At 59.1% G+C, this 57671-nt stretch carries 48 protein-coding genes and 5 pseudogenes (2 of these 53 only partly in view); 25 read left to right on the top strand and 28 right to left on the bottom strand.

Annotation, left to right across the window (positions count from 1 at the left end; genetic code table 11):
- The 5 genes from TU79_RS22135 to TU79_RS22155 form a co-directional block, all read left to right on the top strand.
- Positions 1-2216, top strand: partial view of a response regulator gene (locus TU79_RS22135; protein ID WP_057009988.1) — the 3' portion only. The gene continues 1279 nt to the left of window position 1, outside the view; the window shows 2216 of its 3495 coding nt (coding positions 1280-3495); its start codon lies beyond the left edge, outside the window; its stop codon occupies positions 2214-2216.
- On the top strand, positions 2217-3047 hold the full coding sequence (locus TU79_RS22140) for a CheR family methyltransferase (protein ID WP_173670275.1): 831 nt from the start codon (positions 2217-2219) through the stop codon (positions 3045-3047).
- Complete coding sequence (locus tag TU79_RS22145) at positions 3044-3643, top strand: chemotaxis protein CheB (protein ID WP_057009989.1); 600 nt, start codon at positions 3044-3046, stop codon at positions 3641-3643. The genes TU79_RS22140 and TU79_RS22145 overlap by 4 nt, the downstream gene beginning before the upstream one ends.
- On the top strand, positions 3637-4830 hold the full coding sequence (locus TU79_RS22150) for a hybrid sensor histidine kinase/response regulator (RefSeq protein WP_057009990.1): 1194 nt from the start codon (positions 3637-3639) through the stop codon (positions 4828-4830). The genes TU79_RS22145 and TU79_RS22150 overlap by 7 nt, the downstream gene beginning before the upstream one ends.
- 78 nt (positions 4831-4908) lie before the next feature.
- Positions 4909-5286, top strand: a complete 378-nt coding sequence (locus tag TU79_RS22155) for a response regulator (RefSeq protein ID WP_057009991.1) — start codon at positions 4909-4911, stop codon at positions 5284-5286.
- Between the two features lie 94 nt (positions 5287-5380).
- Here the strand turns inward: TU79_RS22155 and TU79_RS22160 are convergent, their stop codons facing one another.
- From TU79_RS22160 to TU79_RS22175, 4 genes are all read right to left on the bottom strand, one after another.
- Positions 5381-10165, bottom strand: a complete 4785-nt coding sequence (locus TU79_RS22160) for a hypothetical protein (protein ID WP_139136846.1) — start codon at positions 10163-10165, stop codon at positions 5381-5383.
- 184 nt (positions 10166-10349) lie between these two features.
- Entirely contained in the window at positions 10350-12026 is a 1677-nt protein-coding gene (locus TU79_RS22165) for an ATP-binding protein (protein WP_057009993.1), read from the bottom strand.
- Complete coding sequence (locus TU79_RS22170; protein WP_057009994.1) at positions 12023-13528, bottom strand: ATPase domain-containing protein; 1506 nt, start codon at positions 13526-13528, stop codon at positions 12023-12025. Before TU79_RS22170 ends, TU79_RS22165 begins: the two co-directional genes overlap by 4 nt.
- A gap of 343 nt (positions 13529-13871) precedes the next feature.
- A complete protein-coding gene (locus TU79_RS22175) occupies positions 13872-14930 on the bottom strand; it encodes a HEAT repeat domain-containing protein (RefSeq protein WP_057009995.1) in 1059 nt (352 codons plus the stop codon).
- 207 nt (positions 14931-15137) lie between these two features.
- On the opposite strand from TU79_RS22175, the gene TU79_RS22180 reads away from it, so the two are divergent.
- Genes TU79_RS22180 through TU79_RS22200 form a run of 5 tightly spaced genes read left to right on the top strand, consistent with a single transcriptional unit; the run spans position 15138 to position 20696 of the window.
- Positions 15138-16787 carry an AMP-binding protein gene (locus TU79_RS22180; protein ID WP_057009996.1) on the top strand — a complete coding sequence of 550 codons (1650 nt, stop codon included), beginning with the start codon at positions 15138-15140 and terminating at the stop codon, positions 16785-16787.
- 22 nt (positions 16788-16809) lie between these two features.
- Positions 16810-17577 (top strand): SDR family NAD(P)-dependent oxidoreductase, encoded by a 768-nt coding sequence (locus TU79_RS22185; protein WP_057009997.1) that lies wholly within the window; start codon positions 16810-16812, stop codon positions 17575-17577.
- Positions 17578-17586: 9 nt separating this feature from the next.
- Positions 17587-18771 (top strand): acetyl-CoA C-acyltransferase, encoded by a 1185-nt coding sequence (locus TU79_RS22190; protein ID WP_057009998.1) that lies wholly within the window; start codon positions 17587-17589, stop codon positions 18769-18771.
- Between the two features lie 12 nt (positions 18772-18783).
- Positions 18784-19926 (top strand): acyl-CoA dehydrogenase, encoded by a 1143-nt coding sequence (locus TU79_RS22195; RefSeq protein WP_057009999.1) that lies wholly within the window; start codon positions 18784-18786, stop codon positions 19924-19926.
- Complete coding sequence (locus tag TU79_RS22200; protein ID WP_057010000.1) at positions 19923-20696, top strand: enoyl-CoA hydratase; 774 nt, start codon at positions 19923-19925, stop codon at positions 20694-20696. The genes TU79_RS22195 and TU79_RS22200 overlap by 4 nt, the downstream gene beginning before the upstream one ends.
- A 105-nt stretch (positions 20697-20801) precedes the next feature.
- Here TU79_RS22200 and TU79_RS22205 read toward each other — a convergent pair whose 3' ends face one another.
- From TU79_RS22205 to arnC, 12 genes are all read right to left on the bottom strand, one after another.
- Positions 20802-21953, bottom strand: a complete 1152-nt coding sequence (locus tag TU79_RS22205; protein ID WP_057010001.1) for an acyl-CoA dehydrogenase family protein — start codon at positions 21951-21953, stop codon at positions 20802-20804.
- A gap of 3 nt (positions 21954-21956) precedes the next feature.
- Positions 21957-23060, bottom strand: a complete 1104-nt coding sequence (locus TU79_RS22210; RefSeq protein ID WP_057010002.1) for an enoyl-CoA hydratase/isomerase family protein — start codon at positions 23058-23060, stop codon at positions 21957-21959.
- Between the two features lie 130 nt (positions 23061-23190).
- Positions 23191-23901 carry an HPP family protein gene (locus TU79_RS22215; protein ID WP_057010003.1) on the bottom strand — a complete coding sequence of 237 codons (711 nt, stop codon included), beginning with the start codon at positions 23899-23901 and terminating at the stop codon, positions 23191-23193.
- Positions 23902-24073: 172 nt separating this feature from the next.
- Positions 24074-24241, bottom strand: a complete 168-nt coding sequence (locus TU79_RS26375) for a hypothetical protein (protein WP_169793812.1) — start codon at positions 24239-24241, stop codon at positions 24074-24076.
- A 302-nt stretch (positions 24242-24543) separates the two neighbouring features.
- Positions 24544-26166 carry an ArnT family glycosyltransferase gene (locus TU79_RS22220; RefSeq protein WP_057010004.1) on the bottom strand — a complete coding sequence of 541 codons (1623 nt, stop codon included), beginning with the start codon at positions 26164-26166 and terminating at the stop codon, positions 24544-24546.
- A gap of 3 nt (positions 26167-26169) precedes the next feature.
- Complete coding sequence (locus TU79_RS22225; protein WP_003230688.1) at positions 26170-27549, bottom strand: UDP-glucose dehydrogenase family protein; 1380 nt, start codon at positions 27547-27549, stop codon at positions 26170-26172.
- Complete coding sequence (arnF, locus tag TU79_RS22230; RefSeq protein WP_057010005.1) at positions 27546-27947, bottom strand: 4-amino-4-deoxy-L-arabinose-phosphoundecaprenol flippase subunit ArnF; 402 nt, start codon at positions 27945-27947, stop codon at positions 27546-27548. The genes TU79_RS22225 and arnF overlap by 4 nt, the downstream gene beginning before the upstream one ends.
- Entirely contained in the window at positions 27944-28291 is a 348-nt protein-coding gene (gene arnE / locus TU79_RS22235; RefSeq protein ID WP_057010006.1) for a 4-amino-4-deoxy-L-arabinose-phosphoundecaprenol flippase subunit ArnE, read from the bottom strand. Before arnE ends, arnF begins: the two co-directional genes overlap by 4 nt.
- Entirely contained in the window at positions 28288-29943 is a 1656-nt protein-coding gene (arnT, locus tag TU79_RS22240; RefSeq protein WP_057010007.1) for a lipid IV(A) 4-amino-4-deoxy-L-arabinosyltransferase, read from the bottom strand. The genes arnE and arnT overlap by 4 nt, the downstream gene beginning before the upstream one ends.
- Entirely contained in the window at positions 29940-30824 is an 885-nt protein-coding gene (arnD, locus tag TU79_RS22245; protein ID WP_057010008.1) for a 4-deoxy-4-formamido-L-arabinose-phosphoundecaprenol deformylase, read from the bottom strand. Before arnD ends, arnT begins: the two co-directional genes overlap by 4 nt.
- On the bottom strand, positions 30824-32815 hold the full coding sequence (gene arnA, locus TU79_RS22250) for a bifunctional UDP-4-amino-4-deoxy-L-arabinose formyltransferase/UDP-glucuronic acid oxidase ArnA (protein WP_057010009.1): 1992 nt from the start codon (positions 32813-32815) through the stop codon (positions 30824-30826). Before arnA ends, arnD begins: the two co-directional genes overlap by 1 nt.
- A complete protein-coding gene (gene arnC / locus TU79_RS22255) occupies positions 32812-33843 on the bottom strand; it encodes an undecaprenyl-phosphate 4-deoxy-4-formamido-L-arabinose transferase (RefSeq protein ID WP_057010010.1) in 1032 nt (343 codons plus the stop codon). The genes arnA and arnC overlap by 4 nt, the downstream gene beginning before the upstream one ends.
- 412 nt (positions 33844-34255) lie before the next feature.
- Here arnC and TU79_RS22260 point away from each other — a divergent pair, with 412 nt between their 5' ends.
- Entirely contained in the window at positions 34256-35074 is an 819-nt protein-coding gene (locus TU79_RS22260; protein ID WP_057010011.1) for a M949_RS01915 family surface polysaccharide biosynthesis protein, read from the top strand.
- 108 nt (positions 35075-35182) lie between these two features.
- Positions 35183-36097 (top strand): site-specific integrase, encoded by a 915-nt coding sequence (locus TU79_RS22265; RefSeq protein ID WP_057010012.1) that lies wholly within the window; start codon positions 35183-35185, stop codon positions 36095-36097.
- 71 nt (positions 36098-36168) lie between these two features.
- On the opposite strand, the gene TU79_RS22270 is transcribed toward TU79_RS22265, so the two are convergent.
- A complete protein-coding gene (locus tag TU79_RS22270) occupies positions 36169-37026 on the bottom strand; it encodes a glucose 1-dehydrogenase (protein WP_057010013.1) in 858 nt (285 codons plus the stop codon).
- 204 nt (positions 37027-37230) lie between these two features.
- On the opposite strand from TU79_RS22270, the pseudogene TU79_RS27110 reads away from it, so the two are divergent.
- From TU79_RS27110 to TU79_RS22290, 5 genes and pseudogenes are all read left to right on the top strand, one after another.
- Positions 37231-37986 (top strand): annotated as a pseudogene (locus tag TU79_RS27110) (MCP four helix bundle domain-containing protein); the annotation flags it as partial.
- A 132-nt stretch (positions 37987-38118) separates the two neighbouring features.
- Entirely contained in the window at positions 38119-38844 is a 726-nt protein-coding gene (locus tag TU79_RS27115; protein WP_414896195.1) for a methyl-accepting chemotaxis protein, read from the top strand.
- A gap of 163 nt (positions 38845-39007) precedes the next feature.
- Complete coding sequence (gene rbsK, locus TU79_RS22280) at positions 39008-39928, top strand: ribokinase (RefSeq protein ID WP_057010015.1); 921 nt, start codon at positions 39008-39010, stop codon at positions 39926-39928.
- Between the two features lie 28 nt (positions 39929-39956).
- Positions 39957-41288, top strand: coding sequence for an L-fucose:H+ symporter permease (gene fucP, locus TU79_RS22285; protein WP_057010016.1), 1332 nt, complete (start codon positions 39957-39959; stop codon positions 41286-41288).
- Positions 41285-42331, top strand: a complete 1047-nt coding sequence (locus TU79_RS22290; RefSeq protein WP_057010017.1) for an aldose 1-epimerase family protein — start codon at positions 41285-41287, stop codon at positions 42329-42331. Before fucP ends, TU79_RS22290 begins: the two co-directional genes overlap by 4 nt.
- Here TU79_RS22290 and deoR read toward each other — a convergent pair.
- Complete coding sequence (deoR, locus tag TU79_RS22295; protein ID WP_057010018.1) at positions 42328-43086, bottom strand: DNA-binding transcriptional repressor DeoR; 759 nt, start codon at positions 43084-43086, stop codon at positions 42328-42330. The two genes, TU79_RS22290 and deoR, sit on opposite strands and share 4 nt — an antisense overlap.
- A gap of 126 nt (positions 43087-43212) precedes the next feature.
- Between deoR and deoC the strand changes: the two genes are divergently transcribed.
- Both deoC and istA read left to right on the top strand, forming a co-directional pair.
- Entirely contained in the window at positions 43213-43896 is a 684-nt protein-coding gene (gene deoC / locus TU79_RS22300; protein WP_057010019.1) for a deoxyribose-phosphate aldolase, read from the top strand.
- Positions 43897-45088: 1192 nt separating this feature from the next.
- Positions 45089-45903, top strand: a pseudogene (istA, locus tag TU79_RS22305) (IS21 family transposase); the annotation flags it as partial.
- A 451-nt stretch (positions 45904-46354) separates the two neighbouring features.
- Here istA and TU79_RS22315 read toward each other — a convergent pair.
- On the bottom strand, positions 46355-47134 hold the full coding sequence (locus tag TU79_RS22315; protein ID WP_231986826.1) for an AraC family transcriptional regulator: 780 nt from the start codon (positions 47132-47134) through the stop codon (positions 46355-46357).
- Positions 47135-47368: 234 nt separating this feature from the next.
- Here TU79_RS22315 and TU79_RS22320 point away from each other — a divergent pair, with 234 nt between their 5' ends.
- Positions 47369-47827, top strand: a complete 459-nt coding sequence (locus TU79_RS22320; RefSeq protein WP_057010023.1) for a VOC family protein — start codon at positions 47369-47371, stop codon at positions 47825-47827.
- Between the two features lie 392 nt (positions 47828-48219).
- Here TU79_RS22320 and TU79_RS22325 read toward each other — a convergent pair whose 3' ends face one another.
- From TU79_RS22325 to TU79_RS26180, 3 genes are all read right to left on the bottom strand, one after another.
- Positions 48220-48678 carry a GNAT family N-acetyltransferase gene (locus TU79_RS22325; RefSeq protein ID WP_057010024.1) on the bottom strand — a complete coding sequence of 153 codons (459 nt, stop codon included), beginning with the start codon at positions 48676-48678 and terminating at the stop codon, positions 48220-48222.
- A gap of 60 nt (positions 48679-48738) precedes the next feature.
- Positions 48739-49029 (bottom strand): hypothetical protein, encoded by a 291-nt coding sequence (locus tag TU79_RS26175; protein WP_139136791.1) that lies wholly within the window; start codon positions 49027-49029, stop codon positions 48739-48741.
- Positions 49030-49090: 61 nt separating this feature from the next.
- Positions 49091-49525 (bottom strand): hypothetical protein, encoded by a 435-nt coding sequence (locus tag TU79_RS26180; protein WP_139136790.1) that lies wholly within the window; start codon positions 49523-49525, stop codon positions 49091-49093.
- Between the two features lie 166 nt (positions 49526-49691).
- Here TU79_RS26180 and TU79_RS22330 point away from each other — a divergent pair, with 166 nt between their 5' ends.
- From TU79_RS22330 to TU79_RS22335, 4 genes and pseudogenes are all read left to right on the top strand, one after another.
- The gene (locus TU79_RS22330; protein ID WP_057010025.1) at positions 49692-50003 is read left to right on the top strand and encodes a hypothetical protein; all 312 of its coding nucleotides are present in this window, start codon (positions 49692-49694) and stop codon (positions 50001-50003) included.
- 178 nt (positions 50004-50181) lie between these two features.
- Positions 50182-50430, top strand: a pseudogene (locus TU79_RS25705) (integrative conjugative element protein, RAQPRD family); the annotation flags it as partial.
- A 2-nt stretch (positions 50431-50432) separates the two neighbouring features.
- A pseudogene (locus TU79_RS26675) lies at positions 50433-50636 on the top strand (TIGR03758 family integrating conjugative element protein); the annotation flags it as partial.
- Positions 50637-51338 (top strand): annotated as a pseudogene (locus tag TU79_RS22335) (transposase); the annotation flags it as partial.
- 305 nt (positions 51339-51643) lie between these two features.
- Here the strand turns inward: TU79_RS22335 and TU79_RS22340 are convergent.
- Together TU79_RS22340 and TU79_RS22345 are read right to left on the bottom strand one after the other, a co-directional pair.
- On the bottom strand, positions 51644-52012 hold the full coding sequence (locus TU79_RS22340) for a hypothetical protein (protein WP_057010026.1): 369 nt from the start codon (positions 52010-52012) through the stop codon (positions 51644-51646).
- A gap of 197 nt (positions 52013-52209) precedes the next feature.
- Positions 52210-52872 carry a GntR family transcriptional regulator gene (locus TU79_RS22345; RefSeq protein WP_057010027.1) on the bottom strand — a complete coding sequence of 221 codons (663 nt, stop codon included), beginning with the start codon at positions 52870-52872 and terminating at the stop codon, positions 52210-52212.
- A 158-nt stretch (positions 52873-53030) separates the two neighbouring features.
- Between TU79_RS22345 and TU79_RS22350 the strand changes: the two genes are divergently transcribed.
- Entirely contained in the window at positions 53031-54401 is a 1371-nt protein-coding gene (locus tag TU79_RS22350; RefSeq protein ID WP_057010044.1) for an aspartate aminotransferase family protein, read from the top strand.
- 56 nt (positions 54402-54457) lie between these two features.
- Here the strand turns inward: TU79_RS22350 and TU79_RS22355 are convergent, their stop codons facing one another.
- The 4 genes in view from TU79_RS22355 to TU79_RS22370 are tightly spaced (at most 43 nt apart) and all read right to left on the bottom strand, a layout consistent with a single transcriptional unit that may run on beyond the window.
- Positions 54458-55390: an electron transfer flavoprotein subunit alpha/FixB family protein gene (locus TU79_RS22355; RefSeq protein ID WP_057010028.1), complete on the bottom strand. Its 933-nt coding sequence runs from the start codon at positions 55388-55390 to the stop codon at positions 54458-54460.
- Positions 55391-55392: 2 nt separating this feature from the next.
- Entirely contained in the window at positions 55393-56157 is a 765-nt protein-coding gene (locus TU79_RS22360; protein ID WP_057010029.1) for an electron transfer flavoprotein subunit beta/FixA family protein, read from the bottom strand.
- Between the two features lie 43 nt (positions 56158-56200).
- Entirely contained in the window at positions 56201-57028 is an 828-nt protein-coding gene (locus TU79_RS22365; protein WP_231986921.1) for an ABC transporter permease, read from the bottom strand.
- 5 nt (positions 57029-57033) lie between these two features.
- Positions 57034-57671: the 3' portion of an ABC transporter permease gene (locus TU79_RS22370; protein ID WP_057010031.1), read on the bottom strand. Its footprint extends 625 nt past the window's final position; 638 of the gene's 1263 nt are visible here — the last part of the coding sequence; its start codon lies off the right edge, out of view; it ends in the stop codon at positions 57034-57036.

The following is a 57671-nucleotide window of genomic DNA, read 5'->3' on the forward strand; positions in this document are numbered from 1 at the left end:
AGTCACGCATCCTCAAGGAATCCCAGGCCCACCTGGAAACCCAGCAGGCGGAGCTGGAGCAGACCAATGAGCAGTTGGCCGAACAGACCCAGACCCTGTCCGAACAGCGCGACGCCATGGACCGCAAGAACATCGAACTCAACCAGGCCCAGCTTGAGCTCGAAGACCGCGCCGACGAATTGCAGCGTTCGAGCAAATACAAGTCAGAATTCCTCGCCAACATGTCCCATGAGCTGCGCACGCCGCTCAACAGCTCACTGATCCTGGCCAAGTTGCTGGCCGAGAACCCTCAGGACAACCTCAGTGCCGAGCAGGTCAAGTTTGCCGAGTCGATCTATTCGGCCGGCAACGACCTGCTGAACCTGATCAACGACATTCTGGATATCTCCAAGGTTGAAGCCGGCAAGCTTGAGGTTCGTCCGGAAACGTCCAGTGTGGCGCGTTTGGTCGAGGGTTTGCGCGGGATGTTCGAGCCGCTGGCCGCCGACCGCAAGCTGGGTTTTCAGGTGGATGTACAGCCCGGTGCGCCGGCCATGCTGTTCACCGACCGCCAGCGCCTGGAACAGATCCTCAAGAATCTGCTGTCCAACGCGGTCAAGTTCACAGAGCAGGGCGAAGTCAGCCTGTCGGTATCGCGCGCGCAGGACGCGGGTATTGCCTTTACCGTGCGCGATTCGGGCATCGGCATTGCGCCGGACCAGCAGGAAAGCATCTTCGAAGCCTTCCGCCAGGCCGACGGCACCACCAACCGCCGCTACGGCGGCACCGGCCTGGGTCTGTCGATTTCCCGCGACCTGGCCGCGTTGCTCGGCGGCTATATCAGCGTGACCAGCGAGCCGGGCAAGGGCAGCGTGTTCACCCTGGTATTGCCCGAGCACTACGAGGAGCGCGAAGCCGATGCGCCGTTGGCAGAGCAACCGCGCCAGACGTTGGCCGCCGCGCCTGTGTCGGTCAAGGTTTCACCGCTGCCCGTGGCCGACACCAGCCAGATTCCGCGCTTTGCCGACGACCGCGACAAGGCGCCGTTCACCACGCGCTGCATTCTGGTAGTGGAAGATGAGCCCAATTTTGCGCGCATCCTCTTCGACCTGGCCCATGAACTGGGCTATCACTGCCTGGTGGCCCATGGCGCGGACGAAGGCTACAGCCTGGCGGCAGAACTCGTTCCCGACGCCATCCTGCTCGACATGCGCCTGCCGGACCATTCCGGTCTCACCGTGCTGCAGCGCCTCAAGCAGAACGCCGGCACCCGCCACATCCCGGTGCACGTGATTTCCGTGGAAGACCGCGTTGAAGCGGCGATGCACATGGGCGCCATCGGCTATGCGGTCAAACCCACCACCCGTGAAGAGCTCAAGGATGTGTTCGCGCGTCTGGAGGCCAAGCTGACGCAGAAGGTCAAGCGCGTGCTGCTGGTGGAAGACGACGACCTGCAACGCGACAGCATTGCCCGCCTGATCGGCGACGACGACATCGAGATCACCGCTGTGGGCTTCGCTCAGCAAGCACTGGACCTGCTGCGCGACCACGTCTATGACTGCATGATCATCGACCTCAAGCTGCCGGACATGCTCGGCAACGAGCTGCTCAAGCGCATGGCCACCGAAGATATCTGTTCATTCCCGCCGGTGATCGTCTACACCGGGCGCAACCTGACCCGCGATGAAGAAGCCGAACTGCGCAAGTATTCGCGCTCGATCATCATCAAGGGCGCCCGCTCGCCGGAGCGCCTGCTGGACGAGGTCACACTCTTTCTGCACAAAGTCGAATCCCAGCTGTCCCATGAGCGCCAGACCATGCTCAAGACCGCACGCAGCCGCGACAAGGTGTTCGAGGGCCGCAAGATCCTGCTGGTGGACGATGATGTACGCAACATTTTCGCCCTCACCAGCGCGCTTGAACACAAGGGCGCTGTGGTGGTGATCGGGCGAAACGGTCGTGAAGCCATCGAAAGACTCAATGAAGTCGAAGACATCGACCTGGTGCTGATGGACGTGATGATGCCGGAGATGGACGGTTACGAGGCCACCGCGTTGATCCGCCAGGACCCGCGCTGGAAGAAGTTGCCGATTATTGCGGTCACCGCCAAGGCCATGAAAGACGATCAGGAGCGCTGCCTCGCGGCGGGCTCCAACGATTACCTGGCCAAACCGATTGACCTGGACCGTCTGTTCTCGTTGATTCGCGTGTGGCTGCCGAAGATGGAACGCATTTAAGTGGAGCGCAGTTTCTTGGACAAAAGCAGCGACATTGAGCTGCGCCTGTTGATTGAGGCGATTTACCTCAAGTACAGCTACGACTTTCGCGATTACTCGGGCGCGTCGGTCAAGCGCCGTGTGGCCCATGCGTTGCGTCAGTTCGACTGTGCGACCATCTCGGCGCTGCAGGAGCGGGTGCTGCACGATCCGTCGGCGTTCATGCAACTGCTGCAATTTCTGACGATCCCGGTGAGCGAGATGTTTCGCGACCCTTCGCACTTTCTCGCAATCCGCCAGGAAGTGGTGCCGCTGCTCAAGACCTACCCGTCGATCAAGATCTGGATCGCCGGCTGCAGCACGGGGGAGGAGGTGTACTCGATGGCGATCCTGCTGCGTGAAGAAGGCTTGCTGGAACGCACGATCATCTACGCCACCGATATCAACCCGGCGTCGCTGGACAAGGCCAAGCAGGGCATTTTTTCCCTGGAGAACGTGCGGGCCTACACCGCCAACTATCAACAGGCCGGCGGCCAGTGCTCATTTGCCGATTACTACACCGCAGCCTACGATTACGCGATCTTCGACAAGACACTGCGTGAGAATGTGACCTTTGCCGATCACAGTTTGGCGACCGATAGTGTATTCTCCGAAACTCAATTAATTTCGTGTCGTAACGTATTGATTTATTTCAATAAAAAATTACAGGATCGTGCATTCGGATTGTTTCATGAGTCACTGTGTCATCGCGGCTTCCTGGTGCTGGGCAGCAAGGAAACCCTGGATTTTTCCGCCTACAGCAAGCAATTCGAACCGCTGGTCAAACAGGAACGGATCTACCGCAAATCATGAATGACGCCGCAGCCAACCCGATTCGCGGGATTGAAGCCATCGTCGTCGGCGCGTCCGCCGGCGGTGTCGAGGCGTTGCTGAGCATTTTTGGCGTACTGCCCACCGACTTCGGCCTGCCTATCATTGCCGTACTGCATTTGCCGGACGAGCGCCGCAGCCAGTTGGCCGAAGTGTTCGCGCGGCGCTTGCGCATCCCGGTAAAAGAAGCGCGGGACAAAGAACTGATCGAGGCAGGGACCCTGTATTTTGCCGGACCCGGCTATCACCTTTCCGTGGAGCAGGACCTCAGCCTGTCCCTGAGCCAGGAAGACCGCGTGCACCATTCCCGGCCGGCCATCGATTACCTGTTTGCCTCGGCTGCCGACGCTTACGGCGCCGGCCTGCTGGCGATCCTCCTTACCGGCGCCAACCAGGACGGCGCGCGCGGGCTCGCCCATGTCAAGCAATCGGGCGGCACCACCGTCGTTCAGGACCCCGCGGAGGCACGCATCGCCGTGATGCCGCTGGCGGCACTGGCCTTGCACACACCTGATCATATTCTGACTCTGGGCCGAATCGGTTCATTGCTGGCTTCCCTGGAATCTTCCCCATGTTAAGTACCGTCCAGGCCAAACTGCTGATCGTCGACGATCTGCCGGAAAACCTGCTGGCCCTCGAAGCGCTGATCAAGCGCGAGGATCGGCAGGTCTACAAGGCATTGAGCGCTGATGAGGCCTTGTCCCTGTTGCTCGAGCACGAGTTCGCCATGGCGATCCTCGATGTACAGATGCCCGGCATGAACGGCTTCGAGCTGGCCGAGTTGATGCGCGGCACCGAAAAGACCAAAAACATCCCGATTGTGTTCGTCAGCGCCGCCGGCCGTGAGCTGAACTACGCGTTCAAGGGCTACGAAAGCGGCGCCGTGGACTTCCTGCACAAACCGCTGGATATCCACGCGGTGAAGAGCAAGGTCAATGTGTTCGTCGACCTTTATCGCCAGAGCAAGGCGATGAAGCTGCAAGTCGAAGCCCTGGAGCGCAGCCGCCGCGAGCAGGAACTGCTGCTGACGCGCCTGCAGGCCACCCAGGCGGAGCTGGAGCAGGCCGTGCGCATGCGCGATGACTTCATGTCGATCGTCGCCCACGAAGTGCGTACGCCCCTTAACGGCCTGATCCTGGAAACCCAACTGCGCAAGATGCACCTGGCCCGGGACAACGCTGCGGCGTTCACCCTGGACAAGATGCACGCGATGGTTGACCGCGACGAGCGGCAGATCCGCAGCCTGATTCGGCTGATCGAAGACATGCTCGATGTGTCGCGTATACGCACCGGCAAACTGTCGATCCGTCCTGCGCATTTTGATCTGGCGCACCTCGTGAGCAACCTGGTGAACAATTTTGCGCCACAGGTGACTGCCGCCGAGTCGTCCATGCAACTGGAGGTCGAAGGGCCGGTTGAGGGCCATTGGGACGAGTTTCGCATTGAGCAGGTGATCAACAATCTGCTGACCAACGCGTTGCGCTACGGTGCCAGGAGCCCGGTGCACGTGCGCGTGTATGCCGAGCATGGCGAGGCGCGCGTGGAGGTGCGCGACCACGGCATTGGTATCAGCGAAGAGAACCAGAAGCGCATCTTCCAGCAGTTCGAGCGCGTGTCGGCCAGTCACGCAGCGGCCGGATTGGGCCTCGGGTTGTTCATTTCCGAGCAGATCGTGGCGGCCCATGGCGGCACCATCGAGGTCGAGAGCCGGATAGGCGAGGGCGCCTTGTTTCGGGTGTGCCTGCCCCTGCAGGCCGCACCCTGAAATCAATCGTCAGCTCAACGCAACCTCTGCTTGACCCCATGGTCGTAATTGCAGCAATTGACCGGACATAGGCTTCCCATGAGTGAAGATGCACAAGATGTCGTACTGATCGTCGAGGATGACGAATCCATTATGTTTGTGCTGGGTGAATACCTGGCAGGCCTGGGTTATCGGGTATTGAAGGCCGTCAACGGAAAAGAGGCGTTTGAAATTCTCGCGACCAAGCCGCACCTGGACCTGATGGTCACCGACTACCGCCTGCCCGGTGGCATCTCCGGGGTGCAGATCGCCGAGCCCGCTCTGAGGGTACGGCCGGAATTGAAGGTTATCTTCATCAGCGGTTACCCGCAGGAAATCCTCGACTGCGACAGTCCGATCACGCGCAATGCGCCGATCCTGGCCAAGCCGTTTGATCTGGATACGCTGCAGGAGCATATCCAGCGGTTGTTGGCGTAATCGTTGATGGGGCAGCAACTCAGATGAATCCGTCCATCTGAGTTGAACGTGTGGTCCCGTATACACCGCAAGCGATATCAAACGTCACTCATAGTTAAATTTTTGTGTATTGCGCCGGTACATCCCCCTTGACGTAAAACACCTCCAGTTCCTGATTTTTGATTTGATCAGCAGCCTGCAATAGCGTGGCCTTGGTAACTTTTCCTTGCTGCACCAGTCTTTCACCATCTTTCAAAATTATATCGGGCACGGTCCGAAAGGCTGCGGGGTCTTTGGTTGTATCGACAGTGAATACAGGCACTGCGTTATCCGGTGTTGAGTATTGCTTGGAGAAACTATTGGCCTTTGCCTTGCTTGCGCTGAACGACATGACTTCGCCGCCGCTGCCCCCTTGCCTGGCTGTGTGTTTGATAATGGCAGCGAGATAGTCATCACCTGCGGTGCTTGTTCCCGCAGCACGCCTCAAGCCCGTTGCAGGAGAGTCTCCAGCCGCGGTATGGGCTCGGTAAATTTGCGCAGGAACCTCAAAGTCTGCGTTCCTGATATCTTCGACTGTTTTAACGCGTGGCCTGGCTCCTGGGATGGCATTGCGTTGGTTCAGCAGGTTTTCCATAAAGGTATCTGCACTGCTCGACGTCGGAAGGTCAACGTCGAAGAGTTTATTAAAACTAACTTTGTCCGTGCTGCTGAGTGCTATCCATCCATCATCATGATCAAATATCTTGAATTCCAGGCTCTTGCCGGCAGTGGCGTAAGTTCTGTACTGGCCGGGTAGAGTCTTGTCATTGAATAGTTTTGTCAGCCCTTTCTCCATTGCCTCTGAGGTTGGGAAGTAGGCGATGCCCGCATTGGGATCGTAGAAATAATATTTTTTATTGGAGCCATTGATTAATACGCCTGCTGCCATCGCATGTCCGGGCGAATCGATCATTATGGATTTGGTTGCAGTCGATCTGGAAAGCTCTCCGACCATCTCCTGATAGGTGACCTGTCGGCCAACTTTCTGCGCATAAAAGGTAGCATTATTTCCCGTTGAGTTTTGGAGGCGGCTGAGTGTACGCATGAACTCTCTAGCTTCATTCGTATCTGGACGAGCAGCGGCTTTGAACATGTTATTAATCAGCGTTTTCTCTTTGCCCTGCTCGACGGCAGTGGCAAACGTGCGTGCCAGAGCTGCACACTGGCCGTCAGAAATCTGAGCCGTTGAGCTAAGATAAGCGGTTTGCGGCATAGGGAACACCGTTCCGAATTCAGGATCGATGTTGTCAATAAACTTGGTCGCCACTTTACTACCGTGTTTGAATGCCAAGTTGTCATATTGCCTTGCAAGCGCTCCCATGGCTGCAGCGCTGATATCTTTTCTTTGCGCCAGTTCCATTACCTGCATTGCAGTCAGGTTTTTCAGCTTGTCTGTTATAATTTTCGGCGGATTCTTCATATAATAGCCCGCTTCAAAATCCGATTTTTCCGAGCCAAATTTGAAGCGTTTGACCGTTGTCTCCCAATGGGTTCTGGTGGCTTGTTGCTTGGCTGTTAGTATGCGTGGACCGGTTTCCCAGTCTCCAAAAGCAGGGGAAGTGCGTCCCATGGAAGGCACAAAGTCATCGAGACGTGTACCAAATGCTTGTCGTGCGACAGGATCGTATGCGCGCCATTGATCACCGGTGAATGCGGCAGGCCCTTTTAACAAAACACCGCCCTCCTTAAAGGTACCTATGGCAGAGGCGTCATAACGTTTGGCTGCTGCCGCGACATCATAGACGTTGACGCCACGAATCTTTCGAACTTGATTAAGGCCCGCTTTGCCCACTTTTATTATTCCTTTTCCAAGGCCGGTTATCGCGCTGGCAATACCATCCAGTGGGTTGAGCAGGCTGATGGCCGCGAGCCCGACAACCCGCAAAATCTTCAGGGTCTTCAAACCGGTCCCTACGCACTTGGCTAACATGGAGGCTCCGCAGCTTGCGACCGCTGCAATATCCAGAATGACGCTTCCGATACCGGCACCTATATTGCCTTGAGAAAAATTTTCGATAGCTGAATAAAAGGGAATTAAATCAAGTAAAATATTTCGAATTACTATGTATGATGGAACTTCGGTCTCGAAGGTTGTAGCACCTTTTGCATGAGCTTCAAGTCTCTTGTCTATTCCTGTGAATATATTCTTCGTTACAAAGTCAGCAATCGCATCCGTACGTGTTGACCCATAAGGGTCATGCGCTGGATGGTCGGGTAATCCGGCCATATCGCCTATCTTCATGATATGTCTTAGATCGGTTGATAGTTTGCGGTAGCTGGTTACTTTCACCGTGTCAGTATCTGCTCCCGGGTTTACTTGTTTGCCTTGGATATGGCCGACTACAAAATTACTCTCAAGGTCTTTGCGCCGCTCAACAAACCCTTTCTGCGGATTGATTTCAAAAAACCTGACTTCCGAGTCGATTGTGCATTTTGCGACCGTTGGTTTGTTGTCGTCGGGCTGACGACGGAGCAAGAAGTTACGCCCCTCTATGCCTTCGTAAATAAGTTCTTCGCGAAAGAATTCGATTTTTCCGCGATCAAAAAATCTAAAGTCGTCAGCAGAAAGGTGTGATAACAAATGCTTCGTGGTTGTTTTTGTACTGGCCTTCAAGTTGTCAATATGGGTTTTTATCTCTTCCGAAAACTGTGCGGCAGTGTCGGGAAAGCCAGTGGATTTGGCAAATATATCGTTATATTTAATTTTATAATTTGTTATGTACCAATGGTTTTTTTTGAGGCCGCCATTGGGGCGTTTAAAGGTACCCAGAGGAGGAGGCTCAAAAAGCCTGTTGGAGGCATGCAAGTCTAATAATGAGTATGGCCCAGGGAAATCTTTGTTATAAAATCCGGCCCCTATACACTTTTCATTGATGAACGCGTAAAAGGCCGCCTTCTCCCCATGCTCCTTTCGATACGATTCGATAGTGGCGCCAGGAATTCCCAGTTTACTTATGAGCGAGTTCAAGTAGGGGTGGTTGGCCTTGTCGTTGAACCCGAGTGCGTCATAAAGATTTTTTGCGCCTATGTCTGCACGTTTGGGGAGTGGTGCGCTGTTGAACTCGGTGGCTTGAAGATATTCTATGGTTCGTTTATTAAGTTTAGTCAGTACCAACTGCTGTTGAGCCTGGGTGTAATCATCTTCAGGGTTAAGGGGAATGATGCTGTTTGCTACGCCCCAGTCCATGAGTGCTGCTAACTTCGCAGTTTGCTCGACCTGTTGTTGCACAGAGAGCAGAGATAGCATGTCGCTCCGATGCAGGACTTCCAGGTAGCTCATGGTGGAGGTCGCACCTGGCGACTGTGCTTCCACTTGTGCCACAGCAACGCTTAAAGCCATCCACTCATGTGAGCCATACTTGACTTTGTCAGGGATGTCCTTGACTAAAAATTCCGGGAAGCGCTTTGACAGCAGCAGGTGGGCTGCGATGGGGGCTAACTCACGAGTCACTCGTGAGTGACCAGTACCACTGGTTGCACCCAATAGATGGTCCGCCAATCGCTTTACGACGGCCGATGCAGTCAAGCCGCGATTGCCAGGTTGAGCGATCTCAAAGCCCCCCACAGCGGTTCTTGAACGTCTGAGTCCTGGCTCAAATGCTTCGTGAATCGATGCCAGCACGTAATCGCTTGCACTCGTGTCGGTCGCGATTCCTCCAACGGTATCTTGCAGACTTTTACCCAGTGCCTGTGCATTGGGTGACTGAAGTATTTGTTCGATAACTCGTCGAGGATTACGCAGTTCATGCGCTTCCCAACGTCGATGGTTGCTCAGATAACCCAACAGGCCAGAGGCGCCCGGACGACTCACGCGGCTCAAGTTGATGATGTGCAACCTGCGCGGATTCGCCATTGGTACCGGCCAGCTCAAAGCGCCGCCAAAGTCCCCGTACCTCGGTGAGCTGGGCTCAGAAATTTTCAGTGCTGACAATAATGTATTCAATTCATCAGCGGAGCCGGGTAATACCCAGCCTTGAATATTGATGTATTTCTCGAGGCTTATGATCTCCTTTCCGGCATCCGAGGGGGCTTGCCCAGGCGCGGGCATTGCATTTATATCAATGTTGGTATTTTCCAAAAACTCACTCAATTGGCGGGAACCGTCTTTCGGAAAAGTCTCCAGCAGCTGAATGATTTTTTGTTTTTCATTGAGTTCTGCGAGCACGCTCTGGTTCAAGCGAAGTTCTGATTCAGAGCGTATAGATTCGTGGCTGAAATCGCTGAAAGCCGTCCCATCTTCCAGTTCGGCGGCGCTCGTTCGCACCCTCTCTTCAAGCGTGTTGGCCGGATTATTTACTGGAACGGATTTCCCGTAGAACCTGGCTACTTCTCTTGTGTAGGCCCCTGAGGGGTTATAGGTGGTGTCAAAGGCGGGTGAGAAGGCTTCAGCAACTTTCATGAGCAGTCCAAAGGAGGAAAAATCAGCACGCGGAAAATGCACTGGCTTGCCTGACACCCTGGCGACAATACAAAGATCTTTCGGTGAGATCGTGATGTCATGTAATAAGCTGACTTTGTTTTTTGCAGCCCACTGAGTGAAGTCTTGACTGCTTAATAGGCTGTGAATTAATGATCGCCATTTACCAAATGTCGAGTTTTCGGGGATGTCAGAAATGAGTTTGTTCGCGGGGTGCAGGGTGGACTTGCCATCTGCAAAATCGAGCAGTATCTGACGGTAGACGTTAGCCAGCTGTTTGTCTGCCTTGTTGGTAAGCGTCGTTACACTATCCCTAATCAAGGGTTGCTTAAAGCTCGCACTCAAGTCAGCAGGCAAGAACGCGCCCACGTCACTATTCCCGGTTCCGACCTTTGAAGTTTCATTGACACGGAATGCAGGTTGAACGGTTGTCAGATTAGGCATGTAGGCTCACATTCGATATAAGTCATTAGCTTTGTCGTACGACATGTTAGGTCTTGTTAGTACGATGACTTACTCAGTGGTGAGCGGCGATTGAAAATTCCACGTTTTTATGGCTTAGCTGTTGCAGCAAGTTTCGTCATGAACAGTTAACTTAACTGCAATAACCTGTTGCACACTTCACTATTTAATAATTAACCTGAATCATCTCCCGCACCTTCGCCGTCAACAGATCAAACGTAAACGGCTTGGTGATCAACTGCATCCCTGGATCAAGAAACCCGCCACGCACCGCCGCATGCTCGGCATACCCGGTGATGAACAGCACCTTCAACCCAGGTCGGATCTGCCGGCCAATCTCCGCCAACTGGCGGCCATTCATGCCCGGCAGGCCGACGTCACTGATCATCAGGTCAATGCGTTGCTCGGACTCGATGATCGGCACCGCTGTCACAGCGTCCACCGCCTCGACGAATCCATAGCCCAACTCCTTGAGCACTGCGCTGACCAACACGCGTACCGCGGGGTCGTCCTCGACAATCAGCACCGTCTCGCCGGCATTGGCGTAAGGCAACAGCGTCGGATTATTGGCCTCCTGCGCGGCGATCTCTCCGGCAAAGCGGGGCAGGAACAGGCTGACGGTGGTGCCTTTGCCCACTTCACTGTGGATGGTCACATGCCCGCGAGACTGGCGGGCAAAGCCGTAGATCATCGACAAGCCAAGGCCAGTGCCCTGGCCGATCGGCTTGGTCGTGAAGAAAGGATCAAACACTCGGCCTATCACGCTGTCGGGGATGCCACAGCCGGTATCGCTGACGCTTAATTCAACGTAATCGCCGGGCTGTAAGGTGCCATAGGCGGCGGTAAACACGCTGTCCAGATGGCGGTTGCAAGTCTCCACCGTCAGGCGTCCGCCACCCGGCATTGCATCACGCGCGTTGAGCACCAGATTGAGCAGGGCGCTTTCCAGTTGATTGGGATCGGCTTCGGCGGTCCAGAGCGGGCCAATGAGGCGCATGTCGAGGTCGATGCTTTCGTTGATGCTGCGTTGCAGCAGTTCGCCCATGGAGTTCACCAGTTGGTTGATTTCCACAGGTTTGGGGTCCAGCGACTGGCGACGTGAGAAGGCGAGCAAACGGTGGGTCAAACCGGCGGCGCGGTTGGCCGAGGTGACGCCCAGGTCGATCAGGCCATCAAGGTCGTCGAGCTTGCCCCGTGCAATACGCCTTCGCAACAACTCAAGGCTGCCGATGATGCCGGTGAGCATGTTGTTGAAGTCGTGGGCAATACCGCCGGTCAACTGGCCGACCGCTTCCATTTTCTGCGACTGGCGCAGGGCATCCTCGTTACTGCGCAGTTGCGCGGTGCGTTCCTCCACTTGCTGCTCAAGCGTTTCCAGGGTGCTTTGCAGGCGCTGCTCGCTTTCGCTCAAGTCAACCAGACGGTCACGGGCTTCGTATTGACGGCGGCGACCGCGCAGTGCGGTGCTCACCAGGCTGATCAGGGTAACCGGATGAAACGGCCGCTCCAGAAAGGTCACGTTGCCCAACAGGCCGCTCAGGTGCGATGAGCCATTTTGCTCGGTGCCGCCGTGATGGGTCAGCAATACGATCGGCAGGTCCGACCAGGCGGGTTGTTGATGCAGGTATTCAAGCAACGGTTCGAGGTCGACGCCGCGCAAGGCTTCCGCCGCAATCACCAGCAAGCCGGCGCCGTGCTCGAGCGCTTCGCACAGGGCGCTCAGGTGGGGGGCGACGATGCCGCCGTAGCCGGCTTCGTTGAGCATCATTAACGCCAGTGAACTGTCGCGGCCCACGGGGGCCAGGATGATTGCTCGCTCGGAGACAGGGGAAAGACTGGTCACTGGCCCTCTTCCTTGAGCAGGGGAGAGCCCGCGCCCATGTAAGTAGGGATACCGCGCAATACGCCCTGGAAGTTATCGAGAGGCTCACCCACGGTCAGCCCGCGACTGCTGATGCGGTACTCGCGAATCGAGGACTCATGGGTGCCGGTGCGTTTCTTGATAATGGATATTGCCCGGCGGACCTTGCCCAGCGCCTCGAAGTAGCGCAGCAGAATCACGGTGTCAGCCAGGTAGGTGATGTCGACGGGTGTCTGCATGTCACCGACCAGCCCGTGCTGGGCGACCGTCATGAAGGTCGCCGCACCACGGCGGTTGAGGTACAGCAACAGCTCATGCATGTGCAGAATCAGCGCGTTCTCTTCCGGCATCGCGGCCTGGTAGCCGTTGATGCTGTCGATAACCACGGTCTTGATGCCGCGCTCGTCCACACAGCGACGCACCCGGTGCGAAAACTCGCCAGGAGACAGTTCGGCGGCATCCACTTGTTCGATCAACAAATTGCCGGTCGCTTGCAGAGCGGCCAGGTCAATGCCCATGTTTTTCATGCGTTCAAACAACAGACCCAATTCTTCATCGAAAATGAACAACGCGGCTTTTTCGCCACGGGCCACCGCAGCGGCGGCGAAGACCATCGAGATCAGTGATTTGCCAGTACCGGCCGGGCCCAGGATCAGACTGCTGGAACCGGTCTCGACACCACCGCCCATCAACGCATCCAGTTCCGGAACGCTGCTGCTCAGCGTCTGTCGCACGTAACCGCCACGGTGTTCGGCCGCCACCAGGCGTGGAAACACGTGGATGCCGTCCTCCATGATGGTGAAGTCGTGAAAGCCGCCACGGTACTTTTGACCGCGGTACTTCACCACGCGTACACGGCGGCGCTCGGCGCCATAGCTGGGCGTCAGCTCTTCCAGACGAATTACGCCATGGGCCACGCTGTGCACGGTTTTATCCAGGGATTCGGTGGTCAGGTCATCCAGCAGCAGCACGGTAGCGTCGTAACGCACGAAGTAGTGCTTGATCGCCAGGATCTGCCGACGATAGCGCAACGAACTTTGGGCCAGCAGGCGAATTTCCGACAACGAGTCGATCACCACGCGGCTCGGTTTGACCCGCTCGACCACTTCAAAGATCTGCCGGGTGGCTTCACCCAGTTCCAGGTCGGAGGAGTACAGCAGGCTCTGCTGATGGTCGGCGTTGAGCAGGCTCTCGGGCGGGGTGAGCTCGAAGATATGAATATTGTCATCCAGGTCCCAACCGTGGGACTTGGCACCCTGGCGCAGTTCGCGCTCGGTTTCCGACAGCGTGATGTACAGCGATCGTTCGCCGCTTTTCGCACCTGCCTGCAAAAAGTGCAGGGCTACGGTGGTCTTGCCGGTGCCAGGTTCGCCTTCCAGCAGGAACAGGTGGCTGCGCGATAGCCCGCCGCACAGAATGTCATCAAGACCTTCAATGCCGATGGCCGCCTTTTCACTGAACAGCTCGTTGGATGATGTAGACAAGAAGTGCCCTCAGGTCACGTACAGATAGAGGGCGTGCCCACTTGGCACGCCATAATCTCTTGACCGTAGCGGCCTGTAGCCGTTCCGCGAACTTGCGATTATGTGCTGTGGGCGACTCTTGGTTACTGTGTGAAGCAAGTCTAACGGTGGAAAGCAGGTCTTTAATGTGGCGAGCGGGCTTGCCCCGCGCTGGGGTGCGAAGCGCCCCCAATCAAGGCAAATGCGGTGTACTTGACACTGCGCGGAGCATGGTTTTGGGGCTGCTGCGCAGCCCAACGCGGGGCAAGCCCGCTCGCCACAATAAGCCCGCTTGCCACAACAGGTCCGTTTGCCGCGAGGATTTCTACAGGCCTTGCTGCAACGCGGGATCGTCGGGGTTTTGTTGCTCAAGCTGGGCAAGCAGCACCTGCACGTTCTGCAACTGCCCGCTCTCTTTCCAGTAGTTGACCAGCAGCACGCGCGCCTTGCGGTTGGCGGGATGGCGCTGGATGATTTCTTCCAGCTGGCGCTGGGCCGCTTCCAGTTCGTCCTGGGCGTGCAGAGTGGTGGCGAGGTCGTAGCGGTAATCCTGATTGTCCGGCTCCAGCTCGACCGCCCTGGACAGGCCGAGCAGTGCATAAGGCCGCTCGCCGTGGTGCAGTAGCCACATGCCCAGCGCATGCTGCAAATAGGCCGATTCGGGGTGCGCCGCCAGTTGTTGCCCGAGCAATCGGCGGGACTCGTCGGTCTTGCCCTGTTTGTCCAGCAGTTCAATCTGCGCGACCACGGCTTGCAGGTTGTCCGGTTGCAAACGTATTGCCTGCTCCAGCGCATTCTGCGCCTCCGGCAGCAGGGCACTGTGAATGTAGAGGCGCGCCAGTTGAATCCAGCCCTCGGCCGTTTCGGGCTCGGCCTTGAGCTTTTTCACGAACTCATCGAGCACTTGCTGCAATGGGCCGAAATACAGGCCCAGCGTGTCCGGCGACAGGCCGAGCAAGGCATTGGCGGCGGCAAAACGAACCTCCTGCTCCGGGTCGTCCAGCGCCGGCCCGAGCAGCAGGGTGCGCTGGCCGGTGGGCACCAGGCCGACAATGCTGTGAATGGCCGCTTCGCGTACCACCGGCGAGTCGTCAAGCAGGTCTTTATCGGCCAGTTTCAACGCTTGGGGGCTGGGGTAATTGGGCAGTTCGGCATGCAGGGCGGCGCGGCGTTCCGGCGACAGGTCCGGGCGGCCCAATTGCTGATACAGCACCCGCGCCGCGCCCGGTTCGCCATTGTGTGCCTGCCGCAGCGCCTTGACATATCCATGGGCAATCGCAGGCGGCACCGCCGTCGCGGTGGATCGGGAGAAATACCACGTGATCACTACAATAAACAGCAGGGCGCACAGGCCGATGATGGAGTAACGGCGTGACTTTGACATGCGGGCGTCCAGAAACGTGAGCGACTGTTACAAAGCCGTCAGCTTCGACCAGACCACGGCAGGTGTCAAACCTGCGTCCGCTCACGCGCGCAATGGCCAAACCAGTCAACCATCTTGAAGGCTTTGACCATTGTCGCTGCAGCGCCCTGGCGCCACTATTTCTGCTGTTTACGCCCTGAAAATAAAAACACAGAGGGAATTGAAGCGATGCGTGACTACCTGTCTGCGATCACCGAGTTCGATTACTCACGTACGGTTGAAGCGGCGCTGGCCGGCAACCTGCAGGCCCTCAACGCCTGCGTGGAGTGTTGTGACCGCCACGCGCTGCCGGGGCGCATCGCGCTGTTCTGGGAGAGCAGGGACGGGCGCAGCGCCACGGTCACTTTCAGCGACCTGCGGGACCAGGCGGCACGTTTCGCCAATTTCCTCCTGGCCCAGGGCGTACGGCGCGGTGACAAGGTCGCGGGCCTGCTGCCACGCACCGCCGAATTGCTGGTGGTGGTACTGGCCACCTGGCGCATCGGCGCGGTCTACCAGCCGTTATTTACCGCCTTTGGCCCCAACGCCATCGAGCATCGTTTGAACAGTTCCGGCGCGGCGCTGGTGGTCACCGACGCGGCCAACCGGCCCAAACTCGCTGAAGTCGACGCTTGCCCGACCATCGTCACGGTCACCGGCCCCAAAGGCGAAGGCCTGGTGCGGGGTGACTTCAGTTTCTGGGCGGAGCTGCCCAACCACGCCAATGATTGCGAGCCGGTGATGCTGGGCGCGGACGAGCCGTTCCTGCTGATGTTCACCTCGGGCACCACCGGCCCGGCCAAGGCGCTGTCAGTGCCGCTCAAGGCCATCGTCGCGTTCCAGAGCTACACCCGTGACGCCGTGGACCTGCGCCCCGAAGACGCCTTCTGGAACGTCGCCGATCCGGGCTGGGCCTACGGTATCTATTTCGGGGTCACCGGGCCGTTGTCCATGGGCCACCCGATCACCTTCTACGATGGCCCGTTCACCCTAGAAAGCACCTGCCGGGTGATCAACAAGTACGGCATCACCAACCTTACCGGTTCGCCCACGGCCTACCGTTTGCTGATAGCCGGCGGCAAGCAGTTCGCCGAGTCGATCAAGGGCCGGCTGCGCATCGTCAGCAGCGCCGGTGAGCCGCTGAACCCGGAAGTCATCCGCTGGTTCGCCGACAACCTGGGCGTGACCATTCACGACCATTACGGCCAGACCGAGCTGGGCATGGTGCTGTGCAACCACCACGGCCTGGCGCACCCGGTGCACCTGGGCGCCGCCGGCTTCGCTTCGCCGGGCCATCGCATTGTGGTGCTGGACGATGACTACCACGAGTTGCCGGCCGGCCAGCCGGGCATCCTCGCCGTCGACCGCGAACAATCGCCGATGTGCTGGTTCGCCGGTTACGACGGGGTAAACACCAAAGCGTTCGTCGGCAAGTACTACCTGAGTGGCGACACCGTGGAGCTGAACCCGGATGGCAGCATCAGTTTTGTCGGGCGCAGTGACGATGTCATTACCACGTCCGGCTACCGCGTCGGCCCGTTTGACGTGGAAAGCGCCCTGGTGGAGCACCCGGCAGTGGTCGAAGCGGCGGTGGTCGGCAAGCCTTGCCCGGAGCGCACCGAACTGGTGAAGGCGTTTGTGGTGATCAACGAGCAGTACCGCGCCACCCCGGAGCTGGCCGAGGAGTTGCGCCTGCATGTGCGCAAGCGCCTGGCGGCCCATGCCTACCCACGGGAAATCGAATTTGTCAGCGACTTGCCCAAGACCCCGAGCGGCAAGCTGCAACGCTTCATCCTGCGCAATCAGGAGATCGCCAAGGCCCAGGCGGCCGTGGCGTGATCCACTTTTCAAGGAAACCATGATGCAGATTGAAAACAAGGTGTTTCTGGTCAGCGGCGGTGCCTCGGGCCTCGGCGCGGCCACGGCCGAGATGCTGGTCGCGGCGGGTGGCAACGTGATGCTGGTGGACATGAACGCCCAAGCTGTCGCCGCCAAGGCCGAACAGCTGGGCGAGCGTGCACGCAGCGCCGTGGCCGATATCAGCCAGGAAGCTGCCGCCCAGGCCGCCGTGCAGGCAGCGGTCGACGCGTTTGGCGGCCTGCATGGGCTGGTCAACTGCGCCGGTGTGGTGCGCGGCGAGAAAATCCTTGGCAAGGACGGGCCCCACGGCCTGGCGAGCTTTGCCCAGGTAGTCAACGTCAACCTGATTGGCAGCTTCAACCTGCTGCGTCTGGCGGCGGCGGCGATGGCCGACAGCGAGGCCAATGCCGACGGCGAGCGCGGCGTGATCATCAACACCGCCTCGGTCGCCGCCTTCGACGGGCAGATCGGCCAGGCCGCGTATGCCGCGTCCAAAGGCGCCATCGCCAGCCTCACTCTGCCGGCCGCCCGTGAGTTGGCGCGTTTCGGGATCCGCGTGATGACCATCGCCCCCGGCATCTTCGAAACGCCGATGATGGCCGGCATGACCCCCGAGGTGCGCGACGCCCTGGCCGCCGGCGTGCCGTTTCCGCCGCGCCTGGGCAAGCCTGCCGAGTACGCTGCGCTGGTGCGGCACATCATTGAAAACAGCATGCTCAACGGCGAGGTGATCCGTCTGGACGGCGCCTTGCGCATGGCAGCCCGCTAAGGAGGTCTCATGAACGATCCGATTGTTATTGTCAGTGCCACGCGCACGCCCATGGGCGGGTTCCAGGGCGACCTCAAGGGCCTGACCGCGCCGCAACTGGGCGCCGCCGCGATTCGTGGGGCACTCGAGCGGGCCGGGATTGCCGCAGACAGCGTCGACGAAGTGCTGTTCGGCTGCGTGCTGCCGGCGGGGCTTGGTCAGGCGCCGGCACGCCAGGCTGCTTTGGGCGCCGGCCTGGACAAGGGCACCCGCTGCACCACCCTGAACAAGATGTGCGGTTCGGGCATGCAGGCAGCGATCCTGGCCCACGATGCCTTGCTCGCCGGCAGCGCCGAGGTGGTGATTGCTGGCGGCATGGAAAGCATGTCCAACGCGCCGTACCTGCTCGACCGCGCTCGCAGCGGCTACCGCATGGGCCACGGCAAGGTGCTTGACCACATGTTCCTCGATGGCCTGGAAGACGCGTATGACAAGGGCCGGCTGATGGGCACATTCGCCGAAGATTGTGCCTTGCATAACGGTTTTACCCGCGAAGCCCAGGATGCCTTTGCCATTGCCTCCCTGACCCGCGCGCAGGAGGCGATCAGCCACGGCAGTTTTGCCGCCGAGATCGTCCCGGTGCAGGTCACCGTGGGCAAGGAGCGGCAAACCATCCTGCATGACGAGCAGCCACCCAAGGCGCGACTGGACAAGATTGCCAGCCTGAAACCGGCGTTCCGCGAAGGCGGCACGGTAACGGCCGCCAACTCGAGCTCGATTTCCGACGGCGCGGCGGCCTTGCTGCTGATGCGTCAATCCGAAGCTGACAAGCGCGGGCTCAAGCCTCTGGCGGTCATTCATGGCCATGCGGCGTTCGCCGATGAGCCGGGGCTGTTTCCGGTGGCGCCGGTAGGGGCAATTCGTAAACTGATGAGCAAGACCGGCTGGAACCTCGACGAAGTCGACCTGTTCGAGATCAACGAAGCGTTTGCCGTGGTCAGTCTGGTCACCATGAGCAAGCTGCAGATTCCCCACAGCAAAGTGAATATCCACGGCGGTGCCTGCGCCCTCGGCCATCCGATTGGCGCCTCGGGTGCGCGGATCCTGGTGACATTGCTGTCGGCCCTGCGCCAGCAAGGCCTCAAGCGCGGTGTGGCCGCCATCTGCATCGGCGGCGGTGAAGCCACGGCCATGGCCGTCGAATGCCTGTATTAAGGAATGAGCCCCATGCTGCCCAATGACGAACAGCTGCAAATCAGTAACGCCGCCCGGCAATTTGCCCAGGAGCGGCTCAAGCCGTTTGCCGCCGAGTGGGACCGCGACCACCGCTTCCCCACAGAGGCCATCGGCGAAATGGCCGAGCTGGGCTTTTTCGGCATGCTGGTGCCGGAACAGTGGGGCGGCTGCGACACCGGCTACCTCGCTTATGCCATGGCCCTGGAGGAAATCGCCGCCGGCGATGGCGCCTGCTCGACCATCATGAGCGTGCACAACTCGGTGGGCTGTGTGCCGATCCTCACGTTCGGCAACGAGCAACAGAAAGCGCAGTTCCTCACGCCCCTGGCCAGTGGCGCCATGCTCGGCGCTTTCGCCCTCACCGAGCCCCAGGCCGGCTCCGACGCCAGCAGCCTGAAAACCCGCGCGCGCCGCGACGGCGATCACTATGTGCTCAACGGCTGCAAGCAATTCATCACCTCGGGGAAAAACGCCGGGGTGGTGATTGTGTTCGCCGTCACCGACCCGACCGCAGGCAAGCGCGGCATCAGTGCGTTTATCGTGCCGACGGATTCGCCGGGGTACAGCGTGGCGCGGGTCGAGGACAAACTCGGCCAGCATGCTTCCGATACTTGCCAGATCCTGTTTGAAGACCTGAGGGTGCCGGTGGCCAATCGATTGGGCGAGGAGGGCGAGGGTTACCGGATCGCCCTGGCCAACCTGGAAGGCGGCCGTGTGGGCATTGCGTCGCAAGCGGTGGGCATGGCTCGGGCTGCGTTCGAGGCGGCGCGCGACTATGCACGTGAGCGCGAGAGCTTCGGCAAGGCGTTGGTCGAGCACCAGGCCGTGGCGTTTCGCCTGGCCGACATGGCCACGCAGATAGCGGTGGCGCGGCAGATGGTGCATTACGCGGCTGCGCTGCGCGACAGCGGCAAGCCGGCGTTGGTGGAAGCCTCCATGGCCAAGCTGTTCGCCTCGGAAATGGCCGAGAAAGTCTGCTCGGCCGCCTTGCAAACCCTGGGCGGTTACGGTTACCTGAGCGACTTTCCCCTGGAGCGGATCTACCGCGATGTGCGGGTCTGCCAGATTTACGAAGGCACCAGCGATATTCAACGCATGGTCATCTCACGCAACCTCCAAGGAGCCCATCCATGAGCTATGAAACCATTTTGCTCGACGTGCAGGGCCGTGTCGGGCTGATTACCCTCAATCGCCCGCAGGCGCTGAACGCGCTGAATGCGCAGTTGGTCAGCGAGCTGAACCAGGCGCTGGATGGCCTGGAAGCCAATCCGGAAATCGGTTGCATCGTACTGACCGGTTCGAAAAAAGCCTTTGCCGCCGGTGCCGACATCAAGGAAATGGCCGAGCTGACCTACCCGCAGATCTACCTCGACGACCTGTTCAGTGACAGCGACCGCGTGGCCAATCGCCGCAAGCCGATCATCGCGGCGGTCAACGGCTTCGCCCTGGGCGGCGGCTGTGAACTGGCGCTGATGTGCGACTTTATCCTCGCCGGTGATGGCGCCAAATTCGGCCAGCCGGAAATCAACCTCGGCGTGCTGCCGGGCATGGGCGGCACCCAGCGCCTGACCCGCGCCGTGGGCAAGGCCAAGGCCATGGAGATGTGCCTGACCGGGCGCTTTATCGATGCGGTGGAAGCGGAGCGTTGCGGCATCGTCGCGCGCATCGTGCCGGCCGACGAACTGCTCGACGAAGCGCTTAAGGTCGCGACCCTGATTGCCGGCAAGTCGGTACCGATCAGCATGATGGTCAAGGAGAGCGTAAACCGCGCCTTTGAAGTCAGCCTGTCGGAAGGTGTGCGCTTCGAGCGTCGGGTGTTCCACGCAGCCTTCGCCACCCAGGATCAAAAGGAAGGCATGGCCGCCTTCGTGGCCAAGCGCGCGCCGGAGTTCAAGGACCAGTAACCGATCTGCCCGCCGCTGAGGATAGCTGCGCCGAATGGAGCTTCTGTGGCAAGCGGGCTTGCCACAGAAGAATGTGGCTGCCTGACGTTCAGCCTGGTGTGGCAGTCAGAGCGGGTAGTTTTTCAACTCTCTGGCAATCACCATCCGTTGAATCTCGCTGGTGCCCTCGTAAATCTGCGTGATCCGTGCATCCCGGTAGTAACGCTCCACCGGGTAGTCTTCCAGGTACCCGTACCCGCCATGAATTTGCATCGCCGAGGAGCACACCTTCTCGGCCATTTCCGAGGCAAACAGTTTGGCTTGCGAGGCCTCCGACAGGCATGGCTTGCCGGCGCTGCGCAGGCGCGCGGCGTGCAGGATCAGTAGTCGGGCCGCATTAAGGCGGGTCTGCATGTCGGCCAGCAGGTTGGCCACGCTCTGGTGCTCAATGATCGGCTTGTCGAACTGCGTGCGATCACGGGCATACACCAGCGCTGCTTCGAACGCTGCACGGGCAATACCGAGGGCCTGGGCGGCAATGCCGATGCGGCCGCCCTCAAGGTTGGACAGTGCAATGGCCAGACCCTTGCCGCGCTCGCCCAGCAAGTTGGCCTCGGGCACGGTGCAGGCCGTGAAGGTGACAGCGCAGGTATCGGACGCGCGGATGCCCATTTTGTGTTCAGTCCGGTCCACCATGAACCCCGGGGTGTCGGTGGGCACCAGGAACGCCGAGATGCCTTTCTTGCCGAGGTCGGGGTCGGTCACCGCAAACACGATCGCCAGCTGTGCGCGCTTGCCGTTGCTGACAAATTGCTTGGCGCCGTTGATCACCCACTGACCGTCGCGCAATTCAGCGCGGGTGCGCAGGTTGTGCGCTTCGGAACCGGCCTGGGGCTCGGTCAGGCAGAAGCAGCCAATCGCCTGGCCGCTGGCCAGTTTCGCCAGCCAGGTTTGTTTCTGCTCCAGTGAGCCGTAGTTGAGGATTGGCCCGCAACCTACTGAATTATGGATACTCATCAACGCGCCAGTAGCACCGTCGCCGGCGGAAATCTCTTCCACCGCCAAGGCGTAAGCCACGTAATCGACATAGGCGCCGCCCCATTCCTCAGGCACCACCATGCCCAACAGGCCCAGTTCGCCCATCTTTGCGACCAGGGCGTCGTCGATCCAGCCGGCTTTTTCCCAGGCCTGGGCATGCGGGGCAATTTCATGGCGCGCAAAGTCGCGCGCCATGTCGCGAAACATCACCTGATCTTCTGTATATTCAATATCTTGCATGACTTATCTCCCAACCTGCTTGAAGCCACGAAAGAAGCGTTCGACGTGGGCGGCGTTCAGTTCACTCAAGGAAGACGGATTCCAGCGTGGCGCCTTGTCCTTGTCGATGATCAGCGCGCGCACGCCTTCGATGAGGTCGCCGTGCTCGAACCATTGGCGGTCCAGGTGCAGCTCCAGCGCGAAACACTGCTCCAACGGCAGGCGGCGGCCACGCCGCAGCATTTCCAGGGTCACGGCCATGGCCAGCGGCGAACGGGTTTGCATGAGGTTGGCGGTAGTGATCGCCCATTCGTGACTGTCGGCCACCGTCACCTGCTGTAACTGCTCGACCATGCTCGGCACATCCGGCAGGGCAAAGAAGTGGTCGATGGCGCGGCGCAGCGCGGCCAGCGGTGCGTCCGGCAGTTGCTGTACGGCCAGTCTGGCCAGCACGCCCTGCAGGTCCTTGAGCGGGGAGCCATGCCAGCGCAAGTCGTCCAGCTTCTGGTCGAGGTCGGTCAATCGCTGGCTGTCCAGGTACCAGTCGGCCAGACCGCAGTAGAGTGCGTCGGCCGCACGGATCTGCACGCCAGTCACGCCCAGGTAAATCCCCAGCTCGCCCGGAATGCGCGGCAGGAAGTAACTGCCGCCCACATCCGGGAAGTAACCGATGGCCACTTCGGGCATGGCCAGTCGGCTGCGCTCGGTGACCACTCGCAGGTCAGCGCCTTGCACCAGACCCATGCCGCCGCCCAGCACAAAGCCATCCATCAGGGCCAGTACGGGTTTGCGGTAATGGTGGATCGCCAGGTCCAGCGCGTATTCCTCGACGAAAAAGTCCTCGTGCAAGGTATCGCCGGCCTTGAAGCTGTCGTAAAGAGAGCGGATATCGCCGCCGGCGCAGAAGGCCTTCTCACCCGCACCGCGCAGCACCACGGCATACACCTGCGGGTCATCCGCCCACGTCCGCAAGTGGCGGCTGAGGCTGCGCACCATGTCCAGTGTGAGAGCGTTCAAGCCGGCCGGGCGATTGAGGGTAAGGTGGCCGATATGGTTGCGGACTTCAGCCAGAACATCCGTGTGGTGCGTGTCGACGTGGCTTGCCTCGGCGGAAACCTGAGCAGTCATCTCTAACTCCCTGCTTTTATTGTCTTTATCAAGATGTTCGTGAACGAACCTTCTCGCGATCCTACCAGTGCAAATTTGCCCAGTACAACCTTCAATCATGCAGGTGCTTCCTGCATTTATGCAGCCTTACTTACGCCACGCGACGGGCCAGGACTTCGCCGATACTGCGGCGGCGCGCATGGCCCTCGGCTGCATGGACCAGTTGCTCAAGCTCGTTCGGCGCAATGTCGTAGAACCGCTCCATTTCGGCCAGGGCGAGCTTCAGGTCGGCGGCAGTGATCGCAGGGTCAGTCATCGGCGGTTGAGTGCCCATGACCACCTCGGGTGGCAGGCCGGCAGCTTTTGGATAGCGGGTGCGGGTGGCGTTGTTATAGGCGAGGGCACACGTCAGCAACGCGCCGGCGCCGAGCATCACGGCAAACAATTCGTGCCAGCCGAGGCTGGCGGACGCAGGGTCTGCCAGCACCAGGGTCATGGCCAGCCCCCCGGCCGGGGGATGCAGGCAGCGCAGCCAGCAGATCAGAATCACCGTCATGCCTGCCGCCAGGCATGCACTGCCCAGAGTGCGCCCCAGTACCCGGGCCACCAGCAACGCAACGACCGTCGCGCACAGGTAACTGCCGATGATCGACCATGGCTGCGCCAGTGCGCCGGATGACACCGCAAACAGCAGCACCGCCGACGCGCCCAATGGGCCCAGCAGGTGTAGAGCGACGTCCATGCCAAACACCTGGGCGCACAGCCACACGCTGAGCAGGGTGCCCAGGGCCATGCCGACGGCGGCACGGCTCCATTCTGCGGGACGGGTATTGATGGCAGCGGGTAACCAGCGAGCGAACATTGTACGAATCCATGAACAGCGGGCGGAAAAAAGGGCTTGCCTGGTTTCCCGGAAAAGCCCTCGCAAGTTCCAACAATTGGGGGAAGGAACCCGCGCAGTGTGCTGCCCTTCAATTAATGGGTCCAATGCATATTAATGCAGGTTGAATGCAATAAAAATGGAGTTAAGGCAGTCAGCCAAAGGGAATTTGCCGGGTTTTTTGTGCTGACACCGCGCTGATCCGCCCGAGCACACGGGTCTCGCGTTCCTCGTTGAACAGCTGACGCTGCAGGTTTTCCTGTACCGCCGGATCGTCGGCCAGCGGCCCGTTCAGCGCCACCACGGCATCGCGAAGTTCCATCAAACCATCCAGCCTCGGTGGGGGAATAAGCAAAGAATCATCCGACACGGCATTGCCCTCTTTATCCAGCAGGCGACCCTGATCTCGCCAGCCGACAGCGTCCTTGTAGTTATGCAGTGTGCGTCGGTGGTAAATAGTTAACGCACTGGCAAGCGAGTTTACCGGTGGGGTGGGGGCGCCGAAAGGCAGAGTTAATCGGCCTTTACGCAGAGATATGTAGGATGTTTCCGGGTGCTTGTGGCGGAAAAAGCCCACTCCTGAAGGAGCGGGCGTCACGTCCTACAAAGCAGGCAAACCTGCGCTCAAGGCGGTGTAGCCTTCTCCAGACGCAGCAGCACATAGGCGTCCTTATCGAAGGTTCCGCTGAGAGCCGGGGTGAGACCACGCAGGCGCGGGTCTTCCAGGCCGTCGAAGTCCCGAGCACTCATCACCAGCCATGCTGGCCCTTGCAGCGGTGCCAGGTCCCTGGACGTCTGGGTGAACAGGGGCACCTTGTCGCAGCCATAGCCCACCATGAACTTGATCGCTTTTGCATCCTTGCCCAAGCCGTGCAGCACCAGCGGGGCGGGCTCCTGCTGGATCCGCGCCTTGACCGCAAGGCTGAAGGCACGGGTGTCGTAGACCGCGCGTTCGAGGGGCTCGACCACCACGATGTAAGTCGACCAGATCGCCAGTACGGCTGCCAACGCCGGTCCCAGCGGGCGCCATCGCGGCTTCAACAACGAAAGTAATGCCAGCAGCTGCAGCCCCGCGAGGACGGTGAAAATCAGTTCAAGGCTTTCCACTTGCTGCGGATAACGCCGCCGCGCCGCCATCAGGCCGATTGCCAGAAGTATCGGCGACAGCGTCCAGATGCCCAGCATCAAAACGCGAAGCCCGGCGAACAGCCGCCCCTGGCTGACCTGGAACGGATAAGCGGCAATGATCGCCGCCATCGGCAGCATCGGCAGAATGTAGCGCGCCTTTTTTGCCTGTGGCACTGACAACCCGACCATCACCAGCAACCCGGCCGCCGCGCAGTACAACACCAGTTGCAACGCCGGGTCCGGGGCGCGGCGTCCTCCGACGAGCACCGCCAGCAGCACCAGCAAGGCCAGCGGATAGGCGAGGGCATAGTTGCCCAGAGAGCTGGTGAAGTAATACAGCACGCCGCTCGAGCCTTCGCTGCCGTCCATGCGTCCCATAAATTGCATGCGGATCACGTCCTGCATGAACACTTCGCCGCCACTGAGCTTGGCCAGCAGCAACAGCACGCCGATGCATGCTGCCAGCAACGCCAGAGCCAGCAGGCCGAAACTGAACAACTGGCGCCATTGGCGATTGAGCAGGTAATAGCTGCACAGCACGCCGACAGGAATCACCAGCCCGATGGGCCCGCGAATGGCAAAGCCGATGATCAGCAGCAGGAACAGCCAGTGCACGCGTCTGGCCGCGCCGAAATGATCATGGGCGTAACCCAGGTAGAACACCGCCAGTGCCACGGCGGCGAGCATCTGGTCGAGGGATACCGCGCGTGTCTCGGTAATGAAGGTGCTGCTGAGCAACAGCATCGCCACGCTCAGCAGGCCCCAGCGCGTGGAGTAGGGCGCCGTCAGGCGGTACACCAGGGTGACGATCACCGCCGAGGCAATGGAGGTGGGCAGCCAGGCCGTGAAGCTGGTGACCTGGCCGAACGGCAACGACAATGCCCAGGTCAGCAGGGTCGAGGTGGCCAGGTAGTCAGCGTAGGGCTGCCCGTAGGTGGTGGGGAAAAAACTCGGCCCATGGCGCAGCATCTCCTGGGCAAACACCACGAAACGTGAGTCAAAGCCGATGATTGCCTGATGCCAGTTACCGACGACAAACAGCAACAGCGCCAGCAGCCCAAGACCCAGGGACTGGTGGCGCAGCGTTGCGGTGAGCGGGGAAGGTTGCGCTTTGTTCACGTATCAGGCTTCCACAACCTGGGGCAGCCATTGCTGCTGGGGTATCGGCAGCGTGCAGGAGTCGCCACGGCCCATCGGGAAATACTGGAAGCCCTTGCGCGCCAGGCGTTCGCCGTCATACAGGTTGCGACCATCGAAGATCACCGGGGTTTTCAGGCGCTGGTGGATCAGATCGAAGTCCGGCGCCTTGAACTGCTGCCATTCGGTGCAGACAATCAGCGCATCGGCGCCCACCAGGGTGGACTCCGGGGTGCCCATTAGCATCAGGCGTTCTTCATCGGCGTAGAGGCGCTGGGTTTCCTGCATCGCTTCGGGGTCGAAAGCGCGCACATTGGCGCCGGCGGCCCACAGGGCTTCCATCAGCACGCGACTGGGAGCGTCGCGCATGTCATCGGTGTTGGGCTTGAAGGCCAGGCCCCACAGGGCGAAGGTCTTGCCGCGCAGATTGCCCTTGAAGAACGCGTTGATGCGCTCGAACAGTTTGCTCTTCTGGCGCTGGTTGATCGCTTCCACCGCCTCCAGCAGATCGCTGGAGCAGTTGGCCTGCCTGGCGCTGTGGATCAGGGCGCGCATGTCCTTGGGGAAGCACGAGCCGCCATAGCCGCAGCCCGGGTAGATGAAGTGGTAGCCAATGCGCGAGTCGGCACCGATCCCCAGGCGCACGGCTTCGATGTCGGCGCCCAGGTGTTCGGCCAGTTCGGCGATCTGATTGATGAAGCTGATCTTGGTGGCCAGCATGCAGTTGGCGGCGTACTTGGTCAGCTCCGCGCTGCGCAGGTCCATGAAGATGATGCGGTCATGGTTGCGGTTGAAAGGCGCATACAGGTCGCGCATCACGTCGCGCACTTCTTCGCGCTCGCAGCCGATGATGATGCGGTCAGGGCGGCGGCAGTCGGCAACGGCCGAGCCTTCCTTGAGAAATTCCGGGTTGGAGACGATATCGAACTCCAGATGACGGCCGGCCACACGCAAGGCTTTTTCGATGTGCGCGCGCAGGGTGTCGCCGGTGCCGACGGGCACGGTGGATTTTTCCACCAGAATCACCGGGGCCACTCGATGGCGGGCCACGGCATCACCCACCGACAGCACGTATTTGAGGTCGGCCGAGCCGTCTTCGTCCGACGGCGTGCCCACGGCGATAAACAGCACTTCGCCGTGTTCGACCGCCAGCTTTTCATCAAAGGTGAAGTGCAGGCGACCGCTCTCCAGGTTCTCCTTGACCATGGCCGCAAGACCCGGCTCGAAAATGCTCACATGGCCCTGCTGCAACAGCTTGACCTTGTTTTGATCCACGTCCATGCAGATGACATCGTGACCGACTTCGGCTAATACAGTGGCCTGCACCAGACCGACGTAACCACTACCAAATACACTGATTTTCATGAGGCATTCCTGGGACTTGCTGCGCTAGCACGGCGGGAGTTGATAACCAACACACCGAGGATGACAAACGCCACCCCCAGGGTTTTTGAAAGCGAAAAATATTCGTTGAACACCGGCAGGCTGGCGGCCAGCAGGTACACCAGCGCATAGCTGATGCTCAGTAATGAATAGGCACGGCCCAGCGGCAGGTGCTTGAGCGCACCCAGCCAGCAGAGCATCGACAGCGCGTAGGCGAGGATCGCGAGAATCACCACGCCCAGCGCACTCGGATCAATCGATGCACTCAGCCACTCATGGGGCAGCGGCAGGCGCGTCATGCTCCAGCGCATGCCCAGTTGTGCGGCGCTGACCAGGCCGACGCTGCCCATGGCCAGGGTGAAACCCCGTGCGCGGCTCATACCTGGCGCCCCAGCAGCACAACGCCGGCAATCACCAGCGCCACGCCCAGCCAGTGACGGCCGTCGACGGGCTCATGGAACACGAACCGCGCCATCAACGTGACCAGTACAAAGTTCAGGCTGAGCATCGGGTAGGCAATTCCGACTTCCAGACGCTGCAACACCAGCAGCCACACCAGCAGGCCAGCACCCAGGCACAGCAGCGCCGACCACAACCACGGCGAGCGCAGTTTCAGCGCCCAGCCCGCGGGCAGGTGGCGCCAGCTTTCCACGGCAAATTTCTGCGAAACCTGGCCCATGCAGGTGAGCAGGCAGGCGGCGAGCAACAGCAGCAGGGTGATCACGGTGCCACCTGCGCGAAGATCAGGATCACGATGTTGCCTTGCTCATACCGTTTGCCGTCCTGGGGCAGCAGGTTGACTTCAGCGATTTCGTCGTCCCCCTTGACCCTCATCACCACGCCGACCGGGCCCTGTTTGCGCGCATCACTCATCCATTGCTGAATCTGGTGGGTGTCCACCAGGTGATGGCCGGCATCCGGGTAGGCGAGGCCGTATTTCACTTCGCCGATGGAGTTGTAAAGCGTCACGTCGGGGCGTTGCAGGCGCCAGGCCAGGGCCGACGCGGCGCCCAGGTCGTTGCTCAGCAGCGCGGTGGCCGGTTGCAGCTCTTGCAGGTGATCAAGGATGAACTGATCCGGGGTCTTGTTGTAAACCACCGAATGGGGCAGCGCGGCCGGGGCAAGGGCTACCAGCAGGCCGCTGCCAATCAGCGGCGCCGCCCACAGCGTCAGCGGGCGCAAGGCCTGCAGCAGGTTGGCGATGACCCAGCCGAACAGGCAGACACACACCAGCACCAGGCTGAAGGTTTCCTGACCGGGTTCGTACACCGGTTTTTTCAGTTGTACCCAGACCAGCGCCAGCATCGCCACGACACCGAGAATCAGGTTCAGCCAACCATTGATGCGCAAGGCACGGAGGCGGCCTTGGGCCAGTTTGTCGGCCAGCGCATGGCTCATCAGCAAGGCCAGGGGCAGCAGGCACGGCATGATGTAGGACGGCAGCTTGCCTTTGGCCAGGCTGAAGAAGGCCAGGGGCATCAGCAGCCACAGCAACAGATAGGTGATTTTCGGCGAGCGCTTGTCCAGCCAGGCCTGCTTGAAGGTGGAGGGCAGCAGGCCCAGCCACGGCAGCGAAAAGGCGGCCAGCAGCGGCAGGTAATACCAGAACGGCTCGGCGTGCTGGGCATCTTCGCCGGCAAAGCGTTGGATATGCTCGTGCCAGAAGAAGAAGTGCCAGTAGTCGGGCTCCTGCAGGTGCACGGCCAGCGCCCATGGCAGGCTGACGACAATCGCGACCGCCACGGCCACCAGGCCATAGCGCAGCAATTCGCCCACGCGCTTTTGCATGACCATATAAGGCACGGCAATCAACACCGGCAGCAGCCACGCCAAAAAGCCCTTGGTCATGAAGCCCATGCCGCAGGCGAACCCGAGCAGGGCCCATGCCCACAGGCGGCCACGCCGGGTGCTGCTGTCGAGGCAAAACCACAGCGCAACGCCGGTGAGGTTGACCCAGAAGGTGAACTGCGGATCGAGGTTGGCATAACCGCCCAGCGCCGCCACGCTCACAAAACTCATGTACAGCACGGTGCTGATCAGGCTTTTCTGACGGTCATCCCACAAGCGGCGCGACACGGCGTACACCAGCAGGATGCTCAGGCCGGTGCTCAGGGCAGAGGCAAACCGTACGCCGAACAGGTTCTGCCCGAAGATCGCCTGGCCGAACGCGATCATCCAGTAACCGGCGGCAGGCTTTTCGAAATAGCGGATGCCCATGAAGTGCGGCGCGGCCCATTTGCCGGTCAGCAGCATTTCCTGGCTGATCTGCGCATAACGCGATTCATCCGGAATCCACAGGCCATGGGTGGCCAATGGCAGCAGGTAAAACGCGCCGAAAGCCAGCAACAGCAGGGGCAGCGCCCAGCGCCGAATCATGCCTGCTGCACTCCAAGCCAGCCTTCGCGGCCGCTCAAGGCGCCGCGCACCAGTTGCTGCCGGGGGAGGGTGTCGACGTCGGCGGGCAACAGCTCACCCAGTGGAGCGAACTCGATGCCGCGCTGCCCTGCCTGGGCGAGCAACTGGCGAAAATCATGGGCCATCAGAATCCCTTCTACTTCTGCGTGGATCGTGTAGACGTTGAGCTTGGCCGCTTCAAAGCGGTCAAGAATGAAGCCGTTGAAGTCTTTGGCAGCCACTACCGGCCCGACGACTTCGTCGAAGGTCGGCAGGTCTACCGGAATTTGTGGCGTACCCGCACTGCCATCGGCCAATATCGGCCGAAACAGGCTGGTACCCCGGCAATCGCTGTTGTAGCGAAAATTGAACCCTTGCTTGGCTTGCACCACGCGCTCATCGGCACGCCAACCGGCGGCCGCTGAGCAATCGACGCGCTCACCGAGGATGTCGCTCAGGGTGTCGACGCCACGGCGGATCTGCTCGGTCAGCTGTGCTTCGCTCCAGCGCCCGGTGTTGGCCTGCCAGCCGTGGTGGTCCCACGCGTGCAGCCCAACCTCATGCCCGGCTGCCTTGGCCTGGCGCATCAGGTGCCCCAGGTCGCGGCCGATCGGTTTGCCCGGCCAGGCGGTGCCGGCCAGCAAAATATCCCAGCCATACAGGCCGGCAGCGTTGGAACGCAGCATCTTCCACAGGAACTGCGGACGGATCAGGCGCCACAGGTGGCGCCCCATGTTGTCCGGCCCGACGCTGAAGAAGAACGTCGCTTTAACCCCGGCTTCGTCCAGGGATTCGAGCAGCCGCGGCACGCCTTCACGGGTGCCACGGTAGGTGTCGACGTCGATGCGCAAGCCTGCCTTCATTACTTTTTGTCCGCGATTTCGAGCATGGCTTCGCGCAGGAAGAAGTCCAGCGTGTTGCCGATGGTTTCGCTCATCTCCACGGTCGGCGCCCAGTTCAGCAGGCGCTTGGCGTTGTCGATGCTTGGCTTGCGGTGGGCCACGTCCTGGTAACCGGTGCCGTAGAACGCCTTGCTCTCGACGTCGCGGAAACCGGCGAACGGCGGGAAGTTGCCACGCAGTGGGTGGGCTTCGAACTGACGCAGCAGCTCTTCACCCAACTGACGGATGCTGGCTTCGTTTTCCGGGTTGCCGATGTTGATGATCTGGCCGTTGCAGTTATCGTTGTCGTTATCAATGATGCGCGCCAGGGCTTCGATGCCGTCGGCGATATCAGTGAAGCAACGTTTCTGCTCACCACCGTCGAACAGCCGGATCGGCGTGCCTTCCACCAGATTCAGGATCAACTGGGTGATTGCGCGGGAGCTGCCGATACGCGCCGAATCCAGGCGGTCCAGGCGCGGGCCCATCCAGTTGAACGGACGGAACAGTGTGAACTTCAGGCCCTTGTCGCCGTAGGCCCAGATCACGCGGTCGAGCAGTTGCTTGGACACCGAATAGATCCAGCGCTGCTTGTTGACCGGGCCGACCACCAGGTTGGAGGTGTCTTCGTCAAAGTACTGGTCCTGGCACATGCCATAGACTTCGGAGGTCGACGGGAAGATCACGCGCTTGTTGTATTTGACGCAGTAGCGCACCAGCTTGAGGTTTTCCTCGAAATCGAGCTCAAACACGCGCAGCGGGTTGCGGGTGTATTCAATGGGCGTGGCGATGGCCACCAGCGGCAGCACCACGTCGCATTTCTTGATGTGGTATTCGATCCACTCGGTGTGGATGCTGATATCGCCTTCCACGTAATGGAAATTGGGGTGGCTGCGCAGGCGCTCGATGGCGTCGGAGCCGATGTCCAGGCCATAAACTTCGTAGCGGTCATCACGCAGCAGGCGCTCGGACAGGTGGTTACCGATAAAGCCGTTGACCCCCAGGATCAGCACGCGGGTACGGCGTGGCTTGCGGCCGGATTCGGCACCGCGCAGCACGGAGCCGTCCACCAGGCCCAGTTCATCGGCCAGGGAAGGGCCGGCCAGGTACAGGCCGGTGGCGTTGCGCTGGCCGAACTTGATCACCAGGGAGTCTTCACCGCAGGCGATGCGCAGTGGGTTGACGCTGATCACGCGACCCGGCGTCAGGCCTTCATTGCCCTTGACCACCTCGGCCTGCCATACGATCAGTTTGTGCTCGCCCACGGCGCAGAAGGCGCCCGGGTAGGGTTGAGTCACCGCACGCACCAGATTGAACAGCTGTTCAGCCGGCTTTTTCCAGTCCAGCTTGCCATCGGCAGCGGTACGGCGACCAAAGCAGGTGGCCTGGCTTTCGTCCTGGGCGGTTTCGGTCAGCTTGCCCTGTGCCAGTTGCGGCAGGGCGTCGCGTAGCAGGCTGGTGGCCGCGTCACGCAATTTGGCGTGCAGGGTCAGGCCGGTATCGCTGCGGTCGATCGTGACTTTTTGCTGGGCGAGGATCGCGCCGGCATCGGCACGCTTGACCATGCGGTGCAGGGTCACGCCGGTTTCGGTTTCGCCATTGACCAATACCCAGTTGGCCGGGGCGCGGCCACGGTATTTGGGCAGCAGCGAACCGTGCAGGTTGAACGCGCCATTTTTGGCGGTGGCCAGCAGGGCTTCGCTCAACAGGTTGCGGTAGTAGAAAGAGAAGATGTAATCCGGGTTCAGCTTGGCGATACGTTCGACCCACAGCGGGTGGTTGGCGTCTTCCGGAGCGTGTACCGGGATGCCATTGCGTGCGCACAGTTGCGCGACGGAGCCGTAGAAATTGTTTTCCTTGGGATCATCGGCATGGGTGAACACGGCAGCAATGTCGTAACCCGTAGCGAGCAGGGCTTCGATGCCTGCACAGCCAATATCGTGGTACGCGAATACAACAGCTTTTGAACTCATGACTGAACCTGATCGGAAGAAGTGGAGGTATGGGAAGACACCAGGCCGTCGACGACGACCACGGGTGCAGGTGCTGCCGGTTGGTTGCGCAGCACTTTTTCGATAAAGAAACGGGGGCGGGCGCGCACATCGCTGTACATGCGTCCCAGGTATTCACCCAGCAAACCCATGCCGATGAACTGGCCGCCGGTGAACACGAACAGCACCGCGAACAGCACGAACATGCCGTCACCGGCCCACTGTGCACCGAAGGCCAGGCGCAGGATGACCAGCGCGAAGGCGAACAGCACGCCCAGCGCCGCCAGGCTGAAACCGACGATAGAGAGCAGGCGCAGTGGCGTGGTGGTCATGCAGGTGAGCAGGTCGAACATCAGGCTGACCAGGCGCATGGCGCTGTATTTGGATTCGCCGTGTTCACGCTCGGCGTGGTGCACCAGGATTTCCGTGGTGTGGCGGGCAAAGCCGTTGGCCAGGATTGGAATGAAGGTGCTGCGCTCGCGGCAGGCGAGCATGGCGTCGACGATGGTGCGGCGGTAGGCGCGCAACATGCAGCCGTAGTCAGTCATGGCCACGCCGGTGGAGCGCTGCACGGCGAGATTGATCAGGCGCGAAGGCCAGCGGCGAAAGGCCGAGTCCTGGCGATTGTTGCGCACCGTGGCGACCACGTCGTAGCCAAGGGCGGCTTGCTCGACCAGGCGCGGGATCTCTTCCGGCGGGTTTTGCAGGTCGGCGTCCAGGGTAATCACCACCTCGCCCCGGCATTGTTCGAAGCCGGCCATGATCGCGGCATGCTGGCCGTAGTTGCGGTTGAGGATCACCGCCACGATGTTGCTGCCTTGTTCGTTCGCCGCGTCTTCGAGCATCTGGGCCGAGTTGTCGCGGCTACCGTCATCCACCAGGATGATTTCGTATTCGTAGGCCAGTTGCTTGCAGGCGGCGGTAGTGCGACGCAGCAGTTCAGGCAGGCTCTCTTGCTCGTTGTAAACCGGGATAACGATCGACACGCAATGAATAGGGTAGGGTTTCAAAGATTCATGACCTCGGGGTTAGCGCAACTTGAAGCGTGAAAACAGCAGCAATCAGGGGGCGAACATGCAGGCCGCAGGTAACTGAGCGGTGCCAAAGCTGGAACATTATCAACAGGTTAGCCTGTATAGCGCGGTTTACTGTGAAGTACTGTGTTTAAGATTAAGCGCAAAAATGTTGAACAGATATGAAAGCCTGATGAAAAACTCGTTTATTTGACAGGTAGACAGCTAGGGTTCAGCTAAGCAGTCAGGGGCCTGCAGGCCAGATTTGGCAGGGAAAACGGGGACAGGTCGCCCTGCATTCAGGCCAACTTCATCTCCCGTGATCCGTCGCCGGATTTTATTCAACAATCTTCTCTGCATTGCGCCTCAAGTGCCGGTAAAGTAAGCCATCTCGTGCCAGGATAGTCGGATGAATAGCGTGCAGCTTTTGCGCGGCCAATTGCGGCCTGCGTTGATCGGTTTAATGATGACCGTAGCCTGTGTCGGTACGGTGAGGGCCGATGAAGGCGTGGCGCTCACGCCTGTCAATCAGGTGCCGGACGGCGTCGAAGTGCGCGGCAAGCAAGTGGCGGCGTTCACGTGGGATGATCGCCAGGGCAAGAACCTGCTGGTGCTCGCCGAACAAATCAGCGAGCGCGACGACGATGGCAGCCAATCGGCATTCGTCTACGCAGCGCAGTACCTGATCGATGGTGACCGCCCCAGGCGCATGTGGATGCTCTACGACGACGTACAACGCTGCGAATTCGATGCGGCGCTGCGTTTCGACATGGCGGCCACCAGGGTCACCGACCTGGCGGGAGACGGCAGCACCCAGGCCACCGTGGGCTATTCGCTGACCTGCGCCAGCGACGTAAGCCCCAATCAATTCAAGCTGATCATGCATGTGGGCAAGTCCCGGAAGTACCGGCTGCGCGGTGTCGACCGCTACGGTGCGGCGTGGTGGGACGAGGAGCTCGGCGCATTGCGCGGCATGCCTCTGCCAACCGATTGCAGCGTGGCCGCGCAACAGGCACTGGTCAGCCAGTACAAGGAGCAGGGCACCGAACTGCCATTGCCGGGGTGCTATGGCGATGAGAAAGACTTTGCCAAGGCCCCTGAGCGCTACCTGACTTTCATGCGCCAGCACTGGTTCGCACTGATGAAGCAGCAGGACACCGAGTGGGGCCAGGCGCAGACCCAGCCCCAGCCGCAGGAACCCACCGTAGACGAAGACTCGGCGCCGTGATGTGGTGCGAGGGCTGATCCTGCGCTAGACTCAGGCCTCGCCAATTCACTAAATACCTCGACTAATCAATGGATTGCTCGTGGTATTTAATCCAAAGGCTGATCTACCTTGACTGAGTCTATCCACAACCCGCTGACCCTCTACCTCACCCGCCTGGCCCCCTCCAGCCAACTGACCATGCGCTACGTGCTGCAAGACGCGGCCGACCGCCTGGGTTTCGAAGACACCAACCTCGAAGACATCGACTGGCACCATCTGCAACCCGAACAGGTGATCGCCCTGGTTGCCGCCCTGCGCGAAGACGGCTACGCGCCCAATACCTCATCGCTGTATGTGAATGCCGTACGCGGGGTGATGAACGAGGCATGGCGCATGAGCCTGATCAGCCAGGAGCATCTGCTGAAAATGCGCACGGTCAAGGCTACCCCAGGCAGCCGTTTGAGCCAGGGTCGCAACCTGCGGCGTACGCTGATCCGCGAAATGATGGACGTGTGCGCCGCCGATCCTCGCCCCCAGGGCCTGCGCGATGCGGCGGTGATCGGCATTCTGTACGGTTCGGGAATGCGCAAGTCAGAGTCGGTGAACCTGGATCTGGCGCAGATCAATTTTCAGGAGCGCAGCCTGCGGGTGATCGGCAAGGGCAACAAGGAACTGGTCAAGTACGCGCCGGATTGGGCCTTCGCCAAGCTAACGGCCTGGCTGGACTTTCGCCGCGAACAGCTCAAGGAGGGCGAGCAGGACGACAGTTTCCTGTTCAACCGTATACGCCGGGGCAGCCATATCACCCGCGAGCGCATCACCAAGCATGCGATCTATTACATCGCTCGCCAGCGCGGGGAGCAGGTGGGCGTCAAGATCATGCCCCACGACTTTCGCCGCTCGTTCATCACGCGGGTGATCGAGGAGCATGACCTGTCGATTGCACAGAAGCTGGCACACCACACCAATATCCAGACCACCGCCAGTTATGACGTGCGTGGGGATAACGAGCGGCGGCGCGCGGTGGACAGGTTCGACCTGTAGCTGCCTTCAGCTTGATGAAGATCAAAATGCAGGAGGGGCTTGCCCCCTCCCACATGGGTTTTGCGTGGGGCTTAGAGGATGGGTTTACCACCGGTCACCGCGTAGCGCGAGCCGGAGATGTAACTGGCCTCGTCCGAGGCAAGCAATACGTAGATCGGCGCCACTTCCACCGGTTGGCCTGGTCGGCCCAGTGGGGTTTCGCTGCCGAAACTCTGCACATCCTCATCGGTCATGGTGGCCACGATCAGCGGCGTCCAGATCGGACCGGGGGCGACACTGTTGACGCGAATCCCCTTGCTGCCCAGCAACTGAGCCAGGCCACCGGTGAAGTTGGCGATGGCGCCCTTGGTGGCAGCGTAGGCCAGCAGGGTCGGCTTGGGCATGTCGGAGTTGACCGAACTGGTGTTGATGATCGAACTGCCGGCTTTCATATGGGGCAGGGCGGCCTTGCAGATGCGAAACATCGCAGTGATGTTGATATCGAAGGTCTTGACCCATTCCTCATCCTCGATCTCTTCGAGGGTTTCGTGGTTCATCTGGAAGGCGGCATTGTTGACCAGTACATCAATGCGGCCGAACTGCTCGACGGTCTTGTCCACCAGCGCCTGGCAGGTGACCTTCTGCGCAATGTCGCCGGGCAGCAACAGGCACTGACGGCCGGCTTCTTCAACCCAGCGCGCGGTTTCCCGGGCGTCTTCGTGCTCGTCGAGGTAGGCGATGGCCACATCGGCGCCTTCACGGGCGAACGCGATGGCGACGGCGCGACCGATGCCGCTGTCGGCGCCGGTAATCAGCGCGATCTTGTTGGCCAGCCGACCGGAGCCTTTGTAGCTCTGTTCGCCGCAGTCGGGATAAGGATCCATCTTCTTTTGAGTGCCTGGCACGGCTTGGGCTTGTGGGGCGAAGGGAGGGCGTGGGTAATCAGTCATAACAATCTCCATAGAGTTCCAAGGGTGCTATGGGATTAGTAGTTCGGGCCCTGGCGATAGTTGTGATGGATGCGGCTCAGGCCCGACGAATGGTTGGCATTCAAACGGCGCGGCGTTGAAATTTATCTAAAAAACCCGCCGAACCTGCCGATAACGCTACTAGCGGTAGGACCGCCCATCGGCGGTTCAGGCAGGGGATAAGGCATGACGATCAGACTACGCTTGATGTTGTTGATTGCGACTGGACTGCTTGCGGCGTTGGTCATGAGCTTGACCGGTTACCTGGGCAACACCCGGATGGGCGATGCCGTGGCCGATAACGCGGTGAGCATGACCGTGCTGCGCAACCACATGGAAGCCGACATGATGCACGATGCCCTGCGCGCCGATGTGCTGTCGGCAATGCTGGTGGGCTTGGGCAAGAGCACCAGCACCAAGGCCGAGGTCACCCAGTCGCTGAAAGAACATGCCGACCACTTTCGCCAGGTGCTGGGCGATAACCTCAAGCTGCCGCTGGACGACACGCTCAAGACCAGCCTGGAAAAACTCCAGCCCACCCTGGACACCTATATCAGCGCGGGCGAGCGCATCGTCGCCCTGGCGCTGGATAATCCCGAGGCCGCTCGCGGCGAGCTGGACACGTTCAACAGCGCGTTCAGTCATCTGGAAGACCAGATGGCGGCCCTGAGCGAGGTGATCGAAAGCAAAACCGAACAGAGCGGCGCAAGCACCCGGCAAACCCTCAGCAATGCCAACCTGACCCTGGGCGCAGTGTTGATCGTCAGCCTGTTGCTGCTGCTGGCGCAGGGCCGCTGGGTGATCCTCAGCATCATGGGGCCGCTGCAGACCGCGAGCAGGATTGCCGCGAGCATCGCCAGGGGCAACTTGAGCGAGCCGATCACCGAGCCGCGGCGCAAGGACGAAGCGGGCATGCTGATCAGCAGCCTGGCGACCATGCAGCGCGACTTGCGCGGCATGATCGAGGTAGTGCGCAGCAACGCCCATGAGGTCAACCACATGAGCGAACAACTGAGTCACGGCTGCCATGAAGTTGCCAACAGCAGCCAGCAGCAAAGCGGCGCGGCCAGCACCATGGCGGCTGCCGCCAGCGAAATGACTGCCAGCATCGAGGAAATTACCCGGCATGCCGGGCGTGCCCTGGACATGGCCAATCAGGCCGAAGCCCTGGCCAAGGATGGTGGTCGGGTGATCCATCAGGTGGTCAACGACATGGGCGGTATCGCCCGCTCGGCGCAGCAATCGGCTCAGGTTATCCGGACTCTGGACAAAGAATCCGAGGCGATCTACAGCATCATCCAGGTGATCAAGGGCATCGCCGACCAGACCAACCTGCTGGCGCTGAACGCCGCGATCGAAGCGGCCCGCGCCGGTGAGCAGGGGCGCGGCTTTGCGGTGGTGGCCGATGAAGTGCGCAGCCTCGCAGGCCGCACCAGCGCGTCGACCCAGGAAATTGCCAGCATGGTAGAGCGCATTCAACAGAGTACGCGCGAGGCGGTGACCAGCATGGAGGAGGGCGTCGCCCAGGTGGACAAAGGCATGGCCGTGACCGCCGAGGTCGAGCGCGCCATTCGCGAAATCCTGCAGGCCACCCTCAGCACCACCGAGCTGGTCAACGATATTTCGCGCACCATCGGCGAGCAGAGCCTGGCCAGCAATGAAATTTCCCATCAAGTCGAGATGATCGCTGGGATGTCGCAGAACAACAGCCGGGTGATCGGCGAGACGGCATCGACCACCGACCATTTGTCCGGCTTGGCCGGCAAGTTGTCGCAATCGGTGGATCGGTTCAGTTTGTAAGGTTCGTAGCGCAACCCGCCGGCCCACGATGGGCCGGCTTTTTTTTGCGCGAACGCCATGCACTACCGAAAAAAAGATTGAATATTCACACCATATGTTATTTAAATAACAAAACAAAAGCGGCACGACCTGCCTGGCCGTGCCGCAACAAGGTGGAATAGCAATGAGCAAGATCGCAGTCATCGGCAGCAACATGGTGGATTTGATTACCTACATCGACCGCATGCCGGTTCAGGGCGAAACCCTGGAAGCGCCGGACTTCGCCCTCGGTTGTGGTGGCAAGGGCGCCAACCAGGCGGTGGCGGCTGCCAAGCTCGGTTCCCGGGTGCTGATGTTGAGCAAGGTGGGTGACGACATGTTTGCCGACAACACCCTGGCCAATTTTCAGCGCTTTGGTATCGATACCCGCTATGTGCAGCGAGTGCCTGGCGTCTCCAGTGGCGTGGCACCCATCTTCGTGCGCTCGGACTCCCATAACAGCATTCTCATCGTCAAGGGCGCCAATGCGCATCTGGCGCCGGCGGACATTGATGCTGCAGCGGCCGAGTTACGTGAGTGCGCGCTGATCGTGCTGCAACTGGAGATCCGACTGGAGACGGTCTACTACGCCATCGAGTTCGCGCGCCGGCATGGCATCGCGGTGCTGCTCAATCCGGCGCCGGCCCTGGCGGGGTTGAGCCCTGAGCATCTGGCGCAACTGGATTTTCTGATCCCCAACGAATCGGAGTTGGCGCTGATCACCGGGCAGGTGGTGGACTCGCCGGCCACCGCTCAAACCGCTGCACGCACATTGGTTGCCAGTGGCATTCGCCACGTCATCGTCACCCTGGGCGAACAGGGGGCACTGTACGTGGGCGAGGAGGGCGAGTTCCGCGTGCCGGGCCGCCAGGTTGCGGCCCGTGACACCACGGGCGCCGGGGATGCCTTTATCGGTTGCTTCATTCACCACTGGAACCGCGACGGCAATATTCAGCAGGCCATGGAACAGGCTGTGGCGTACTCGGCATGCTCGGTCATGGCGCTGGGCACGCAGTCTTCCTATCCCGACAGCGAAGCGTTCGCGCGCTTCCAGCAACAGCCGTAACACCCTCATCCCAGCCCGGAGAACAATAATGAACAAACCTGCGCTGCAACAGACACCCGACGGTTTCTACCTGAATCGCACACCCTGGTTCGCCTTTATTCTGCTGTGCAGCATCTTTGCACTGTGGGCCGCTGCGGCGAGCATGAACGACGTGCTGATCGCGCATTTCAAGAAAGCGTTTTTGCTCAGTGATTTTCAGACCGCGTTCGTCCAGTCGGCGTTTTACCTGGGCTATTTTTTCGTGGCCATTCCGGCTGCGATGGTGGTGCGACGCTTCAGCTACAAGAGCACGATTCTGATCGGGCTGTTGTTGTACATGCTCGGCTGCCTGCTGTTTTTTCCGGCGGCGTCCACCGCCAAGTACGGCATGTTCCTGCTGGCGCTGTTCGTGATCGCTGCGGGCCTGTCGTTTCTGGAAACCGCCTGCAACACCTACTCAACGCTGATGGGCCCACGGGAAACCGGCACGCGGCGCCTGAACATCTCGCAGACCTTTCACCCGTTCGGCGCGATGGCCGGTGTGTATGTGGGCAGCTTTGTGATGTTCAAGTCCACGGACGCCACCACCGAACAGCTGACGCAGATGAGTGCCACCGAGGCGGCGGTGCAGCAGTTGCAGATGATCCAGTCCACCTTGCTGCCCTACAAGTGGATGATTGCCGTACTGGTGCTGATGTTTATTCTGGTCGCCATCACCCGTTTCCCCGCCTGCAAGGGCAATAAAACCGCCGACAGCAAGCCGGGCAGCGTGCGTCAAAGCCTTGGTCGCCTGTGGCGTAACCCGCGTTTTACCTTTGGCGTACTGGCGCAGTTTCTGTATGTGGGGGCTCAGGTCGGCGTGTGGAGCTTCACCATTCGCCTGGCCATGCAAATGGGCGGCATGAATGAGCGCAGCGCTTCATGGTTTCTGATGACCACCTTTGCCGCCTACTTTGTCGGCAAGATGATCGCCAACCTGTTGATGCGCCGTCTGCACCCGGCCAAGGTTCTGGCGATCTACGGTGTGCTGTGCATCGTGCTGCTGGCCTACACCATTCTGGTGCCGAATATCTCGGCGGTGTATGCGGCCGTCGGCGTGAGCATTTTCCTCGGTCCCTGCTGGCCGACCATTTATGGCCTGACCATTGATGGCCTGGGTGACGACACCGGCGTCGGCGGTTCATTGCTGGTAATGAGCATCGTTGGCGGCGGGGTGATTCCGATCTTCCAGGGCCTGCTGTCAGACGCCAGCGGCGGCAATATGCAACTGGCCTACAGCGTGCCGTTGCTGTGCTTTATCGTGATTGTCATCTATGCGCTCAAGTGCATGCGCCAGCCAGGCCGCGAGCCGTTGACGGCAGCCGGGGCGGTGGCCTCATGACTACCCGTATCCCGCTGTACCCGGCGCTGTTCGGCGAGCAGGAGAAAATTCTTTTGCAGTCGCAGGCTTTCAAGGTCAGCGCCTGGACCTACCCGTCCGGCGTGCAGGCCTTGAGTCTGGAGAATAGCCGTGGTCGCCTGGTGCTGTTGCCTTATCAGGGGCAGATGATCTGGTCTGCGGTGTTCGACGGTTGCGACCTGACCATGCGCAACCTGTTCGAGCAACCCCGGCCCAGCCCGACGATCATTGATACCTACGGCTGCTTCATGTTTCACAGTGGCCTGCTGCGCAACGGCTGCCCGGCGCCGGAAGACACCCATGCGCTGCATGGCGAGATGCCCTGCGCGCCGATGGACAACGCCTGGCTGGAATTGAGCGAAGACTGCGTGAGCCTGAAGGGGACGTATGAATACGCCAAAGGCTTCGGCGATCGTTATCGCGCGTGCCCCAGCGTGACACTGCGCGCCGATTCGGCGCTGTTCGATATCGGCATGCAGGTGACCAACCTGGCCGGCAAGCCCATGGACCTGATGTACATGGCTCACATGAATTACGCCTATGTGGAGGGCGCGCGATTCGTCGAACCGCTGGGCATGCAGCGCCAACGCCTGCGTACCAGCGTGCCGGATCACGTCAAACCGACACCGGCCTGGAGCGCCTACCTGGCGCAACTGGCCGCGCACCCGACGCAATTGACCCGTCTCGATCAGCCGTCGCTGTACGACCCGGAAATCGTGTTTTTCTTCGACGGTGTGAGCACGGACGCCGCAGGCCACGCGCATTTTCTGCTGGATCATCCCGACGGCGCGGCGTTTTACACCCGATACCGTCCCGAGCAGTTCGAGCATGCCGTGCGCTGGATTCTCTACACGCCGGATCAGCAAGTGGCGGCGTTCGTGCTGCCGTCCACTTGCGAACCCGAGGGCTATAACGCGGAAAAAGCCAAAGGCAACGTGCGGATGCTGGCCGCCGGTGCCAGCGCCTCTTTCAGCCTGACTACCGGCTACCTGAGTGCGCTGGAACGGCAAAAAGTGCTGGGTTAAACCAGCAATTGCGCACCGCTGGCCTGAATGGATTCCTTATAGCCGCGGGGGATTTTCTTGTCGCTGATCACGTACTGAAAGTCTTCCAGGGTGGCGAAGTGAGCGGTGCGCACTGTGTCGAACTTGCTGAAGTCGGCAAGCAGCACCCTTTGCTGGGCCTGGCGCATGACCTTTTGCTTGACCTCGACTTCATTGAAGTTGAAGCACGTCACGCCGAATGCCTGGCTGACGCCGGCGGCGGTCACGAAGGCCCACGTCAGGCGCACGCTATCGAGAATGCTGCTTTCGGCGCTGCTTTCGAAGACCTGGTTCTTGCGGTGAAAAGTGCCGCCGCACAGCACGATATGACAATTGGGCTTGCTCTGCAGTTTGAGCAACACGTTCAGCGAACTGCACACCGCCGTGAATTCCAGTTGATCGGGAATGAAATCAATCACAAACGGCGAGGTGGTGCCGCAGTCGAAAAACACGGTGTCGCCAGCCTGAATCAGGTGGGCGGCGAGCTTGCCGATGCGGCGTTTTTCCTCGACGTGGCGCGTGTCCTGATCGGCCACGCGGTAATCGCCGACCTCATTGCCGACCCGGGTGATATGGCCGCCCAGCAGGCGCAGGTGCTCGGTGAAATGAGCGAGATCGCGACGCAGGGTCATCTCGGAAACGTCCAGCAGGGCCGCCATTTCCCTCAGGTGAATGGCGTTCTGGTCCTGCAGGGCTTGTTGGATAAGCTTGAGTCGCTCGGCTTTTCTGCTGTCCATGCGTATTCCAAGGCTTGATTGTTGATGTTAAATAAGTAACATTAATTGTTGTTATTCTAACGGATTATGTGAGCACTGTGACAGCGCTTCACACTTATTGGAAACATACAGGCAAGGGGCCATTAAATGAACAGTCTTCCACCCGCCGCACTGGCCAAATACATCGATCACACCTTGCTGGCTCCCGACGCCTGCGTTGATCAAATCAAGACCCTGTGCGACGAAGCCCGGGAACATGGCTTTTATTCGGTATGCGTGAATTCCGGGCAGGTGCCTTACGTGGCTTCGTGCCTGACCGATAAGAGCGTGGTGATCTGCGCGGTAGTGGGCTTCCCCCTGGGCGCCGGCCTGAGTGATACCAAGGCCTTCGAAGCCGAACGAGCCATTGCTGCCGGGGCAGGGGAGATCGACATGGTGCTCAATATCGGCTGGCTCAAGGACGGCTTGCTGGAGGCTGTGCGCGATGACATTGCACAGGTGCACAAGGCCTGTGGCGTCGTGCCGCTGAAGGTGATTCTGGAAACCTGCCTGCTTGATGACGCACAAAAGGTCCAGGCATGCGAAATCTGCCGCGATTTGGGCGTGGCCTTCGTCAAGACATCGACCGGCTTCAGCCGCAGCGGCGCTACCGTTGAAGACGTGGCCCTGATGCGCAAGACCGTGGGCGCCAGCGTTGGCGTTAAAGCATCCGGTGGTGTGCGCGATTATCCGACGGCCGTAAAGATGATTGAGGCTGGTGCCACTCGCCTGGGCAGTAGCTCGGGGATTGCGATTGTGGGTGGAGCGGTGACGGCAACGAGCGGTTACTGATGAGTGGTTGGTTCTAAATGTGACTTAACTCGACTAAATAGTCATTTAGTCGAGTTGGGTTCAAAGCCCGAGCATTCAGGGCAGGGTAAGCGTGCACGGGTGTGCCGACTGTATACCGCTGTTCACTGCCTGTTACGCAATCAAGTGCGTCATCAGTTTCCGCCGACAGGCAACGCTGGACAAGCGATTGAGCTTGATCGGTCGCCAAGCAGGCGTCCAGTCGGGGCGATGTCTCAAACCTGCAGGAGCTGGATCGAGTCTTCAACACTTCATCAGGACGCTGGATCTCAATGCATCGGCATTACGTCAATGCAGTTTCACGTGACTCGACGTCGCCACCTGAGCTGAGCGTAACGCTTGATCAAGAACGATATGGCCACCAGTGGCTGCTGGGAAGGATCGGTCGACCAAGGTGAGTAACGATCGCAGCATTTATTTCTGGCGTCGGATAAAAGCTGCTTGTTGGCGGGTAACCAGATATTCGTGGATGCAGGGTTTGCCAAGGCTTGAGGCGCAGAGGGCTTTGCCTGCTGTAATCCGGCGGAGACAGGCCCTGATTGCGTAACATCATATTACGCATAATGTATATTATGTTAAATCATGTTTCACGCTTTCCGTTTGCTGTTCAGATGAACCGCCAAGGGTACCCGGAAGTGAAGATCGAAATTTCGGAGAAGTAAAAATCTAAATTGCGGAATTGTTCCTGCATTTGGATATTTCCTTCCATCTTAGTGCTACTCGAACGTCCTGAGATTCAGATGGGCGAGCTACCGGCCTGCTCAATCTGAGTCAACCCGACCTTCAGCTTTGATTCGACGAATTGGCTTTATATTTTAGACGATATCGTACACCGACATGTGCGGAGGTTTCCGGCTTCATCGTAATACCACCGTTGGATCTCCTTCCAGAGGTGTTGCGATGTGCTTTGACATGATCAAACCCGCATTTCATCGTGATTTCTCACACTCCACGCGCAGTCCCCCTCAAGACTTTGAGTGCATGAAGGAGTGCTCGCTCTACCTACTGCTGCTAGATGACCGCCACGTCAGTCGCTCGAAGCTGGTCAGCTGAGGACCAATGACTGCCCTCCTCCTTAGGCCCGATTTCCGCCTTTGAGGATTGGCGGAAATTCGAGAGCTGGCGCTCCTCCCTTCGCCTGGAAGACTTGGAATGCAGCTTTTGCGAGCTGCCCATGCTGTCCCAGGAGCAACACGTGGAAATCAGTGTTCTTATTCGTCAGGGCCTGTCTATTAGGGCCATTGCCCGCCAGATGCGCTGCTCGCGAAATACCATTCGACGCCACCTCAAATTACAGTCCCAGCGCCAACCCATCGTCTACGGCCCGCGCGCGCAGCGCGTGGGTAAGCTTGCGCCTTTCGAGGCCTTCGCAGCTCGGCCGCATTGGATTCCTGCGATCGTGCTGCTCAGGGAGATCCGCGAGCAAGGTTACGAAGGCGGATATTCGATCCTCACCAGCTTCCTGCTGACGTTGAAAACCAAGGCTACTGAAACCGTCGTTCGGTTCGAAACCGAGCCTGGTGAACAGATGCAAGTTGACTTCACCGTCATCCGACATGGCCGTGATCCGTTGCTGGCATTCGTTGCAACGCTGGGTTGGAGCCGGGCAAGTTATGTCGTTTTATCCCGTCGCGAAGACTCCGTCGCATGGTGTTCCGGGATTGAAAAGGCCCTGCGCTTCTTCGGCGGAACGCCGAGAAAGCTGCTCTTCGATAACGCTAAAGGAGCGTGATGTCTACGGCCCCGGAGAGCACCGATGGAATCCGGCGTTTGAGCTTGGCCGAGCGCTATGGCTTTACGCCGAAGGTTTGTCGACCTTATCGGGCGCAGACCAAGGGCAAGGTCGAGCGCTTCAACCACTATTTGAAAAACAGCTTTGTAGTGCCGCTGGCCGCATCACTCAATCAAGTCAATCTGGTGCTGGACGTTGAGGGGGCGAACAGCAGAATTGGCCCTTGGTTGATGGAGATCGCCAACGCCCGGATACATATGCAGTGTTTTAAACCCATGACTAACCCACTATATGGATTTTTCAGATGAACGGTTGAGCAGTTTGGCACAAGAAAAAAGCAATCTCATTTCGCCATCTTTAGGGTCGCCCTCCTCCAGATTGTGTGCGAGGATTCTGCCACGGCGATGGCCGATCAGGGCGTACCAGACCGCAGACGCTTACCACTAACGTTATGCCTGAACCAATGCACTAACGAACAGCTCGTAAAGTGCTTGTGGTGGTATTGGGGGGAATACGCAACTAGCACGGTTGAGGTTACAAGCGCCAGCTGAGTGCAGCGTGAGTGCCCCACCAGTTAAAAGAAAACTGATGCTCCGGCGACTCCTGAAGTGGCTGGCATTTGTTTCTTCATCTGTTCCGGCACATGGTTGAAGGTCTAGCCAGTAGCGTGCAGGATCGGGTTGGATGGTACAGCGGTTCTTACACCCATCAACTTGATCTAGAAATTGCCTCTTTGCTAATCAGTGTCTGCGCTCGCACATATTGTCCTGGCGTAACACCCGTTATCCGACGGAACATGGCAATGAAAGCACTAATATTTTCGTAGCCAAGCTCAATCGCCGTTGTCGTCACTGACATCCCCTCGACCAATAGTTGAATAGCGCGCAACGTGCGTGCACGTTGGCGCCATTCAGAAAAACTAAAACCGGTTTCAGCGACCAGACGCCGGGCAAATGTTCTAGGTGCCATACCTGACCAAGCAGCCCAATCCTCAAGTGATCTATTGTCATCAAGTTGAGCAAGTATCGCATCGGTGATACGCCTCAAGCGCGGGTCATTGGGGTGCGTCAGACCGATGGGTTCAGCGGGTGAGGTAGCAATTTCATCCAAGATGACTGCTGCAACCCGCGACTCCATTTCGTTGCGGGGTGGTTGTCCCCACGACGCAGCGCGGCTTACCGCTTCGCGCAGCAAACTGCTGACCCTAAATGTGCATGGCATTTGATGCAGGATCCCGCACTCTTGCTCCGCGATATAGACCATCGCTCCTGCAAAAGCGCCATGTGACATCATCGCGTGTGCGACACGGGGAGGTATCCAAATGGCATGGGTAGCCGGCACTACCCATGAGCCGCCGTCAGTGCTGACGGAAAGCAGCCCGGCAAGGCTTGCGATGAGTTGGCCTGTCGTATGAGTGTGGGGCGCCGTTTCGCGGATCGCCCGGTCGCGTTGCTCTATCGCCAGCAGTGGCATAAGCGCGCGGTTCATGGCTGGTTTACGTTATCCAATGTCATATCCGAGGTAGCCATATCCTGAATGCCTAATGGAGAATAAGACCGGTCAGAGGAATACTCAATGTCTAAAAATCGCAAATGTTGCTTCTCTTGGATTGGCCTGATTATGCGTACCTCTCACAGATTTATTTTCTGTGTTTTGGCCGTAACAGCTGGATGCGCAAGCTCACCTCCCTATTTGGCCCGTGAACCTTTAAAGGATCATTTGATGAATTCTAACCACATGGTGCATGCCGTCGATCATATTGGCTTCGCAGTCAGTTCATTGGAAGAAGCCATTCGCTTCTGGACAACTGGACTTGGGTTCACTCTTGAGCGTCAGTCGGAAATGGGCGGATCATTCATTTTGCAAGTAACCGGCACCGCCGATCCGAGCGTGCGAACGGCGATAGTCAAAGGCCCGGATGGCAGGCGAGTAGAGTTGCTGGAATATTCGCAGGGTGACCGCCACGGTATCACTCCACCTACGGCATCAGCGATTGGTTCAGCGCATTTGGCATTGAGAGTGCAAGACATATACGCCGTACTCGAACGCATTGAGCAAGCAGGCTGGAAAGCAAGAGGCACGCCTCAAGCGATTCCCGCAGGCCCACGCAAGGGAACTCTAGTTGTATATGTGACCGGGCCAGATCATATCACTCTGGAACTAATGCAGGCTAATGAGTAGCTTCCTGCCGAAGGCTGTTAAGCTTATTTCCCTAAAGCAATTACTTAAAGCGCTCTCTGTCGCGCATGACGTCTCATGGCAAACATAAAGATCATCACCTTCAAGTATACAGCTGGCGTAATCATACACTTCGCCGGCCACATAAAATTTGGATTTCCTTTCTGGCACTCCACTACGCAGATCGAAAAGCTAAAGCCCTGTTAGTGCGCTAGAGCGCAGATCACTAACGCGTAAAGGCGCAAATTTTAAATTACCGCCATATAGGATCTATCAATGACTGCTTTTGGCGGCGGACATTCCTGAATTAGCAGCTTCTAGCCTTTCGTCCCTATTGCGAACATCCGCGGTCCCAGGCGTTTGCTCTCCATCTTATGCTGCAAACCTGAGCGAGTTCAAAGATCCCGCAGCATCAATCGCTGCTCCTTACCCCACGCCCGAAAAAACTCCTGCACCTGCCATCCACGCTTGGCGTAGTAGTCGCTGCGATCATCGGTGTGCAAGTACAACCGCGTGGTGCCGTTGGCCTTTGCGGCGTCGCAGATGCCTTCTATCAATTGTTCCGCCAACCCTCGCTTCCTTGCCTGCGGGGCGATAACGACGCAGGCTAGCCAGGGCCCCAGCTCCGGGCGTTCGGGCAAGTCGCTGGCGGCAAGTGCAGCGCCGCCAAGTAGCTGGTCATTCTCTAGGACGATCAGACATTGCCAATCACCGTTGCCCTGGCCTTCCGCGAATTCGCGTTGCCAATTGGCCAATGGCTGCTCAACAAACTCGTATGCGAACTGCTGATGCAGCCACTGCGCCAGGGTGTCGCTGTGTTGCATATGGTCACGCAGCCAAACCAGGCGGGGCATGTGAGAGTCTTCCTTGTTTTTGGATCAGTACGCGTATGTGGCCGCAAGGAGGGAATAGGGTCAAGCGCAACGGTGAAAAGGTGACTGAAACGGTGACAGATTTATTTTTTCTTCCGGAATGACCGCTTCTGGCCGATTATGTTGAAAAAGTAGGTTTTCCCAAAGCACTCGAATATTATGGATGAAAACACCTCTGTCGCCCGCCGCTACGTGAAATTCGAGTACTGAACCTTCTACCAAAAATTCAGATTTCAATCTCAGGCGTACTTTTCTGGCGTGGAATTCGAAACCGACTTTTTCAAAAGAATCGGTCGACTTCTGCCAGTCAGGGCCACCCAGTGTGCTGGTCAAATTCGATGCGAACGACTGGTCAAGTCGAATGCAAATGAGTAGACAAGTGGAATTATCCTGATTAGCGTCCAAACTGAAGATCTTCAGGCGAAATTAAGAAAAACCCCTCTTCAACCCCGCATTTCTCGATGGCACGCTCAAGTGAGACATAGTCCCAAGCAGGATTAGGCCCACTAGCAAAATTTACTAGCGCGTACGTATCCTCGCTCGATCGGCCCGTTCCTTTAGGGTAATGCTCCACCCATCGGCTACGAGCCAAAATTTCCGAGAAGCTCAGCTCACTACTTACAAGACCTGCGTCTTTAAAGTCTTTAACTGCCTTAGCGAAAATCTCCTCGACAACGCTCGTAATGGGCGTGCTTGTGTAGTTTTTGAGTTGAGAGCATAGGAAGGTATAGCTTCCATCCGGATTCACTCGCCCTCTTAAGAAACACGTCCCTGTCTCTCCATATCCGGGAAATTGAAAACGTCGAATGTCTTTTTGAAATGCAGTCATAAAAAAGGTTCGAATTGAGTGCCGATTCCAAAGCAATGCTACAACAGGGAAAAAAGATCGTCAGCTGTCAGCTTCTAAAATCCATCAGCTTGCTGCGGCCTATTTTCGATTGAACACACGTCCTCTCTTTTGAAAATCTGACACCTTCGTCATTGAGGAGGTCGTCATGATTCTTCAGACATTTGAGTATGACACCGAGTTCTCCCCGCTCGAGTACATCGTTCGAACCAAAAAACTCTTGATGTTCAAGTCCGAAGAGCCTACCGCTGAACCCGATACTCAGGGTTTCATGCAAGGTCCAGAACGTAAGCAACGCCTCGCTCAGTTAGGCCGCGAAGGCTGGGACCTGTTCATCGTCCAACCCGTGGTGAGAGGCGGAATCAAGGTCGGCAATCACAATGCGCAAGGTTGGGCATATGGCATCGCGCTGCCTACTGGTTACCTACTGTTCTTCAAGCGACAGATCCATAGCGTATAGCCGAAAGATGGCAGTCTGAAGAAATCAATCAGGGCCTGAAAATGGTTTTCTTGCGGCGCGCGCCCTGATGAAAACGGCAAGCTGATGGCATCAGGAATCACGAGAGCCCAGCCGTGACTCAGTACCCGCGCCGCACTGCACTCACTCGCCGACTTGCTTTTCCAGCCCTCCTCGGACTTCAGCCTCTGAGCAGGCCAACCTGGACGTGATGATCCGACAGTTAAACGCTCTGGAGGACACGGCGCGCCGAAGCGCCCAAGTAGCCGATGAACCGGGTAGGCGTTTCTTCTTCGATTACCAGCGCCTGGCAGCCGACATCGCTCGTATTCGACACGGACTCGAGGATTACCTCACCCCGAGTCGAGCCCAGCCTCGAGACCCCGTTGAGCTTTCGGGCCAATACACAACGGAAGGACGCAAGCCATGAGCATGAGCGGCGCTCGGGCGTCTGCCTTCCAGGCGGCAGCAGGGTTCCCTGCTTCGTCTAGCAACCTGTTCTTCGTTGGTGTAGCGGTGGCGATCATCTTTTTGTGGGGGGCATGGGCTCTCTGGAGCTGCTATCGAGGGTGGGCCACCGGAAACCTGGATCGCACGATCGCATCGACCTCGGTGGTTCGCATCCTGCTGCTTTGCATGATCTTGACCATTGAAGAAATGCGCGCCTTGGCGGCGCAGTTGATCCAGCGCGTCGAGACGATGGACAAGCAAATCACTCATCACAAGTTGGTCAACGAGAGACTGGCCCACGAGATCGCATTGCTCAAACGCTTCAAGTTTGCCAAGCGCAGCGAGCAGTTGAGCCCGAATCAAGCCAGCCTGCTCGACGACTTGATCGATACGGATATCGCCGCTATCGAAGCCGAACTTGAGGCGCTGCAACCGGCACCTGTCGAAGCCAAAGTACGCCAGCAACCCAAGCGCGCACCTCTGCCACCGCAGTTTCCCCGCACGCTGATCCATCACGAACCAGACAACAGCCACTGCCAGTGCGGTTGCGCCCTCAAGCGCATCGGCGAAGATGCCAGCAAAAAGCTCGACTGCACGCCCGGCGTGTTCACCGTCGAGCGCCACATCCGTGGAAAGGGGGCCTGCGAAAAGTGCGAAACGTTGATCCAGGCGCCAGTACCGGCGCACGTCATCGACAAAGGCATCCCGACAGCGGGCGTGCTGGCTCACATCATGGTGGCCAAGTTCGCCGACCATCTGCCGCTGTATCGCCAAGAGAAAATCTTCGGCCCCGCCGGGCTGCCCATCGCCCGTTCGACCTTGGCGCAGTGGGTGGGCAACTGCGGCGTGCAATTACAGCCGCTAGTTGATGCGTTGCGCGAAGCCGTGTGCCCCTTCATCCGCGCTGACATGCAAGCGGTCTGTGCAAGCTATTTTGAGGATGGCTGGCTCGCATGGGAGTTGAGTGACGTAAGGCCAGTCACACACTCTGTAACCATCCGTGCGGCACGGGGTATCTACGAGGTAAGTTTCCTACTCCCAGACAAACGCTGAATATTGAGCAAGATGTGTTGGGTAGACGCTTACGCAAGACCCGTCTGGCAGAGCTGTTTTATCACCCAGGACATCAGACGTACCCGCAAGGTCGGGCGTTTAGTCTAGATATACCTCTATTAAGGTAAACCGCATTTTCTTTATCTACAAAGCTGGTTAGCGACACTATCAAGCTCGCGATCCAAATCAGCTTTATCCGCAGCGCTTAAAACGCCCTGCTTCGCAACGAGATTTTCGGTTTGCTTTCGTACTCTGCTGACTCGTTCAATCATGCCACTCGCTTCATTCTTCGTTATTTTACGGCTTTTGCGCGCTGTACTAATATCGGCATTCAACACATTGGTCCGCATTGAGATGTGAGCTTGCTTCACATCTTTGACTTGACCTTCGATCTGGACCACCAAAGCGCGCTGCTTCGTTAAATCACAACTCGGCAGGTCCACTCCTGTTTGAGCGGCTTGAACATTAAGAGTCAACACCAGCAACATAAATGGATATAGGTTTCTCATGTGTGCTCCCCCAAGGAATGTTCTATATCAATTAAAGGTAACCTATCCCTCAAACCCAGCGGACCAGCCGGCTTAAGGCGCGCGACTTTTAGATCATATCGGTTTTACGTCGCGTGATTATTAGCGCCAGCAATATCGTGCACATCCCGTATGGCGCCTCAAGAATCTTTAGGACTTTTGATCAGCCTCCTATTGCGCTATTGGGTCTTGATAAACTCCAGCATCATGTTATTGCCGTCAAGAATGTCCGTGCAGATCGCTTGCCTGGCGGCGGCGCCATCACGGTTTTTCAGGGCGGTTAAGACTTCCCAGTGGTGCTCGATGGCTATCTGCTCCGAAAAGTGGTCGTACGCCAGCGCCAGCAATGGCCCGGTGCGCATCCACAGACTGTCCAGGAAGGCTCGCAACAGCGGCATCTGGGCGATCTCGGCAAAGAAGAAGTGAAACGTCTGGTTAAGCTTTAACGCTTCGCTCATGTCTTCACGATGAATCGCATCAATGTTTGCCACAATGTTGGCTTCGATACGGTCCAAATCCTCGTCAGTGACCATCGTGGCCGCCGTCTCTGCAGCCAGTCCCTCCAGCGCCAGTCGCACCGCACGAATTTCCAAATATTGTTGGCTCGTCAAGATAGGGACACGAATGTCCTTGGGCGTCTTCATGACCAGGGCCTGCTCTTTGGCAAGCTGAAGAATCGCATCACGCACCGGGGTGACGCTGGTGCCCAGTTGCATGGCCAAGTCGCGGATACGGAGTTTGTCATCGGGTTTGAGCTTGCCCGTGACCAGCGCCTCCCGCAGCGATGAATAAACGCTGGTGCCGAGATACGCGTGTTTTATTTCGCCGATTGGATAGCTCATTTCAGATCCGAGTGAGGAAGGCTCTAGTTGGCGGGAAATACCTCCCCGTCAGCAACGAATTGCATCATCGCGGTTTTTTTGGGAAAAAACCAGCTACACAACATGATGCATCATGCATTATGATTTACCTGGCAGTCCCACTCAATAGCGAGATCATCATGAGCACACCACGTTCCTCCCTGGCCGATAAAGACATGCGTCACCAACTGCACCCATACACCAACGCCCGTGCTCACGAGGAACAGGGGCCTTTGGTGATCGAACGAGGGGACGGGGTGTACGTGATCGACGAAAACGGCAAACATTACATCGAAGCCATGGCCGGCCTGTGGAGCGCGGCACTGGGTTTCAGCAATAAGCGGCTGGTGGCCGCGGCTGAAAAGCAAATGTCGATCCTGCCCTTCTATCACCTGTTTGGTCACAAGGCACACGCGCCCAGCATCGAGCTGGCGGAGAAGCTGATCAACATGGCGCCGGTGCCCATGAGCAAGGTGTTCTTCACCAACTCGGGGTCCGAAGCCAACGACACCGTGATCAAGCTGGTCTGGTACCTCAACAATGCACAGGGCAAACCTGCGCGCAAAAAATTCATCAGCCGCATCGGCGGCTATCATGGCATTACGCTTGCCGCCGCCAGCCTCACCGGCCTGCCGGCCAACCAGCGCGGTTTCGACGCACCGTTGCCGGGCTTTCTGCACACCGGCTGCCCGCACCACTACCGCCATGCACTGCCCCACGAGAGCGAGGAGCAATTTGCCGATCGCCTGGCCGCCGAACTCGACGCATTGATCGTGAAGGAAGGCGCGGACACCATCGCGGCCTTCGTCGGCGAACCCTTGATGGGTGCCGGTGGCGTGATCGTGCCGCCACGTACCTACTGGGAAAAAATCCAGCGCGTCTGCCGCAAGCACGACATCCTGATCGTTGCGGATGAGGTGATTTGTGGTTTTGGGCGTACAGGCAAGATGTTCGGCAGCCAGACCTTTGGCATCGAACCGGACATTTTGATCCTGTCTAAGCAATTGTCGTCGTCCTACCAGCCTATTTCCGCCATCCTGCTCAATGACCGCGTGTACCAGGGCATTGCTGACCAGACCAAATCTTTCGGCGCGCTGGGCCATGGCTTTACCGGCGGCGGCCACCCGGTGGCGGCAGCGGTAGCTCTGGAAAACCTGAAAATCATCGACGAAGAAAACCTGGTGGCGCACGCCGCCAGCATGGGCGAGCTGCTTCGCAGTCAGTTGCAGACCTTCAGTGACCACCCTCTGGTAGGGGAAGTGCGTGGAGCCGGCCTGATCGCGGCGGTCGAACTGGTCGCGGATCGCGCCACCAAAGCCCCTCTGGACGCGCCAGGCAACCTGGGTCGCTACCTCGCGGGGCGTGCCCAGGCGCATGGTATGATCACCCGTAACATGGGCGATGCCATCGCTTTCTGCCCGCCGCTGATCATCAATGAAGCGGAAGTCCGGGCCATTGTCGACCGATTCGGCATGGCATTGGACGACACCAGCAAGTGGGTCAATGGCTAAATGAGCCACATAAAAAAGGCCTGGTGCGAACCAGGCCTTTTTTGTTTTAGCTGGCCTCAGTTCAACTCGCTCAGCAACGCCGGCACCGCCTCGAATAAGTCCGCCACCAGGCCATAATCCGCCACCTGGAAGATCGGAGCTTCTTCGTCCTTGTTGATCGCGACGATCACCTTGGAGTCTTTCATACCGGCCAAATGCTGGATCGCGCCGGAGATACCGACGGCGATGTACAGCTGTGGCGCGACGATCTTGCCGGTCTGACCGACCTGCATGTCGTTGGGCACGAAACCCGCATCGACGGCCGCGCGCGAAGCGCCGACCGCGGCGCCCAACTTGTCGGCCAGGGCGTACAGTTGCTTGAAGTTGTCGCCGTTCTGCATGCCACGCCCGCCGGAAACGACGATCTTGGCAGCGGTCAGCTCGGGGCGATCCGACTTGGCCTGCTCTTCGCTAACAAAGCTGGAAGTGCCCGCATTGTGGGCGGCAGAGACGGCTTCAACCGCGGCCGAACCACCCTCGGCGGCGACCGGGTCGAAACCGGTGGCGCGCACGGTGATGACCTTGATCGCGGCGCTCGATTGCACGGTGGCAATGGCGTTACCGGCGTAGATCGGGCGCGTGAAGGTGTCGGCGCTTTCCACCGAGATGATCTCGGATATCTGGTCGACGTCCAGCTGCGCGGCCACGCGAGGCAGGATGTTTTTACCGTTGGAGGTCGCGGCCGCCAGGATGTGGCTGTAGCCCTTGCCCAGCTCTGCCAACAGCGGTGCAACGTTTTCCGGCAACTGATGCGCGTAGGCAGCGTTGTCGGCGTGCAGCACTTTGCTTACGCCAGCTATTTTTGCAGCAGCCTCAGCCACCGGGCCTGCGCCCTCGCCGGCTACCAACAGGTGAATATCGCCCCCGATTTTAACGGCAGCGGCCACGGTGTTCAGGGTGGCCGGGGCCAGCACTTTATTGTCGTGTTCAGCGATTACCAAGATAGTCATGATCAGATTACCTTCGCTTCATTCTTCAGTTTCTCGACCAGTTCAGCCACCGACTTGACCTTGATGCCTGCGCTGCGTGCAGCCGGTGCTTCGACCTTGATGGTCTTGTTGGTGGAGGCGGTGGAAACGCCCAAAGCGTCCGGAGTCAGCACTTCGAGCGGCTTCTTCTTGGCTTTCATGATGTTTGGCAGCGACGCATAGCGCGGCTCGTTCAAACGCAGGTCGGTGGTGACGATGGCCGGCAGTTTCAGCGAAACCGTCTGTGCGCCGCCGTCGATTTCGCGGGTCACGGCAACGCTGTCGCCGCTCACTTCAACTTTCGACGCGAAGGTGCCCTGGCCGTAACCGGTCAGCGCCGCCAGCATCTGGCCGGTCTGGTTGTTGTCGCTGTCGATGGCCTGTTTGCCGAGGATCACCAGTTGCGGCTGTTCATTGTCGACAACCGCCTTGAGCAGCTTGGCCACGGCCAGTGAGGTCAGCTCTTCAGCGGACTCGACCAGAATGGCGCGGTCGGCGCCCAATCCCAGGGCGGTACGCAGTTGCTCCTGGGCAGTGGTCGGTCCGATGGACACCACGACGATTTCGGTCGCCACGCGCCCTTCTTTTATAGAGCGTTCTTTCAGGCGTACGGCTTCTTCCACGGCGATTTCGCAAAACGGGTTCATCGACATCTTGACGTTAGCGAGGTCGACGCCGGAATTGTCCGCCTTGACGCGAACCTTGACGTTATAGTCGATCACTCGCTTTATAGAGACCAGGATCTTCATCAATTACCTCAGTGATCACAACACAGGGGGGCGGAATAACGGATCAGGCAGGACTCGCGCCACGCAGCTTTTCATTGCGTCGGCGCAACCACTCCATCAACAGTAAAAGCACGGCGGAAGCAGCGATCATCAGGGTGGCCGCGGCAGCGATAGTCGGGTTGAGGTTCTCGCGAATGCCGCCAAACATCTGCATCGGCAAGGTGCGTTGCGCGGGGCTGGCCAGAAACAGGGTCACCACCACCTCGTCGAAGGACGTGGCAAACGCAAACAAGGCACCGCTGATTACACCGGGCGCAATCAAAGGCAGCATTACTTTGCGAAACGCGAACCAGGGGGTCGCCCCGAGACTGGCCGCTGCGCGGGAAAAGTTGCGGTCATAGCCCTGCAAGGTCGCCGTCACGGTGATCACCACAAAAGGCACGCCCAACGCGGCATGCGCCAGTACCAGGCCGAGGTAGCTGTTAAGCAGGTTCAACTGGGCGAAAAAGAAATACAGCGACACGGCAATGATCACAAGGGGCGCGATCATTGGCGAAATCAGCACCGCCATCACCAGCCCCTTGCCGCGGAATTCGCCGCGCGCCAGCCCCACTGCTGCCAGAGTTCCCAGCGCGGTCGCCAGCAACGTGGCGGCGGGTGCGATGATCAAGCTGTTGCGCAGTGCCCGCATCCATTCCTGGGAACCGAGAAACTCTTGATACCAGCGCAATGAAAAACCGCTCAACGGGTAGCTGAGAAACGACCCTTCATTGAACGACAGCGGCACGATCACCAGGATCGGCACCACCAGGAAGATCAGCATGCTGACGCTGAACACGCTGAAGATCGGCGCCCATAGGCGCTCGATCAGTGTGGAATGATGATTCATCAGACACCTCATGCACGCTGGGCGGGGTTGGCTGGACGGGTGACGCGCGAATACACCCAATACAGCAGCAGGACGATGATCAGCAACTGGCTGCCCAGCGCAGCGGCCATGCCCCAGTTGATGGTGGTGTTGGTGTAGAACGCGACGAAATAGCTGAGCATCTGATCACCCGGCCCGCCCAGCAGCGCGGGAGTGATGTAGTACCCGATCGCCATGATGAACACCAACAGCGCGCCAGCAGTGACGCCGGCAAATGTCTGCGGTACGTACGCCGACCAGAACGCCCGGAACGGATGTGCGCCGAGTGACACCGCCGCACGCACATAGTTGGGTGAAATGCCCTTCATGACCGCATACAGCGGCAGGATGACAAACGGCAGCAATATGTGGGTCATGGAGATGTAAACCCCGACCCGGTTGAATACCAGTTGCAGCGGCTGATCGATCAGCCCCAGTGCGATCATCGAGTGGTTGATCAGCCCGCCGTTCTGCAGCAGCACAATCCAGCCCGCGGTGCGTACCAGCAGTGAGGTCCAGAACGGCAACAACACCATGATCAGCCATAGGTTCGCGCGGCTGCTCGGTTGCCTGGCCAGCCAGTAAGCCACCGGGTAGCCGAACAGCACGCACAGCAGTGTGACCACCA

Source organism: Pseudomonas trivialis (assembly GCF_001439805.1).
In the GTDB taxonomy this organism is placed as follows: domain Bacteria; phylum Pseudomonadota; class Gammaproteobacteria; order Pseudomonadales; family Pseudomonadaceae; genus Aquipseudomonas; species Aquipseudomonas trivialis.

What these genes read in the sequence shown, in the direction of transcription:
- TU79_RS22145 (WP_057009989.1), top strand. Translation starts at nt 3,044, where the DNA reads ATGAATGACGCCGCAGCCAACCCGATTCGCGGGATTGAAGCCATCGTC.
- TU79_RS22150 (WP_057009990.1), top strand. Translation starts at nt 3,637, where the DNA reads ATGTTAAGTACCGTCCAGGCCAAACTGCTGATCGTCGACGATCTGCCG.
- TU79_RS22155 (WP_057009991.1), top strand. Translation starts at nt 4,909, where the DNA reads ATGAGTGAAGATGCACAAGATGTCGTACTGATCGTCGAGGATGACGAA.
- TU79_RS22160 (WP_139136846.1), bottom strand. Translation starts at nt 10,165, where the DNA reads ATGCCTAATCTGACAACCGTTCAACCTGCATTCCGTGTCAATGAAACT.
- TU79_RS22175 (WP_057009995.1), bottom strand. Translation starts at nt 14,930, where the DNA reads ATGTCAAAGTCACGCCGTTACTCCATCATCGGCCTGTGCGCCCTGCTG.
- TU79_RS22180 (WP_057009996.1), top strand. Translation starts at nt 15,138, where the DNA reads ATGCGTGACTACCTGTCTGCGATCACCGAGTTCGATTACTCACGTACG.
- TU79_RS22185 (WP_057009997.1), top strand. Translation starts at nt 16,810, where the DNA reads ATGCAGATTGAAAACAAGGTGTTTCTGGTCAGCGGCGGTGCCTCGGGC.
- TU79_RS22190 (WP_057009998.1), top strand. Translation starts at nt 17,587, where the DNA reads ATGAACGATCCGATTGTTATTGTCAGTGCCACGCGCACGCCCATGGGC.
- TU79_RS22195 (WP_057009999.1), top strand. Translation starts at nt 18,784, where the DNA reads ATGCTGCCCAATGACGAACAGCTGCAAATCAGTAACGCCGCCCGGCAA.
- TU79_RS22200 (WP_057010000.1), top strand. Translation starts at nt 19,923, where the DNA reads ATGAGCTATGAAACCATTTTGCTCGACGTGCAGGGCCGTGTCGGGCTG.
- TU79_RS22205 (WP_057010001.1), bottom strand. Translation starts at nt 21,953, where the DNA reads ATGCAAGATATTGAATATACAGAAGATCAGGTGATGTTTCGCGACATG.
- TU79_RS22210 (WP_057010002.1), bottom strand. Translation starts at nt 23,060, where the DNA reads ATGACTGCTCAGGTTTCCGCCGAGGCAAGCCACGTCGACACGCACCAC.
- TU79_RS22215 (WP_057010003.1), bottom strand. Translation starts at nt 23,901, where the DNA reads ATGTTCGCTCGCTGGTTACCCGCTGCCATCAATACCCGTCCCGCAGAA.
- TU79_RS26375 (WP_169793812.1), bottom strand. Translation starts at nt 24,241, where the DNA reads ATGGAACTTCGCGATGCCGTGGTGGCGCTGAACGGGCCGCTGGCCGAC.
- TU79_RS22225 (WP_003230688.1), bottom strand. Translation starts at nt 27,549, where the DNA reads ATGAAAATCAGTGTATTTGGTAGTGGTTACGTCGGTCTGGTGCAGGCC.
- arnF (WP_057010005.1), bottom strand. Translation starts at nt 27,947, where the DNA reads ATGAGCCGCGCACGGGGTTTCACCCTGGCCATGGGCAGCGTCGGCCTG.
- arnT (WP_057010007.1), bottom strand. Translation starts at nt 29,943, where the DNA reads ATGATTCGGCGCTGGGCGCTGCCCCTGCTGTTGCTGGCTTTCGGCGCG.
- arnD (WP_057010008.1), bottom strand. Translation starts at nt 30,824, where the DNA reads ATGAAGGCAGGCTTGCGCATCGACGTCGACACCTACCGTGGCACCCGT.
- arnA (WP_057010009.1), bottom strand. Translation starts at nt 32,815, where the DNA reads ATGAGTTCAAAAGCTGTTGTATTCGCGTACCACGATATTGGCTGTGCA.
- TU79_RS22260 (WP_057010011.1), top strand. Translation starts at nt 34,256, where the DNA reads ATGAATAGCGTGCAGCTTTTGCGCGGCCAATTGCGGCCTGCGTTGATC.
- TU79_RS22270 (WP_057010013.1), bottom strand. Translation starts at nt 37,026, where the DNA reads ATGACTGATTACCCACGCCCTCCCTTCGCCCCACAAGCCCAAGCCGTG.
- TU79_RS27115 (WP_414896195.1), top strand. Translation starts at nt 38,119, where the DNA reads ATGGCGGCTGCCGCCAGCGAAATGACTGCCAGCATCGAGGAAATTACC.
- rbsK (WP_057010015.1), top strand. Translation starts at nt 39,008, where the DNA reads ATGAGCAAGATCGCAGTCATCGGCAGCAACATGGTGGATTTGATTACC.
- fucP (WP_057010016.1), top strand. Translation starts at nt 39,957, where the DNA reads ATGAACAAACCTGCGCTGCAACAGACACCCGACGGTTTCTACCTGAAT.
- TU79_RS22290 (WP_057010017.1), top strand. Translation starts at nt 41,285, where the DNA reads ATGACTACCCGTATCCCGCTGTACCCGGCGCTGTTCGGCGAGCAGGAG.
- deoR (WP_057010018.1), bottom strand. Translation starts at nt 43,086, where the DNA reads ATGGACAGCAGAAAAGCCGAGCGACTCAAGCTTATCCAACAAGCCCTG.
- deoC (WP_057010019.1), top strand. Translation starts at nt 43,213, where the DNA reads ATGAACAGTCTTCCACCCGCCGCACTGGCCAAATACATCGATCACACC.
- TU79_RS22315 (WP_231986826.1), bottom strand. Translation starts at nt 47,134, where the DNA reads ATGAACCGCGCGCTTATGCCACTGCTGGCGATAGAGCAACGCGACCGG.
- TU79_RS22320 (WP_057010023.1), top strand. Translation starts at nt 47,369, where the DNA reads ATGAATTCTAACCACATGGTGCATGCCGTCGATCATATTGGCTTCGCA.
- TU79_RS22325 (WP_057010024.1), bottom strand. Translation starts at nt 48,678, where the DNA reads ATGCCCCGCCTGGTTTGGCTGCGTGACCATATGCAACACAGCGACACC.
- TU79_RS26180 (WP_139136790.1), bottom strand. Translation starts at nt 49,525, where the DNA reads ATGACTGCATTTCAAAAAGACATTCGACGTTTTCAATTTCCCGGATAT.
- TU79_RS22330 (WP_057010025.1), top strand. Translation starts at nt 49,692, where the DNA reads ATGATTCTTCAGACATTTGAGTATGACACCGAGTTCTCCCCGCTCGAG.
- TU79_RS22340 (WP_057010026.1), bottom strand. Translation starts at nt 52,012, where the DNA reads ATGAGAAACCTATATCCATTTATGTTGCTGGTGTTGACTCTTAATGTT.
- TU79_RS22345 (WP_057010027.1), bottom strand. Translation starts at nt 52,872, where the DNA reads ATGAGCTATCCAATCGGCGAAATAAAACACGCGTATCTCGGCACCAGC.
- TU79_RS22350 (WP_057010044.1), top strand. Translation starts at nt 53,031, where the DNA reads ATGAGCACACCACGTTCCTCCCTGGCCGATAAAGACATGCGTCACCAA.
- TU79_RS22355 (WP_057010028.1), bottom strand. Translation starts at nt 55,390, where the DNA reads ATGACTATCTTGGTAATCGCTGAACACGACAATAAAGTGCTGGCCCCG.
- TU79_RS22360 (WP_057010029.1), bottom strand. Translation starts at nt 56,157, where the DNA reads ATGAAGATCCTGGTCTCTATAAAGCGAGTGATCGACTATAACGTCAAG.